We start from the raw sequence: 57,671 nt of genomic DNA on the forward strand, positions 1-57,671 counted from the left end.
ATAACTGCTACAATTACTAAAGCGATATAACCTGCTTCAATCGTTTGGTTAAATAAGAATAACTTAGCAAAAAATCCAGAGAAAATCGGGATACCAGCCATCGATAATAATGAACCAGTCAGGATTGCAGCCAATAGCGGATTCGTTTTTCCTAAACCATGAAAGTTGGTAATATCTTCGTTATCCTGATTTTTACAAACATATAAAATAACACTGAATGCAGCGATTCCTGCTAATGCATAAGCTGCTGTATAATATAGTAATACTCCTGCTGAAGTTGCAATTGTCAATAAAGTCATTAACATAAAACCTGCATGTGAGATTCCTGAAAATGCCAACATACGTTTTACATTTACCTGACGCAATGCCATTATATTTCCAACAGTCATAGAAGCAATAGAAATGATAACTACAATGTTTTCAAAAGTTCCTAATAAATCCTGATTTTCAAGTGATGGAATTAAATTCAAAGCTGAAATTAATTTATAAAGTGTTGCAATTGCCACAACTTTTGCCAAAGTACTCATTAACGCAGTTGTCAATGCTGGAGAACCTTCATAAACATCCGGAGCCCAAAAGTGAAATGGAACAGCCGCCACTTTAAACAACATTCCAATAGTCATTAATATCATTCCGATAGGGAACCAGATTGGTAATTCGGCAGATAAAGAGCTTTCGCTGATTTCAACAACATCAAAACTTCCCATTGCACCGTAAATTAAACATATACCAAATAAGATAATTCCAGATGCGAAAGATCCCATCAAAAAGTATTTCATACCAGCTTCGTTACTTTTCAAATTCAAACGCTCACTTGCAGCAAGTACGTATAAAGCAATTGATAAAATTTCAATTCCTAAGAAGAACATAGCTAAATTTCCAAAAGAAACCATTGCAACTCCTCCAGCTAATAAAAATATTTTGATTGCAACAAAATCTGAAATTTTGGTTGGATGATTTTCGTAGAAATTGTGACTTAAGGCCACTAAGAAAATGGTCAGGATGATAAACAATGATGAGAACGCAGTAGAGAATTTACTAACTGTGATCATATTATTGTAGTAACTTTCTGTTGATCCAAATTCAGAAAAATTAAGGGCCAAAACGCCCAATAAACCAAGAATGGTAATTGGAACAATGGCTTTTCTTAAATTAAGAATTTCAAATAATAGGCAGAAAATACCCAATCCTGTTATAGCTATTAATGTATTCATTTTTGCTTTTTTGATTTAGGAAATCCAAAACTGCAGATGTCCTAATTTATTTTTATTTAAAATATTAATTTTTATTGATAACGTCCAAAATCGTCTCTAAACTTGGTGTAATCAAATCTGTAATTGGTTTTGGATAAAATCCGAAGAAAATTAAAACGGCAATAATAACGACTAATGAAATTCCTTCATTAACAGATACATCTGCAAAAGTTTTAGAATTTGTTTCTCCCAACATTACATTTTGAAACATCTTAAGCATATAGTAAGCTCCTAAAATAATAGTTGTTCCACCTAAAACAGCGAACCAAATATTGATTTGTGAAAGGCTATACAAAACCGTAAATTCTCCAACGAAGTTAAAAGTACTTGGCAAAGCTACAGAAGCTAAAACCAAAATTAAAAACATAGAAGTGAATTTTGGCGATTGCGTACGAATACCACCCATTTCTGCAATATTTCTCGTTTCGAATCTTCTATAAATAATTTCCGCAGCATAAAATAATCCAACGACAACAAAACCGTGAGCGATCATTTGCAGAACTGCTCCACGTAAACCATCAACCGTTAAAGTGTAAGTTCCTGCAGCAATTAATCCAACGTGAGCAAGAGAAGAATAAGCCAATAATTTCTTTAAATCTTTTTGTCTCAAAGCAACTATTGATCCGTAGATTACACCAGCAATTCCTAAAGCGATGAAAATATTCATGTATTCTTTTGCAGCAAGAGGTGCAATTGGCAACTGCCAACGAATAACACTGTATAATCCCATCTTTAACATGATACCAGATAAAAGCATAGTTCCAACTGTTGGCGCTTTTTGGTAAACATTAGCCTGCCAGGTGTGGAAAGGAATAATTGGAATTTTGATTGCGTAAGCTAAAAAGAAAGCTAAGAATATCCATAATTGCTCATCAGCAGATAAATCTAGTTTGTATAAATCCTCGATTAGGAAACTTCCAGCTTTTTGGTATAAGTAAATGAGAGCAACTAACATGAACAATGAACCGGCAAGTGTGTAAATAAAGAATTTAACCACTGCTTTTCTGCGTTCTTCAGCATCTCCATTACCCCAAATAAGCGCAATAAAGTAAATCGGAATTAAAGCCAATTCCCAGAAAATATAATATAAAAGACCGTCTGCAGCCAGGAAAGTTCCTGTCATAGCAAATGCCATAAATAAAATTAAAGCATAAAAACCTTTTGCATTTTTATATTCATTTCCAAAAGAGGAGAATATAATAATTGGCGTTAAAGCTACCGTTAATAAAAGCATAGCAATTGCCAATCCATCAGCATTTAGCGCAAATGAAATTTTAGGTTGTGTAATCCAGGCATTAATTACACTGATGTTTTCACCAGCACAAAAATGATTTAACAATACAACCGAACAGCCCAAAGCTGCCAAACTAAAGAACAAAGCTACTTTTGATGCTAGTTTATCACCAACAAAATAAGTAACAAATGCACCAATTAAAAGAATAATTAATATAAGAGAAACGTTCATAGTTATAAAATTATTGAGCTAAAAATATATAGGAAATAATGGCACAAAGACCCAAAACAAATGCAAACAGATATAATCCGATACTTCCGTTTTGTAATTTTTTACCTTGAAAAGCAAGTTCATTAGTCACTTTGCCTAATCCGAAAACAACTGCAGATAAACTAGTTTCAACATAGTCTCTAAAGAATCTTGATAATCCGTTTATAGAGCGTACAAATATTGCATCGTAAAGTTCATCTACATAATATTTGTTGTATAAAACTTTGGCTACACCAGTAATATTTTCGTCAGCTTCAGGAACATTGTCTTGTTTGAAATATTTGATATAAGCAATTAAGATACCGATCAATCCACCTAAAACAGCAACTCCCATTAAGGTATATTCTGTTGTGCCTAAATGATGTTCTTCTCCAGCCACTTTTGTGAAAAGTGGAGCCATATATTCATTTAACCAACTGTTTCCAGGAAGACTAATAAGACCTCCAAAAGTTGCTAAAATGGCCAAAATCATTAATGGGAAAGTAATTAATCCGTCACTTTCATGTAAATGATGTTTTTGCTCTTCAGTTCCTCTAAAATCTTTAAAGAAAGTAAGGAACATCAATCTGAACATATAAAATGCTGTCATGATAGAAGCAATAGATCCTATAACATATAGTGGAATACTATGGTGGAAAGCTGTCATTAAGATTTCATCTTTAGAGAAGAAACCTGAAAACAAAGGAACACCTGAAATCGCTAATGAAGAAATTAACATGGTCCAGAAAGTGATTGGCATTGCTTTACGCAAACCACCCATTTTACGCATATCTTGTTCTCCATGCAATCCGTGAATAACAGATCCTGAACCTAAGAATAAACAAGCTTTAAAGAAAGCGTGTGTGATTACGTGAAAAACAGCTACTTCATAAGCGCCAAATCCTAAGGCTAAAAACATTAATCCTAATTGAGAAACGGTAGAGTAGGCTAATACTTTTTTAATATCAGTTTGAACCAAACCAATTGTTGCAGCAACTAATGAAGTTACAGCTCCAACAATAGCTATTACGGTCTGAACGTCTGGTGCTAAATCAAAAACAAAGTTTAATCTCGTTACCATGAAGATACCTGCAGTAACCATTGTCGCCGCGTGAATCAATGCAGAAACTGGAGTCGGTCCAGCCATCGCATCAGGTAACCAGGTGTATAATGGAATTTGTGCTGATTTACCACAAGCCCCAATGAACAAGCATAAAGCTGCTAATGAAAGTAAAGGTAAATTTAGGTTTGTTGCTCCGGCAATTGTCGTTTTTAAAGTTGCATAATCTAAAGTTGAGAACATTGCACCAAGAATGAACATTCCGATTAATAAACCTAAATCTCCAATTCTGTTCATGATGAAAGCTTTTTTCGCAGCATCATTGTAATCCTGGTTTTTATGCCAAAATCCAATTAATAAGTACGAACAAAGTCCAACGCCTTCCCAGCCAATAAATAATACTAATAAGTTACTTCCAATTACGAGTGTAATCATGAAGAATACAAACAGATTTAAATACGCAAAAAACTTATGCATATTCTCATCATCGTGCATATAACTGATAGAATATAAGTGAATCAAAGATCCAATTCCGGTTACAAAAAGCAACCATAGAACTGATAATTGATCTAATAAAAATCCTAGATTAATATGAAGATTACTGATCTGGATCCAGTCAAATAAAGTGACCTGAATGGCTTTTCCAGTTGAAGTAATTTGATTAAAAAGTATAAGTGTAACTACAAAAGAAACTGCTACGGCAACTGTTCCGATAATTCCCGAAACTGTTTTTCCTAAGCTTTTCCCGAAAAAAACATTGATTAAAAATCCTAAAAAAGGAGATAAAACTAAGACTAAAGCTAAATTGGTATCCATTTCCATTTATCCTTTTAAATTTTTTAAATTATCGATACTAATTGAGCCTAAATTTCTAAAAATAGAAACCAAAATGGCCAATCCTACCGCAACTTCTGCTGCAGCAACTGCCATCGAAAAGAACACAAAAACTTGTCCTTGTGCATCTTGATGATACGTTGAAAAAGCAACAAATAAAAGGTTAACTGCATTCAACATGATTTCGATAGACATGAAAACGATAATAGCATTTCGTCTGTACAATACACCAAAAACACCAATACAAAAAAGTACAACACTTAAAAAGATGTAGTTTTCAATACCTATTTGATTTAATATATTACCCATTATTTATTTAATTTTTCTTTTTTAGACAATAATACCGTTCCAATCATCGCTACTAAAAGCAAAATCGAAGCAAATTCAAACGGAACCATATATTCGTTCAATAATATTTTACCCAAAACTTTAATAGATTGGAAATCTTCTCCGGTTGAATCGTATGCTCCAACAATTGGTTTAGAATTAATGAAAATTGCAATTAATACGATAACAATCAAACAGAAAGAAACAATAGCACCCAAACGTGTAATTCTAGGCCTGTGAACCTGATGACGTTCGTTTAGATTCATTAACATAATCGTAAACAGGAATAAAATCATAATCGCTCCCGAGTAGACTATTATATGGACGATAGCCAAAAATTGAGAGTTTAATAATAAATAATGACCAGCAATCGAAAAGAAACAAATTACTAAATAGATAGCACTATGAATTGGATTTCTACTAAAAATGGTCAAAAATGCGGTAATTACCGTAATAAACGCTAAGAAACAAAATATAATTTGTACAGTTGTTGCGTGTGCAAAATCAGGAATATGTATCATTTAGTTAGCATTATTAAGTTGAGCATTTTTGATCGCCACATCAAGAGGCATCACTAATCTGTCTTTTCCAAAAATAAAATCTTCTCTTTCATAACTAGAAGGAACCAAAACTTTTGAAGTTGTCAAATAGATGGCATCTTTCGGGCAAGCTTCTTCGCAAAGACCACAGAAAATACAACGTAACATGTTGATCTCATATATTTCAGCATATTTTTCTTCTCTGTATAAATGTTTTTCATCGGCTTTACGCTCGGCAGCTTTCATCGTGATTGCTTCTGCAGGGCAAGACAAAGCACATAAACCGCAGGCAGTACAGTTCTCACGGCCTTGTTCGTCGCGTTTCAACTGGTGTTGACCACGATAAACCGGACTCATTTCACGTACTTGTTCCGGATAATGAATGGTTACTTTTTTTCTGAAAAGGTGCTTTAGTGTAATAAGCAATCCTTTCACAATCGCCACAAGATACAATCGTTCCCAAAAAGTCATCTCTTTGTTCGAGACCATCTTTTTTCTACCCGATAATGATATAGTTTCTATTGACATTTTCTAATGTATGATTTACGATTCACAATTTGATAGTTAAATCAAATTCAAAATCTATTTTATTTTTTAATTTGAAGCTTAATCCTGCTATTCGCTATATCTTTTTATCTCGCTAAAAGGCGAGACCATAAAAGGATGCCGCTTCTATCAGGGCTAGGGTACTCAGGTATTAAAATCCTAAGTATGCTGCGATATCATGTCTTAAAATTACAACTCCTGTAATCATGATATTAATGATCGAAAGCGGAATTAAAATTTTCCATCCTAAGTTCATTAACTGGTCATATCTGAATCTCGGAATTGTCCAACGTACCCACATATAAAAGAATATGAAGAAACATATTTTGGCAAACAATACCACGATTCCTAAAACATTAGCTGTATTTACACCTACATTTTCTACCATCCATTGCATTCCCGGATAATTATATCCTCCAAAGAATAATACAGATATAATAGTCGCAGAGATAAACATATTAGCATATTCAGCAAATAAATAGAATCCCATTTTCATCGATGAATATTCAGTATGGTATCCACCAATCAACTCCGATTCACATTCTGCTAAATCGAAAGGCGTTCTGTTTGTTTCTGCGAAAGCACAAATCAGGAAAATCAGAAAAGATAATGGCTGATAAAAAACATTCCAGTTCATTCCTGCTTGTTGCTCAGAAATTTCTTTTAAGCTTAAAGTTCCTGTCATCATCAATAATGCAATCATAGATAATCCCATGGCAACTTCATAAGAAACCATTTGTGAAGCCGCACGAACAGCTCCCATCAATGAGAATTTATTGTTTGATGCCCATCCACCAATCATGATTCCGTAAACTCCAACAGAAATTACTCCAAATACATACAATAAAGCAATATTTACATCTGTTGCCTGTAAAAGAACATCACGTCCAAAAACATGCAATCTGTCTCCCCACGGAATAACAGCACTCGTCATCAAAGCTGTACTCATGGCAATTGCCGGACCAACAACGAATAAAAATTTATTAGGTGTGTTTGGTTCAAATTCTTCTTTCGAGAATAATTTCATACCATCAGCAAGTGGTTGTAATAAACCTCCCCATCCGGCGCGGTTTGGTCCTACACGATCCTGAAGAAAAGCCGCAACTTTACGTTCAGCCCAGGTAGAATACATCGCCATGATCATTGTGATAGCAAAAACCACAACAATTACAACACTTTTCTCTATAATAAACGTACCATCTACCATCATTAAGAAATTTTGTTGTTAGTGTTTAATGGAATTTCAGCCATACTAATTTTTTTACGGTCAATATCTCTACCCATAAGGATAGTTTTTTCGGTATCGATTTCTACTTTCTCTAATTTTTGAGTGTAGTTATTTTGGTTGATAACAGAATCTTTTTCAAATTCTCTTGGTCCTTCAATAACCCAGTCATTAACGTTTTTGTGGTCAAAACGACAAGAGTTACAGATGAATTCTTCTACTTCATGATACTCGTCTTTACGACCAGTTACACGCTGAATTTCTCCACCAAACATCCAAACTGTAGTTTTTCCACAACATCCCGGAGTTGTACATTCTCTGTGTGCATTGTAAGGTTTGTTGAACCAAACTCTTGATTTGAAACGGAAAGTTTTGTCTGTTAAAGCTCCAACCGGGCAAACGTCGATCATGTTTCCAGAAAACTCATTGTCGATTGCTTTAGAAATTCCTGTTGAAATATTAGCGTGATCTCCACGATCTAATACTCCGTGAACTCTGTTGTCTGTTAATTGATCTGCAACTTGCACACATCTTTGACATAAAATACAACGGTTCATATGTAGTTGAATATTTGGCCCAATATCTTCTGGCTCAAATGTTCTTTTTTCTTCAATAAAACGTGATTTTGGATTTCCGTGTTCGAAACTTAAATTTTGAAGATCACATTCTCCAGCCTGATCACAAACCGGGCAATCAAGCGGGTGATTGATTAATAAAAATTCTGTTACAGATTTACGGGCTTCCGTTACTCTGTCAGAAGATTTACTGTTTACTTCCATTCCGTCCATACATCCTGTTACACAAGATGCCATTAATTTTGGCATTGGTCTTGGGTCAGCTTCACTACCTTTAGAAACTTCAACTAAACAACAACGACATTTTCCGCCGCTGCCTTTTAATTTTGAGTAATAGCACATGGCTGGCGGTACCAAATCTCCACCAATCATACGTGCAGCCTGCAGGATCGTTGTTCCTGGCTCTACGTCTATACTTTGACCGTCTATGGTTACTTTCATCTCTTATTGATTTGAATGTTGAAAGTCGGAATATTTAAAAAGATTTGCTGTCCTTTTTATATTATTAACTTTATAACTTTCTGCTTTATATTTTTTTATACGATTACTTTACCGCCTACTAAATGTTTCACTTGCGAGAAAGGTTCAGCAACAAAATGATCTCTATTTTTAATTTTTTCAGGGAAACGAACGTGATATTCAAATTCATCTCTAAAGTGACGGATCGCTGCTGCTACTGGCCAAGAAGCTGCGTCGCCAAGCGGGCAAATTGTGTTACCCTCGATTTTACTTTGAATGCTCCACAATAATTCGATATCTTCTTCACGGCCCTGACCGTTTTCGATTCTCCACAAGATTTTTTCTAACCAACCTGTTCCTTCACGGCAAGGTGTACATTGTCCGCAAGATTCGTGGTGGTAAAAACGTGCAAAATTCCAAGTGTTTCTAACCACACAAGCAGTATCGTTATAAACGATAAATCCTCCAGAACCCAACATCGATCCGGTAGCAAAACCACCATCACTTAAAGATTCGTAAGTCATTAATCTGTCTTCGCCGTTTGCTGTTTTGAAAATCAATTCAGCTGGTAAAATTGGCACAGAAGATCCTCCAGGAACAAATGCTTTCAAAGGTCTGCTTGAAGACATTCCTCCTAAATATTCATCAGAATTCATGAACTCGTCAACGCTTAATCCTAATTCGATTTCATAAACTCCCGGATTTTTAATGTGTCCTGAAGCAGAAATTAATTTAGTACCAGTTGAACGTCCAATACCGATTTTAGCATAATCATCTCCAGAGTTGTTGATGATCCATGGCACAGCAGCAATAGTCTCCACATTGTTTACTACTGTTGGGTTTGCCCAAAGCCCAGAGACCGCTGGAAAAGGTGGTTTAATACGAGGATTTCCTCTTTTACCTTCCAATGATTCTATAAGTGCAGTCTCTTCGCCGCAAATATAAGCTCCGGCTCCACAGTGAACATGTAATTCTAAATCGTAACCTGTTCCTAATATATTTTTTCCTAACCAACCTGCAGCTTTTGCTTCGGCGATTGCTCTTTCTAAAATTTTGAAAACCCACATATATTCTCCACGAATGTAGATATACGAAAGGTTCGCGCCTAAGGCAAAACTTGAAGTAATCATTCCTTCGATCAATAAGTGAGGAATGAATTCCATCAAATAACGATCTTTGAAAGTTCCCGGTTCAGACTCATCGGCATTGCAAACTAAGTGTCTTGGCTTACCTGATTTTTTATCAATAAAACTCCATTTCATTCCGGCAGGGAAACCTGCACCACCACGACCGCGAAGTCCTGATTTTTTTACTTCTTCAACAACTTCGTCTGGCGTAAGTGTTTTCAAAGCTTTTTCTACAGAAGTATAACCACCATTTTGGCGATATACTTCGTAGGTTTTAATACCTGGAACATTGATTTTATCTAATAATATTTTCTGTGACATCTTATTTATCGTGTAATATTATTTTATCATCTCTACAATCAGCAATTAACTGATCGATTTTTTCTTCTGTCAATTTTTCTTTGTAGAAATCACCTAACTGCATCATCGGAGCATATCCGCAAGCGCCTAAACATTCTACTCCGGCAATGGTAAACATTCCGTCTGGAGTTGTTTCTCCCATTTTAATACCTAATTTTTCAGAAGTATAATCCATTAAATTTTCAGCACCATTTAAACAACAACAAGAAGTTTGACAGAATTCGAACATGTATTTTCCAATTGGTTTTTGGTTGTACATGGTATAAAAAGTAACCACTTCGTAAACCTCAATTGGTTTGATGTGCAAAATTTCAGCAACTTTATCCTGCAACTCAGTACTCAACCAGTTATCGTGCGCGTCCTGTACTTCGTGTAAAACAGGCAACAAAGCTGATTTTCTTTTGTCTTCAGGATAATGACTGATTAATTCATTGATGCGAGTCATCAATGCTTCAGTCATGTTTATTTCTTGTTTGTAATGTTTTCTTTCCATTCTTAATTTTAGATTTTAGATCTCTGATTTTAGATTTTTCAATCTGTTTCTTCAATCTACATTCTGCAATCCTTTACTAGATTTAGGTTTTTGAATCTGAATTCTAAAATCTAAAATCTACAATATTTTTTAGGCGTCTAATTCTCCTGCAATTACATTTAAACTCGAAAGGATAACAATTGCATCTGATAGTAAAGCACCTTTAATCATTTCTGGATATGCCTGATAATAAATAAAGCAAGGTCTTCTGAAATGTAATCTATATGGAGTTCTGCTTCCGTCAGTAACTAAATAAAATCCTAATTCTCCGTTTCCTCCTTCAACCGGGTGATAAATTTCTGCAACTGGCACAGGAACTTCTCCCATTACGATCTTAAAGTGATAAATTAAAGATTCCATAGAAGTGTAAACATCTTCTTTTGGTGGAAGGTAATAATCAGGAACTTCTGCATGATATTCGTTTCCGGCTGGCATTTTATCCAACGCTTGACGAATGATGCTTAAACTTTCCCAAACTTCAGCATTACGAACACAAAAACGATCGTAAGTATCACCTGATTTTCCAACAGGAACATTAAAATCGAAATCTTCGTAAGAGGAGTAAGGCTGTGCAACACGAACGTCATAATCAACTCCGGCAGCACGTAAGTTTGGTCCTGTAAATCCATATGCCATTGCTTGCTCTGCTGAAATTGCTCCAACATTTACAGTTCTATCAAGGAAAATTCTGTTTCTTTCAAATAAGTTTACAAACTCCTGCCAAGCGACAGGAAAATCTTGTAAAAAGACATCTAGTTTACGAAAAGCTTCTGGTGACCAATCTCTTTCGAAACCACCAATTCTTCCCATATTTGTAGTTAAACGAGCTCCACAAATTTCTTCATAAATCTCGTAAACTTTTTCTCTAAATTGAAAAACGTATAAGAAGCCTGTATACGCACCAGTATCAACACCCAGAATCGAGTTACAGATTAAGTGGTCTGTAATACGAGCTAATTCCATTACGATAACTCTTAAATATTGAGCACGTTTTGGAAGTTCAATTCCTAACAATTTTTCTAAAGTCATCCACCATCCCATATTATTAATAGGAGAGGAGCAATAGTTCATACGATCTGTAAGAGGCGTAATTTGATAGAAAGGACGATTTTCGGCAATTTTTTCGAATGCTCTGTGGATATAACCAATAGTTGGTTCAGCCTCAAGAATTCTTTCACCATCCATCAATAAGATATTCTGAAAAATACCGTGAGTTGCAGGGTGTGTTGGACCTAAATTCAATACTGAAAGCTCGCTTCCGTCTTCGTTTAGTTTCTCCTTTATTATTTTAGCATATCGATGCTCTGGTGGTAATAATAGTTCTGACATTTTATAATGTTGAATTATTTATTTTTTAGCAATTTGTTGTTGTTCTTCCAAAGAATCTGTCGTCTTTATCCGTTCTTCCGCTGTCTTCCATTGGGAATTCTTTTCGCATTGGGAAAGAGATCATTTCGTCCATATTCAAAATACGTTTCAATTGTGGATGCCCAATAAAGTTAATCCCGAAGAAATCGTATGTTTCTCTTTCCATCCAATTTGAACTTAAGAAAATATTTGAAATTGTTTTTATCTCTGGTTTTTCACCATTAAGGTAAACTTTGATTTTAATACGTTTGTTTTCGTACCAGTTGTGCATGTGATATACTATCGCGAACTGACGATCTGTTTCGTTGTCCGGATAGTGAATTCCGCATAAATCAGTTAAAAAGTGAAAACGTAAATCAGAATCGTTTTTCAAAAAAAGAATTAAGGCTGTGATTTTGTCAGCTGTTGTTTCTATTGAAAAAATATCTCTTTCTTGTTGAAAGTTAAAAACACTTGAATCAAATGTTTCTGTAAGTTTATCTTGAATCAGGGTATTTTCTAAGGCCATCTTATGAAATGTTATATGAAGCTAGTAATTCTTGGTATTCTGGAGAACTTCTGCGTCTAACAGATTCACTTCTTACCAATTCCTGAAGTTTCATTACTCCATCAACAATTTGTTCTGGTCTTGGAGGACATCCTGGAACATAAACGTCAACCGGAATTACTTTGTCAATTCCTTGTAAAACAGAATAAGTATCGAAGATTCCACCTGATGAAGCACAAGCTCCAACTGCAATTACCCATCTAGGTTCAGACATTTGCTCGTAAACCTGTCTTAAAATAGGTGCCATTTTTTTAGAAATAGTCCCCATTACCATTAACATATCTGCCTGACGAGGAGAAAAACTCACACGTTCAGAACCAAATCGCGCTAAATCGTAGTGTGAAGCCATTGTAGCCATGAATTCGATACCACAACATGAAGTTGCAAAAGGCAATGGCCATAATGAGTTGGCTCTTGCTAAGCCTACAACGTCATTTAGTTTTGTAGCGAAGAAACCTTCTCCTACAACTCCTTCCGGTGGCGCAACCATATTTACATTTGAATCGCTCATTTTATTTTAGATTTTAGATTTCTGATTTTAGATTTAATTCTGAAACCGAAATCAATATTTTAAAAATCAATATTTTGTTTTGAGAAGTTATCTTTCAAATCTAAATTCTAAATCAAGCAATCTAAAATCTAAATTCTGAAATCTAAAATCGCATTTATTCCCAGTCTAAAGCTTTCTTTTTGATGATATAAAAGAAACCAACTAAAAGAAGCGCCATGAAAACAATCATTTTCAACATTCCTTCCATTCCTAATTCCTTAAAGTTTACTGCCCAAGGATAAAGGAAAATTACCTCTACGTCGAACAATACGAACAAAATAGCTACCAGAAAGTACTTAACTGAAAACGGAATACGGGCATTACCAACAGATTCGATACCGCACTCAAAGTTTTTATCTTTGACTTCTGAGGTTCTTTTCGGTCCTAATTTTCCAGAAATTATGATTGTTCCTACCACAAAACCAACAGCTAAAATGAACTGCATTAGAATAGGAATGTAACTGTATTGATCAGATTGCATAAACTTAGGTTTTTTACTTAAAGAATAAGCCACAAAGATAACTTTCAACTATGTAAATCACAAGATAAAAAATGATTTAAGTATGTTGAGAAACACTGTTTGTGTCTAATTTTTATTGATTATAAATAACATTGTGAAATTTTAATATTTTTTTAAGATTTGAGCAAAAAAAAACGTTTCGAAATAAATCGAAACGTTTTAAAACCATTCAGAGGCAAAAAAAATAAATTGCTATATTTTTCTTAGATTACTGCTACTTTAGCAGCAACTTTCCCTTTTCTTCCTTCTTCTTCTTCATAGCTTACACGGTCACCTTCGCGTAATTCTTCCGCGTTAATTCCTGAAGCGTGAACGAAGATATCTTTTCCTGTTTCTTCGTCTGTAATGAATCCATAACCTTTAGATTCATTGAAAAATTTTACTGTACCTGTACGCATTGTAATTGTAATAATAATTTATAATGAAGCAAATGTAAGATATAAATTCATACAAAAGACAATAAGGTGTTAATTTTTTATAAAAATTATTGATTCACAGTGTTTTCGCTATTTATATTGCATCAAATCATGTTCAGATGTACTTAAATTGAGAATCATTAATTGTAGGAAACGAACTAAGAAAAGCAGGCTGGATTTAAGGTCATTTTGACAATTATCGTAATTATTGAATAATTTAGATATAATTACTGTAAAGGCTTCTGTTTGCTGTGTTTTTTAAGAATTTTGACAAAATCATAAAAATGGAATAAAAAAAAACTGCAACTAAAAAGATAATTGCAGTTTTGTATTTTAAATTTTTTAGAATTATTGAATATCAACTTTAATATGTAATTCTTTTAGTTGAGCATCATCAATTGTTGCAGGTGCATCAATCATAACATCACGTCCAGAATTGTTTTTTGGGAAAGCGATAAAATCTCTAATAGTTTCCTGCCCTCCTAAAATAGCAACAAGTCTGTCTAATCCAAAAGCCAAACCTCCGTGAGGCGGTGCTCCAAATTGGAAAGCATCCATTAAGAAACCGAATTGTGCTTTTGCTTCTTCTTCCGTAAATCCTAAATATTTGAACATTAATTGTTGGGTAGCTTTATCGTGAATACGAATCGATCCTCCTCCAATTTCATTTCCGTTTAATACCATATCATAAGCATTGGCACGAACTTTTCCAGGTTCTGTTTCCAATAATTGCATGTCTTCCGGTTTTGGAGATGTAAAGGGGTGGTGCATCGCATGATAACGACCACTTTCTTCATCTAACTCTAATAATGGAAAATCTACAACCCATAACGGAGCAAATTCTTCTGGATTACGCAATCCTAAACGAGTTGCCAATTCCATACGAAGTGCTGAAAGTTGTGCGCGTGTTTTGTTTGCAGGACCAGAAAGTACAAAAATCATATCGCCAGGTTTTGCGCCTGTAATTTTTGACCATTGTCCTAGATCGTCCTGATCGTAAAATTTATCTACAGATGATTTAAAAGTTCCGTCGTCATTACATTTTGCATAAACCATTCCTGATGCTCCAACCTGAGGACGTTTTACCCAGTCAATTAACCCGTCAATTTCTTTACGTGTATAATTTCCTGCTCCCGGAACTGCAATTCCAACAACTAATTCTGCAGCATTGAATACTGGAAAATCTTTATGTTGTGCAAATTCGTTTAACTCACCAAACTCCATTCCGAAACGGATGTCCGGTTTGTCATTTCCATATGTTTTCATGGCATAGTCGTAGGTAATTCTTGGAAATTTATCTACTTCAATGCCTTTAATTTCTTTTAATAAATGTCTTGTCAATCCTTCAAAAACATTTAAAATATCTTCTTGTTCCACAAATGCCATTTCGCAATCTATTTGTGTAAACTCCGGCTGACGGTCTGCACGTAAATCTTCATCACGGAAACATTTTACAATTTGGAAATATTTATCCATTCCACCCACCATCAATAATTGTTTGAAAGTTTGTGGAGATTGTGGCAAAGCATAAAATTGTCCTTCGTTCATACGGCTTGGTACAACGAAATCTCTTGCTCCTTCCGGAGTTGATTTAATTAAGTACGGCGTTTCAACTTCGCAGAAATCTAAATCAGATAAATATTTACGAACTTCCATCGCTACTTTATGACGGAATAACAAACTGTTTTTTACAGGATTTCTTCTGATATCTAAATAACGGTATTTCATTCTGATATCTTCTCCACCATCTGTTTCGTCTTCAATTGTAAATGGAGGCGTCAAAGCGGCATTTAGAATGTTTAATTCCGTAACTAAAATTTCGATTTCACCAGTCGGAATATTTTTGTTTTTGGCTTCACGCTCAATAACAGTTCCTTTTACCTGAATTACAAACTCTCTTCCAAGCGTTTTTGCCAATTCAAAAACAGTTTTATCAGTACGACTTTCGTCGAAAATAAGTTGTGTAATTCCGTAACGGTCACGTAAATCAACCCAATTCATAAATCCTTTATCGCGTGATTTTTGAACCCAACCCGCTAGTGTAACTTCCGTATTAATATTTGAGGCGTTTAACTCGCCACAATTATGACTTCTATACATGATCAAAATTTTAGACTGCAAAAGTAAACACAAAATTCAAATTAAAATAGTAAAGTGATAATCTGATGTGTATTAATTTGAAATATTTTGTTAATTGTTAAATTTTGAAGTTGTTATTTCTTTAGATTTGATATACTAAAAACAAAATATACTACAATATGAAGAAAATTTTTGTCATCGGTCTGTTGCTTTTTTGCGCTTTGAGTGTTATTGGTCAAGCCAAAGAACAAGTTAAATTTACAGCTAAAATTGCGAATAGAAATAGTGATTCATTAGTGATTAGAGGCGGTGGTGAATTTAGAAAAGTGATTAAAATTGATAAAAATGGCCTTTTTGAAAGCACTTTTGAAGCTCCAAAGGGATTTTATAATTTTTCTGACGGAGTGGAATCTGCCAATTTATTCCTGATTCCAAATTCAGAAGTAAATGTATTAGTAGATGCCAAAAAATTTGATGAAACGCTTGTATATAAAGGTAAAGGTGTAAACGAAAGTAATTTTCTGGCGCAATACTTATTAAGCAGTGAAAAATTTAAAGAGGAAGCGTTTAAGAAAGAGAGATCCGAATTTGTAACATTCCTTGAGGAAAAGAAAAAAGCAGATACAAAAGCGCTGGAAAAAGGTAATTTTGATCCTATTTTTAAGAAAGCAATATCAGATGCTTTTGAACAATTTCATCAGTATATAATAGGTGAGTACGATCGTACTGCTCAAATGAGAAAGTTAGATGGAAATCCTTCACCTGAATTTGATTATGAAAATCATAAAGGCGGAAAAACAAAACTTTCTGATTTCAAAGGAAAATATGTTTACATTGATTTGTGGGCAACATGGTGTGGACCCTGTCGTCAGGAAATCCCTTATTTACAAAAAATAGAAGAAAAATATCATGGAAAAAACATTGAATTTGTAAGCATCTCCATTGACAATGCAAAAGACAATGACAAATGGAAAAATTTTGTGACGGCTAAGAATTTGGGAGGCGTTCAGTTATTTGCTGATAAAGATTGGGGATCTGATTTTGTAGTGCAATATGGCGTAACCGGAATTCCAAAATTTATTCTGATTGATCCAAAAGGTATTATTTTAAATTCTGATGCAGCAAGACCCTCTTCTCCAGACCTTCAAAAGCAGTTAGATGTATTATTGAACTAATTTTAGTATCAAATTTATAACGATATCGTAATTTTATTTTTTTAGCAAAATACCAGTAAAACCAAGGCGTAAGCGTTGGTTTTTTTGTATTCGGATGATTTCCAATGTTAAGCTTTTATTCAATGTTACCAAATTGTTAAGTAAAAGTTTGCTCAATGTAAATAAATAACTATATTTGATAACAATTTGATAACATTAATACCTAAAGATATGAAAAAATGTGTAATTTTAGTTGCAATGATGTTCTCTGGAATTTTAGTTGCACAAGAAGTAAAACCAGAATTAGAAGCTGTTGGAAACAAAGTAAAAGCTACTTATTACTATGAGAATGGTAAAGTACAACAAGAAGGTTTCTTTAAAGATGGTAAATTAGACGGCGTTTGGGTATCATATGATGAAAAAGGAAATAAACTTGCCGTAGCAGAATACACAAACGGACTGAAAACTGGAAAATGGATTTTCACTAATGAAAATAGCCTATGCGAAGTTGCTTATGAAAATAGCAAAGTTAGCTCAGTTAAAAACTTACAGAAAAATGCTTTAGCAAATAGAAACTAAGGTAATTTCTAAGATACTTTAAAAAAACCGTCTCGTTCTTAACGAAACGGTTTTTTTATGCCTTTAATTTTTTGCAACTTTTTTTTCTTCTTCCATACCAAATTACAAAACCAGTTACCGGTAATGCTGCTGTTATTAAGCTTGCTATAAAAGCAATAATTTTTCCAGGTAAATCTAGTATTTGTCCTGTATGTATTCCGTAATTCATTTCGACAACCTTTAAGCCTAAACTCTTTTTGGCGTAAGGATCACTCTGAATTAATTTTCCGTCAAGCGGATGAAAATAATAATTGCTTTGATGATCATATCTTAAGGTATGTGGATAAGCTCCAGTACTAATAATGTCTCCTTTTTTCTGCGGAAATAAAACAAAAAACATTTCGGCTTTTGGTTGCAATTTTGCAGTTTCAATAAAGGCACGATCGACTGCTGTTATGCTGTTGGTTTTGAATTTTGTTGTGTCGATTATTGGTGCCTTTATTTCTATTGCTTTATCTCCACCAAAATTGAAAGTTTTATAAATACCATCTCCAACCCATTCGTATGTAAAGGTTAAGCCTGTTATGGCAAGAATAAGCGCAATAAGTGAAATGTAAAAACCAGAAGTATTGTGCCAGTCATAATTTACACGACGCCATTTGGCTGACCATTTTACTGTAAAACTTCTTTTAATATCATATTTTCGCTTTGGCCACCATTGAATAATTCCCGAAATCAATAATAAAATAAAGATTATGGTTGCCCCGCCAATAATATGTTTTCCAATGTAATCGGGCAGAAGTAAATACAAATGAATGTATTCAACAATAATAAAAAAATCGGTTTTGGGATTTTCGGTTTTTAAATATTTTCCTGTGTAAGGATTAAAATACAGATATAAATTTTCGGTATCAGAATAGGTGTAGACAATTGCAGAACGGTTTCTTCCATAATAAGAAACCATACTTGCTGTGTTTTTGGGAAGTATTTCTTTTGCCTTTTGCTGTAAGACTGAAGGCATTAAAAAGGATTTGTTTTGAGGTTCAACAAAGCGCCATTCTTTTCGGGTAATATCTTTTATTTCGTCATGAAAACAAAACATACAGCCGGTAATACTGATAATAAAAACAATAAGCCCGGAAATTAATCCGAGCCATTTATGTAGAAAACGTATTTGTTTTTTGAATCCCATTTTTGAATAAAAGCTTAAAGTATGCGCTAAATCAATTAAGGACAAATTATTTCAATTATTTTTCGGCAACAGCCTCTTTTTTAGCATTTAAATGATAAGCCACATAAAGAGAAATTGAGGCCAGAACAATCCAGAAAACATCAATAACAAAAACCTGAATTTTGTTTTGTATAAAAGAAGTCCAAAACCAATTTCCAGAAACGATTCCATTTGTTATCGGAATTAAGAAACCTAAAATACTTCCGGAAACCAGACAAAATTTATTGGTAAACGCATCATTCTTTTTAAGTATAAAGAAAACGGTTAATATTAGCCATCCCACAAAATAAACAGTATAAAGATTTTCCTGAGTTAACGGATAAAATATTTTGGTAACGATAAAAGCTAATGCAGTAATTGGATACATACTCAAACAAATAGCCAAATAAATACGAACAACAGCTGCATTGAAACGTCTTTTCTTTTCAGGCATATTGTTTTTTTGTCGTGCAACAAGCCAAATCATAACTCCTGAAATGATCACTACACAAGTAATAATTCCTAAAATGAAACTTACGATTTTTAAAGCGTAACCACCATAATCACCGTAATGAATTCGGTATAAAACATTTTTGACTGTATCTAAATAATTAGTTTGTGTGATTGGATTTTTCTTTGCAATTTCTTTTCCATCAGAAATTCGGTAAACTACTTTTCCAATTCCGGTGAATTTTTTATGGTTTGGCATTTCTCCTTCAACCAAAATATGCATATTAGCATCACCATAATTTTGAATAAAAACACGTGTAATTTCAAAATCTGACCAATTACTTTTTGCTTTTGAAACCAGCTGATTAATATTAAAAGGAGCAGCTAATTTTTTATTTTCAAATTTATAATCAGGATCAGTATATTCTAATTCTTTGTATAATTTGTTTTCATCACCTTGATATAATGCCATTACGGCTGGAGCCACAATCAGAAGTTTGATCATAAAAAAAGCCCCAGTAACAGCATATACAAATTGAAAAGGAAGACCAATCATTCCTAAAGAGGTGTGAGCATCTGTCCATAACGTTTTTAATTTTTCCTTTGGACGGAAAACATAAAAGTTTGAAACAATTTTTTTCCAGTGTAATAAAACACCAGTAACAATTGCAAACAAGAAAAACAACGCTACAAAACCTGAAAGATAATAACCCACAGGATATGGAACTTGTGCCAGGAAATGCAATCGGTATAAAAATTCACCCAGCGAATAAGATTCTTCATAGGTAAAGGTTTTGAAATTTTTAGTATCAAGATAAAAAAACTGTCCTTCTTTTTGCTTGGCTGGAGCCAAAGTATCTTTGGTACCTTCCATATAAACAGCAACTCTTCTTTCATTGCTTGGTTTCGAAATGGTAATATTTCTTCCGTGCAATACATATTGTTTGTCGAGCTTTTGTAAAGCAGTATTGTAATCTAATTGAATTTCTTTTGTAATGGCAGTAGATTCACTTCTTTCCCAATTGATGATTTCATCTCTAAAAAAAGAAAAAGATCCTGCAAAGAAAATTACAAAAAGCACAACACTAATAACGATTCCGCTAACTGTATGCGTGTGAAAGTAGATATTATAATTACGGTTGCTCATGTTTATTATGCCGTTGTATTATAGGTTTGACCCAGATAAATGAAAAGAGAAAAAACTAATGTTAGGAGTATATAAATGCCCCAAATTTTCCAGCCACTCTTTGCCAGAAAAGCGATCACCATAAGTGCAACCCAAAGAATAAAGCCGCTAAAAGCCATTGTCATCAATATGTTTGCACGGTTAAACCATGAAGCGAGTGCTAAATGAAAAGTAACGGAAACAAAATAGCCGCCTAGAATGGCAGCGGTAATTTTGGCAAAACGTTGCCATTTAGATTGGGTTAAATATTTTGGATTTGCTGGCATAAACTGCTTAAGAATAATTAATAGTAATAAAATTCTAATAGAGCAACAATTATAAATAACAATAGAAGCGCAATGCTATTTACTTTTTTTAATGGTTTCAAAATGATAATCAAACTACCAATAGTCATGAGCTGAATAAAAAACATCAAAGTGCCACAACATAATGATTGTGTAAAAAGCCATACAGAATAGGCTAGTAGTAGCAATATTAAACCAGTAATTTTAGTTTGTTTTGGATTGTTTTTCATCCATTTTTCAAAACCTAAATCATAAGATAAAGCAGCTCTTTTTGATGTATAATACAAAGTATAAAAAGCTAAAAAAACGATAAGACTGGCTACTGTTATCATAATTTTAAAAATTTAAAAAACACCTTTCTATAGTCAGAAAGGTGTTTTTTGTTTGTTTTATTAGAATTTGTATGAAAAATTAGCAGATACGCTTCTCATGTTTTTTGGGTGAATCGTAGACCAACCATCATAAGTATCAACGTTTGCAATATTGTCAAGTTTAAGAGTCAAAACGTACTTTTCAGTTCCGTAGAAAATAGATGAATTTAAAACAGTATAAGATGGCAATGTAAATTGACCAGTAACTGTTCTGTTCATGATTTTATTTTTATCAGCATAATTTCCTCCAAAACCTAAACCAAAACCTTGTAAGTCGCCTTCTGTGAATTTGTAGCTTGCCCAAAGATTTGCTGTGTTTTGTGGTCCTGCACTTTCTGGTCTGTGCCCTACGAAATCCGGATCACCAGCCGTTAACAGTGCATCAGTATAGCTGTATCCGGCAACAATGTTTAAACCTGTAATTGGGTTTGCAACAATTTCAGCTTCGAAACCTTTGTTTCTTTGTCCACCGTTTTGATAAGATGTTTGAGTCGTTGCAGTATAAACAGTATAAACCTGATCTGTTACTTTAATGTCGTAATAGCTGAATGTAGCATAAAGTTTGTCTTTAAAAACATTCAATTTTGTTCCAACTTCAAACTGATTTGCGTGCTCTGGAGAGAAAGTTCTTGGTTGAGAACTTCCATCAGGCAATACATCACTTACTGGAGCAGTATTGGCGAAGCCATCCATATAGTTGGCAAAAATCGAAACTTTGTCTAAAATTGGTTGGTAAACCACACCGAATTTTGGAGAGAAAGAAGTTTGGTTGTAATCGTCAGCATTTGTGCTAACATCACCTTCTGTCATAAAACGGTCAACACGTACACTTGCCATTGCAGATAAAGCAGGAGTAAAGTTGATTACGTTAGAAACATATGCACTGTAAACTTCTTGTTTTGTTTTGTTATTGTTCATTGGAGCTGAAGCTAAAAGAGAATCAGCACCGGCCTTTGTTAATTTACCATTATCACCATTTGTGATGTATTTCGTTGGGTCAGTAATTTGATAAAGGTTTTCGTTTACTGTTTTCAAATCAAGATTTCCAATATAAATGGTTCCATTTCCTACATATCCTGATCCGTTGTCTATTGCGCCTCTGTTGAAATAATCTAAACCGGCAACAATTCGGTTTCTCATGTTTCCAATCACAAAATCACCAATAAAGTTTTGTTGAATATCAGTTGTTAAAGTTGTAGAGTTTTGGTAATTCATGTAACGCGCTAAGACAATACCTTCTGAAATTGGATCTGGCGCATATTGAGTTCCTTCATAAATATAAGAATAGTACCCTTCTGATTTTGATGATCCTCTGGAAACTACAGTTTGTGAACTCCATTGATCAGAGAACTTATAGTTCATTTGTCCCTGAAGATTGTATGAAGGAGTTTCAATTGCCAATTCATTACTTGTGTAAGAACGTTTGTTGTCATATCCCAATTCATCAATATTGTGAACTCTTAATTCAGCACCTCTGTCTAAGAATAACATTGTTGGATTAGTAGCTTTGTTATTCATGAATTCAGTATTGATGAAAAACGAAAGTTTGTCATTAACCTGGTAAGATAAAGAAGGTGCAAAAAAGAATGATTTTTTGAATCCTGCATCCTGAAAACTGTTTTCAGTATGATAAGCTGAATTGACACGCACGTTAATTTTGTGCTCTTCATCTAATGGAGTATTAACGTCAACAGTAACACGGTTTAAACCGTAACTTCCAGCTGTGTAATCTATTATTCCACCAAAATGATCGTAAGGTTTTTTAGTAGTTAAGTTAATTAAACCTCCGTAAGAGATTAAGCTACTTCCAAACAAAGTTCCAGATGGCCCTTTAATTACTTCAATTTTATCAATATTGGCTGGATCAATACTTCCGTTTGTTAATCCTGGTAATCCGTTGATCATGGTTGGCTGTACAGCAAATCCTCTTAAAGAGAAATAACCTGCACCGTCACCCCCACGTCCTGTAGAAGCCCAAAGAGGAGATAATCCCGGAGCATTTTTAAGGGCGTCGTCAATATTGGTAACCACTTGTTCTTTTAAAAGTTCGCTTGTGATTGTGGTATAAACTTGTGGGTTTTCAAGATTTTTAAGAGGTAATCTCGATACTTGTTGTGTTTCTTTACGAGCTAACGGATTTTTTTTAGCACCGCCATTTACTACAATTTCGTCTAATTGCTCAGAGTTTGAAATGATTGTAAAGTTTTCAATAATTTCATCTCCACTATTAAGTGTAATGCTTTTTTCTTTAGAAGAATAACCAACTGCAGAAACTCTAAGAACATAGTTTCCTGGTTTTACGTTTTTGATTTCGTAGTTACCATTGTCATCCGTATTGGTTCCGATTTTTGTTCCTTTTAAAACTATTGAAACGTTATCTGCTGCCTGATTGTTTGCTAAGCTGATTTGACCTTTAATAGTTGCTTTTTCTTGTGCCCAAGTTGAAGTACTTGCTAATAGAAAAAAACAAAAGCTCAAAAAAGAAATTGTAAATTTATATTTCATTTTTATTTAGAATTGATTTTAATAGCGCAAATTTAAGTGTTGAATGTCAATCACGCAAGCTATTCTTATTTATTCTAAATAAAATAATATTTAAAGGGTAAAATTTACATTTCCTTAAAAAATTAACATCTTAAGACAATCTTAAGACAGTATTAAGCAAAAAAAAGCCTATTCATTTATTTGAACAGGCTTTTATTATTGTTGAAAATTATTAAAATTACAATTCTAAAGCACGTTTAGCATCGCCATTCATCAATAATTCTAATGGATTTTCTAAAGCTTCTTTTACAGCAACCAAGAAACCAACTGACTCACGTCCGTCGATAATTCTGTGATCATAAGAAAGAGCAACGTACATCATTGGGTGAATTTCAACTTTACCATTTACAGCGATTGGACGCTCGATAATGTTGTGCATTCCTAAAATTCCTGATTGAGGAGGGTTGATAATTGGAGTACTTAACATACTTCCAAAAACTCCACCGTTAGTAATGGTGAAAGTTCCTCCAGTCATATCGTCAACTGTAATTTGACCGTCACGAGCTCTTAAAGCTAATCTTTTGATTTCAGCTTCAATTCCACGGAAAGTTAATAATTCAGCATTACGAACAACAGGAACCATTAATCCTTTTGGTCCAGAAACTGCGATTGAGATATCAGCAAAATCGTAAGCGATTTTGTAATCACCATCCATCATTGAGTTAACATCTGGATATAATTCTAAAGCTCTTGTAACTGCTTTTGTAAAGAATGACATGAATCCTAAACCTAAACCACCATGTTTCGCTTTGAATGCATCTTTGTATTCATTACGAATTTGGTTAATTGGTGTCATGTTAACTTCATTGAAAGTAGTTAACATTGCTGTTTCGTTTTTAGCAGCAACTAATCTCTCAGCTACTTTACGACGTAACATTGATAATTTTGTACGCTCAGATCCACGGCTTCCACCAGTTGGAGTTCCCATAGATGGTACTGCATTTACAGCGTCATCTTTTGTGATTCTTCCACCTTTACCAGTTCCTGAAACTGTTGCTGGTGCTATATTTTTTTCGTCTAATATTTTTCTTGCTGCCGGAGATGGAGTTCCTGCTGCATAACTTGTCGCTGGTGCAGCAGCTACTGGAGCCGGTGCTGCTTTTGGAGCCTCAGCTTTCGGTGCTTCTGCTTTTGGAGCCTCAGCTGCTGGTGCTGCCGGAGCGTCACCTGCAGGTTTTGCTGCATCTGTATCAATTAAACAAACGACAGCTCCTACTGCAACTGTATCACCTTCTTCAGCTTTAAGCGTAATAATTCCGCTCATTTCAGCAGGCAATTCAAGAGTAGCTTTATCTGAATCAACTTCAGCAATAGCTTGATCTTTCTCTACATAATCTCCGTCTTTTACTAACCAAGTTGCAATTTCAACTTCTTTTATTGATTCCCCTGGTGATGGGACTTTCATTTCTAAAATCATCTTTGTTTTTGTTTAAGGTTTTTATGGTTTAAAGTTTCATGTTGTTAAACCTGAAACTTTAAACTTGAAACATTCTTTTTATCTGAATAAATTTTTATCGAAAACCATTCTAATCGCATCTGCATGACGACGTTTAGCTCTTGTATAACTTCCTGATGCCGGAGCAGCATAAGCTTTTAATGAAGCTAATCTCCATTTTACAAGATCGAAATTCATTAACATAAAGCTGTAAGCTCCCATGTTTTTAGGCTCTTCTTGTGCCCAAACATAATCATCAGCATTTGGATATTGTGCGATAATAGCTTTTAACTGCTCAACTGGTAAAGGGAATAATTGCTCGATACGAACAACTGCAACATCATTTCTTCCGTTGTTTTCTCTTTCAGCAACAATGTCGTAGTAGAATTTACCGGTAACAAAAACTAAAGTTTTTACTGCTTTTTTATCTACTGTATTATCATCTATAGTTTCCTGGAAACTTCCTTTTGCTAATTCTTCAACTGTAGAAACGCATCTTGGGTCACGCAATAAACTTTTTGGAGAAAACACTACCAAAGGCTTACGGAAATTTGTTTTCATTTGTCTTCTCAACAAGTGGAAGAAGTTTGCTGGCGTTGTACAGTCAGCAACGTACATGTTTTGTCTTGCACAAAGTTGTAAGTAACGTTCCATTCTTGCAGAAGAGTGTTCTGCACCTTGTCCTTCGTATCCGTGAGGTAATAATAAAACAATACCATTTTGGTTGTTCCATTTATCTTCACCACATGAAATATATTGGTCAATCATAATTTGAGCTCCATTAGAGAAATCTCCAAATTGTGCTTCCCAAATCGTTAATGCATTTGGATTTGCCAATGCATATCCATAATCAAAACCAAGAACTCCATACTCAGATAAAAGAGAGTTGAATGCACCGAATTTTCCTTTTTTGTTTTCGATAGCATCTAATAGAATTACTTCTTCTTCAGAATCTTCAACTTTAACTACGGCATGACGGTGAGAGAATGTACCACGCTCTACGTCCTGTCCAGAAATACGAACATCAAATCCTTCCGTTAAAAGTGAACCGTAAGCTAATGCTTCAGCAGTTCCCCAATCAATAGTATTATTGTCGTATCCAGCTTTTCTATCCGTAACAATTTTGGTTATTTTGTTGATGAATTTCTTATCAGATGGTAAAGTTGAGATGGTACTAATGATAGAATCTAATCCTTTTTTATCAAAAGTAGTGTCAACTTTTTGAAGCATTTGTGTATCAGTTACCTGAACAAATCCGTCCCATTCGTTTTTCATGAATGGTGTTATAATAGTTAAATCTTTTTTACGGGAAGCTTCTAAATTCTGTTCCAAATCAGATTTGTATTCTTTTTCTAAAGCATTTACATATGAAGCATCAATTACGCCGTCAGACAATAATTTTTCAGCATAAATATCTCTTGGATTTTTATGTTTTGCGATGATTTTATATAAAACAGGTTGTGTAAAACGAGGTTCGTCACCTTCGTTATGGCCGTATTTTCTGTATCCTAATAAATCGATAAATACGTCACGTCCAAATTGCATTCTGTAGTCTAATGCAAAAGATACTGCATGTACAACAGCTTCAGCATCATCAGCATTTACGTGTAATACTGGAGATAAAGTTACTTTAGCAACGTCTGTACAATACGTAGAAGAACGAGCGTCTAAATAGTTAGTTGTAAAACCAACCTGATTGTTGATTACAATATGGATTGTTCCTCCAGTTTTGTAACCGTCAAGTTGTGCCATCTGAATGATTTCATATAAGATACCTTGTCCTGCAATTGCAGCATCTCCGTGAACGGCGATAGGTAATACTTTAGAGAAATCGTCAGCATAATATTTATCTTGTTTTGCTCTTGTGATTCCTTCAATTACAGCTCCAACCGTTTCTAAGTGCGAAGGGTTTGGTGCTAAATTGATGTTGATGCTTTTTCCTGATCTTGTTTTTTTGTCGGCAGTAAGACCTAAGTGGTATTTTACGTCACCATCAAAATATTCCTGATCGTAATCTTTTCCGTCAAACTCACCAAAAATATCCTGAGTTGATTTTCCGAAGATGTTTGCCAAAACGTTCAAACGACCACGGTGTGCCATTCCCATTACGAATTGTTCAACACCTTTTTCAGCAGCTTGTTCGATCAAAGCATCCAAAGCAGGGATGATAGATTCTCCACCTTCTAGTGAAAAACGTTTTTGACCAACATATTTAGTGTGTAAGAAGTTCTCGAAAGAAACTGCTTCGTTTAATTTATTTAAGATCGTTTTCTTTTCCTCAGAAGAGAAATTAGGCTGATTAACATTTACAGCTAATTTATCCTGAATCCATTTTACAACACCAGGATTTCTGATGTACATATATTCAATTCCGATATGCTGGCAGTAAATAGATTTAAGACGGGTTACAATATCCTGTAAAGTAGATGGCCCAACTCCGATAGTCTTAGCTGCATCAAAAACTGTCGAAAGATCAGCAGTTGTTAATCCGAAATTTTCAATGTCTAAAGTTGGAGATGAAGTTCTACGGTCACGAACCGGATTTGTTTTGGTAAACAAATGCCCGCGCGTACGGTAACCATCAATTAATTTTAGTACGTTGAATTCTTTTTGTAATTTTTCTGAAACTTTGCTGTAATCTGTGTTGTCGCTAGTCACATATTCAACAATTTGTTGAACCGGATTTTCGTCATTATAAACCGTTTGTCCAAAGTCGAAACCTTGAAAAAAACTTCTCCAGCTAGGCTCAACGCTATCTGGGTTTACTAAATATTGATCGTATAATTGTGCGAAAAACTCTGTATGCGCTGCATTTAAAAATGAAAACCTATCCATAATATTAGTGAATATACTTTTTGTTAAATAGAATGGCAAAAGTACAACAATCACATTTATTTAAATCTTTTTTTTACGTACTTTTACGTAAAAATTTGTTAAAAATAGATATAACTATGAAGAAAAATCAAATTTCAATCGTTTTCAAATCTTTTTTTGTGATTATGACAGTCTTTTTTTCTAGTTATGTCACCGCACAACAAAATTATACTATAGATCAGAGCCCTAACTTTTGGGACAAGGTTCAGTTTGGTGGTGGACTTGGATTAGGTTTCGGATCTGGCTATACTAATATTTCGGTCTTGCCGAGTGCTATTTATAATATAAATGAAATTGTGGCAGTTGGCGCAGGACTACAGTTTGGGTACATGTACCAAAAAAATTATGCTGAATCTTTTGTATGGGGTGGAAGCGCAATTGTACTCGTAAACCCGATTCCACAAGTTCAATTGTCTGCCGAATTAGAGCAAGTTAGGGTAGATACAGATTATGAACAATATTATAATCAGCCGAGTTATTCTGATGCTTATTGGAATACTGCCTTATATCTTGGAGCTGGTTACAGAACAGGAAGCGTAACCATTGGCGGACGTTATGATGTCTTATATAATCCGAATAAAAGTCTTTACGGATCTGGATTTATGCCTTTTGTGAGAGTGTATTTTTAAAAGGCTCAAAGGTTCATAGTAACAAAGGTTCATAGGTTTTATAAAATGATTTAAAATTATCGCAAAGAGAGAAACCTCTGTCCCTCTGTCCCTTTGCAACTTTGTACCTATTTTACTTAAAATTCTTCCTAAACCAAACCTTCTGCCATTCTCTTTTTAAAATCAAAAAAGAAACCTGTTCAGCCAGAATCACTAAATCAGAACCATCCAGTTTTTTGATTTCATTTTCCGAAACATCGATAATATAAAGTAGGTTTAAGTATTCAGCGAACTTATACTGAATCATTCTGTAGATTTTTTCGTGAAGCTGAATTTTTAATTCATCAGGAGAAACACTTAACGGAAAATCGATGCCTTCATTTGCTAAATTAAAGTCCTTATTAATTTGCTCAATCAGGTTTAGATATAAGTTTTCTTTTTCGGCATCAGCCAATAAAAAATCGGTATTTTCAGGAATTGGAAACATTGATGCCTTTTAAGAATTGACGCAAAGTTAAAACTAAAAAATCATTTAACTGTCGATTCTCTTTCAATGATTCTTGTAGGGAGTTCAATAATTTGATGTGTTACAGGCCGGTGCTCTTTTATATCCACTATTTCATCAATTAAAAGAGAAACTGCCTGATGTCCCATTTCAAATCCGGGCTGATCAATTGTGGTTAATTTTGGTGAAATAACGGTACTCATAAACCAGTTACTAAATCCGAAAACGGCAACTTGCTCTGGTGTTTTTATTCCCGCTTCGTTAAAATATTTAATAATTCCGATAGCAACTAAATCGGTAATTGCAAAAATAGCGTCAATATCAGGATGCTCAGTCATGATTTTTTGAGCATTTTCGTAACCATCTTCAAAATCGGTATTGTTATCACAAACGTAAACTAATTTCGAATCGTACTCAATTCCGTGTGCTTCCAAAGCTCTTTTATAACCTAAAAAGCGATCGATAGAATTTTGCGGAACATACGATCCTCTAAAATGTGCAATTTTTTTGTATCCTTTATTTATAAGATACGTCACAGCATCATAAGCGGCTTTGGCATCATTAATTACCACTTTGGAACAATCTACTCTTTTGGCTATTTTATCAAATAAAACAACAGGAGTATTTTTTCGAATGGCTTCATTAATATGAGAGAAATCATCAGTTTCGTTTGAGAGTGACATTAAAACGCCATCGACACGTTTTTGAATTAATAAGGCAAGCTGTTTTTTCTCGAGCTCGTATTTTTCGTTTGATTGTAAAATAATAACTAAATAACCTCTTTTTTCTGCTTCTTCTAAAATGCCATTCAAAACGCTGGAAAAAAAATGATGCACAGTTGCCGGAATAATGACGCCAATTGTTTTGGTTTCATTAGTTCTCAAATTAACTGCAACAGAATTAGGCATATAATTCATCGTCTCAGCCATTTCGATAACTCGGGCACGGGTGGCTTTACTAATATCTGTATACCCTTTTAGCGCCTTTGAAACCGTTGTCACTGAAATTCCTAATGCCGAGGCTATATCTATTAATTTTGTGTCATTCATGAAATAAATGTACTAAAAATAAAGTTGATTGATAAAAAATTAACTTCCGAAAACGTTTTAGGTCATTTCGAAAACGTTTTCGATTTCTAATTCTTAAATTGATGATAATTAGTGATTAAGTTTACAATTCATAAATAAAAACTTTACCAACTAAACCAAAAAGAAATGAAATCAAAACAATCTTATTTAGGTATATTATTTTTAATAATGTGCCTGATCTCTGTTCCAAATAACCTGTTTGCACAGGTAAAAAATACTGTTTCAGGAAAAGTATTCGACGACAGCGGAGCAACAATTCCCGGAGCTAATGTATCTATTAAGGAAACAGGAAAAAGTACTATTACGGATGAAAACGGAGGATATTCTTTCTCCAATATCGAAGCTGGAACTTATACCATTATGGCAACAAATGTGGGCTATAAAACTTTCGAGAAAAAAATTGCAGTAAAAGAAGGAGAATCAGTAGTGGCAGATTTACTCCTTGAAGGAGAATCTCAAAGTCTGAAAGAAGTTGTAGTTACAGGATCATCAAGTCCGAGGTCAAAGCTTGAATCGAGTGTTGCTATTATTACAATGGGAGCAAAAGCAATCGAAGACAGAGCACCGTCAAGCACGGCAGCTTTATTGCAAACGATTCCCGGATTTGTAGTTGAAGCATCGGGAGGAGAAATTGGAAATAACCTTTTTGCAAGAGGAATTCCGTCTGCGGGAGCTTATGAATATGTACAAATTCAGGAAGACGGTTTACCGGTTTTTGAAGATGGCGCTTTGCAATTTGCCAATGCAGATACGTTTTACAGATTGGACGAAACAGTAAGCAAAATGGAAGCGGTTCGAGGAGGTTCGGCATCAATTTTCGCCAACAATGCGCCGGGTGGAATTATCAACTTTATTTCTAAAACGGGTCAAAATGATTTTCAGGGAAGAGCAAAATTCACCACTTCAGATTACGGAATGTTCAGAACTGATCTTAACTTATCAGGGGCTTTAATTCAGGATAAATTATTTTTTAATGTCGGCGGATTTTACAGAGCTGATAATGGTGTGAGAAATACTGGTTTTACAGCCAATAAAGGAGGACAAATCAAAGGAAACCTTACGTATAAATTTGATGACAATGATTATTTGAGAGTAAACTTCAAACATCTTGACGACAGAAATACATTCTATTTGCCAATTCCTTTAAAAAGCAATAACGGAAAAGTTGAAGGTATTGATGGATTTAATCCAAATTACGGGACGTTGACGTCAGTAAATTTCAGTCATTTAAATGTGCCTCAATATGGTGGCGGAACTTTTAGTGCTGATTTAGAAGATGGTTCTCATCCGATAATTAATTCAATTGGAGCTGAATTCAAGAAAAAAATATCGGAAAAAGTAACTTTCAAAAATGCCTTTAAACAAACTAATATTGATTTAAATTACAATGCTATTTTCCCAAATGGCGGACCTTGGACACAAGATGCTTATGCAACAGGCGTTCAAAATACTACGGCTGCTAATCTAACGTATTCGTATGTAGACAACGGCCAAACTTTAGATCCAAATGCTTTGATTATGAGAGCAGATCTTTGGCATATCGAGAAAAAGATGAACAATTTTGCTAATAATTTCTCTTTTTCTTTTGATTTAGATCCTGTGCAATTGACTGCGGGCTATTACTATTCTAACTGGAAATCGAATCAGTATTGGAACTGGAATTCTTATTTAGTTGGCGTTTCAGACAATCCGAGATTGTTAAACGTAAAAGACAATACAACCGGAGTTGACCATACGTGGAATGGTGTTGAGAGAATCACCTGGTTAGAAAGAGACGCTCAGACAAAAGGACTTTTGAATGATATTTATGCTGACGCCGAAATTAAAGCAACAGATAATTTAACCTTCAATGCAGGTTTGAGATACAATAAAGACAAATATTCAGGATACAGAGATAACGCCAGATTTTTTGCTGAAGATTTAGGAATTTTAGACAACAATACGGCTGATGATGCGGTGACAACTGTAAAAGGAAATCCGTATACTTATTGGAGATATGATGTGAGCGAATGGTCGTATACAGCTGCAGGAAACTACAAATTCAACGACAATATGGCTTCATACGTTCGTTACAGCCACGGATTTAGATCGCCAATTGAAGAATCATTTTACGACAATGCTGCCGATTTAAGCAAATTGGAGAATACAGAAGTAAATCAGTTTGAATTGGGTTATAAATATTCTAATTCTTTCTTCTCTGTGAATGCTAACTTGTTTCACATGGGTTTAAAAAATGTGGCTTTCACCGATATTTTATCTGATGGATCTTCAGAAAATAAATTTGCCGACGTAAACAATATTGGTCTTGAAGTCGAAACCAATGCAAGATATGAAATGGTAAAACTGAACTTTACATTTACTGTTCAAAAACCGGAATACGATAATTTTACTGGTACAAATGCTGATGGTTCTACATTTGATTTCAATGGAAATACAGCGCGAAGAATCCCTAAATTTTTCTGTAACCTAAGACCGGAAGTAGATATTACAAAAGATTTTACCGCTTATGTTCAGTTTTCTTATTATGATAAAAAATTCACGAATCAGGATAACAGACAAGTTTTGCCAGCTTATAAAGAAGTAGGAGCAGGGTTAAATTATACTTATAATAATCTTCGTTTTGCAGTTGATGCTTCGAACTTATTCAATGAAATTGGTTTAACAGAAGGAGATCCGAGACAAACAACATCAGCAGCAAGCGATGTGTTTATGGCAAGACCAATTTTAGGACGCGCTTTTAGATTTTCTGTAGCGATTAATTTCTAAATTTATATAAATCAAATGATATGCGGTATTGTAGAGGCGCACAGCAGTGCGTCTCTCACACCGTAACCACAACGAATAAAAAAATATTAAACACATAGAAACATAGATTTTATTGTTTAAAAAAAAGAGCAAAAAAGAAACTAGTTTCAACACATAGTCTATGTTATTTAATGCAAGTGAAATGCCTTTTAACGAAAACTAAACTATGTTTCTATGTGTTAAATTTTCAAACAATAACCGCAAGCCAAAGCATAGACAAACAAATAAAAAATGAAAAACATAGGAATTAAAATCTCTCTTTACCTCAATTATTTTGTCTTTGCTATTTTATTAAACAGCGTAGGGATTGTGATTTTAAAATCGCAAAAAAATTATGGAGTAGATGAAGTTCAGGCTAGTATTTTAGAAGCTTTTAAAGACATGCCAATTGCCATTGTATCTTTTTTTATAGCTTCTTTTTTACCAAGAATTGGCTATAGAAAATCGATGCTTATCGGTTTGGGTCTGGTTACGTTAGCTTGTATTTCTATGTATTTTGGAAACTCTTTTGACAATGCTAAAATTCTTTTCGCAACCGTAGGAGTTTCATTTGCTTTGATTAAAGTTTCCGTTTATTCATTGATTGGAACTGTGACCGAAACCAAAAAAGAACACAATGCTTTAATGAGCAGTATTGAAGGATTTTTTATGGTCGGAATTGCATTGGCTTATTTTTTATTTCCGGCTTTTAATAACGAAAATGATCCTAATTCATGGTTGAATGTCTATTGGTTTTTGGCAGGACTATCGTTTCTCTCTTTTCTCTTTTTACTTTTTGTAAAATTCGAAGAAACTGAAGTTGCAGCAGGAGCAAATCTCAAAGACGATTTTCTGCAAATGTTCAAATTAATGGCAAAATTGCTTACGGTTATTTTTGTAATTAGTGTTTTTTTGTTTGTAATGATAGAACAGGGAATTTTGTCGTGGTTGCCTACATTTAATACAAAAGTGCTTCATCTGCCAGAAAATATCAGTATTATGATGGCGAGTATTTTGGCAATTTCGTTAGCAATTGGAAGACTAATTGCAGGCATTGTAACCAAAAAAGTAAATTGGATTTGGGTTTTAAGTTTCTGCATACTTTCTGCCATGTTGATTGTCATTTTTGTGCTTCCAAAAACGGTAGGATTAGAAGTAAAAAGTATCAATACACTTTCAGATATTCCTTTAATTGGTTTCGCATTTCCTTTAATCGGATTATTTATTGCACCTATTTATCCGTTATTAAATTCAATTGTATTAAGTGCTTTGCCTAAAAATCTGCAAAGTTCAATGACTGGATTAATTGTGATTTTTTCAGCTCTTGGCGGAACATTAGGTTCCAGAATAACGGGTTGGCTGTTTAAAAATGAAGGACCGGAAAAGGCATTTTACTTTACATTAATTCCAATGACTTTTTTATTGATATCCTTTTTTATTCTTAAAAAAATAACTGCAAAAGATGAAATTTAAATTACATATAACCCAAACGATCGAAAAATTATTGGCTCAGGAAGATACTGATGGCGATAAAAAAATAACGATTGATGATAATGGTCCAAAAAAATTTTTGCTGTATGATTTGGATGGGAATCCGGCAGTGATTGAAGGAACTTATCAGCTTTCAAATTTATTACAGGAATTGGCTCTGGCTAAAAAAAACAACACTGAATTTGCAGTAATAGATTTAAATGAAATTACGGAAGATCCTGTACAAAGAATTTCAAGAAAAATAAAAGATTTGTATTGGAAGGGGCTTACCCGAACAATAGATGCAATTGGTGTAAAGAAAATCCTGGAAGATGATAAAATCGAAAATGAAATAGCGTATTTGTATGTACCTTTTGGCGATGAAATTGTTTTTGATTATTTCAGGAAATTAGAAGCTGCAATTCCAAAATTGAAGGTGATACAAATGCCTAAAAACATTACACCTGAATATGTATTGTCGCTCAATAAAAAACCTGGAATTTTAGCATTGGCACTTCAGATAAAAAACAACGAAATATCAGGCGTTCCGTTTGTAGTTCCCGGCGGAAGATTCAATGAAATGTACGGCTGGGACAGTTATTTTATTGCCAAAGGACTTTTAATTGATGACAAAATCGATCTTGCTTTAGGCATTGCAGAGAATTTCAAATATCAAATTGATCATTACGGAAAAATTCTGAATGCCAACCGCAGTTATTATTTAACCCGTACGCAACCGCCGCTTTATACATCGCTAATTATAGATGTTTTAGAAAAGTCGAATCCGGATATTTTTTGGATTGAAAGACATTTAAAAACCGCAATAAAAGAATATCAGACCGTTTGGATGGAAGAAGGTAAAAGACTTACTGCAAACGGATTGAATCGTTACAAAGCAGAAGGAATCGGACTTCCGTTTGAAGTTGAAGAAGGGCATTTTGATGATATTTTGGAACAATATGCGCCTAAATATAATTTGTCTACGCGTGAATTCGAAAAGAAATATCTCGAAAGAGAAGTTGTAGATGCTGAGCTTGATAAGTACTTTATTCATGACAGAAGTATGCGAGAAAGCGGGCACGATACAACTAATAGACTGGTCGGAATTTGTGCTAATTTAAACACAGTTGCGATTAATAGTTTGCTTTATAAGTATGAAACTGATATTGCTTTTTTAATTGAAAAATATTTTAAAAATGAATTTCAATATTTTGAAGACAAATCTTTTTCGAGCGAATATTGGATTTCAAAAGCGACTTCCAGAAAAGAAAAGATTAATGAGCTTTGCTGGAATAAGGAAAACGGAATCTATTTTGATTACAATTTTGTAACCGAGGAACAACATTTATTTGAAGCGGCGACAACATTTTATCCGCTTTGGGCGAAAATAAGTACGCAGGAACAAGCAGAAATTTTGGTTAAAAAGACACTTCTGAAATTTAAAATGAAAGGCGGAATTGCAGGCAGTACCAAAGAATCAATTGCAGCATTAGATCAGAATTCGCCAATTCGTCAATGGGATTATCCTTTTGGCTGGGCACCGCATCAAATGCTTTTGTGGGAAGGCTTACTGAATTATAATTTTAATGAAGAAGCACAGGAAATGGTGTATCGATGGCTTTGGCTGATTACCAGAAATGCGGTTGATTATAACGGAACCATTCCGGAGAAGTTTGATTTATCAATAAGCTCGCATAAAATTTTTGCAGAATATGGAAACGTAGGAACTGAATTTAATTTTATAACGGAAGAAGGTTTTGGATGGATGAACGCTTCTTATCAATACGGTTTAACCATTTTAGAAGAAGATTTAAAACAAAAATTATCGGATTTAATTGACCCTGATGAACTTTTCTAATATCCATAAAAGACAAACCCGACAGGTTTAAAAAAACTGTCGGGTTTGTAAATTTTATTATGATAAAAATTCGTGTAATTCGTGGCAAAAGAAAACTATACTTTTCTTCCCATTAAATTTTCACCGAAAGTTCTCAAAATACCTTTCTTTTCAGCGTTAATATCCATTTTTTCTAAAGTTTCAAAAGCTTTAAAAGTGTACATTTCTATCGCTTCCTGAGTCGCTTTTGAAGCGCCTGATTCATTAAAAATCGCTTTTGCAATTTCTATCTTTTCTATATTATCTTCTAATTGCAATCCGAATAATTGTTGCAATTCTGTCGCTTTTTCTTCAGATGAAAATTCAATAGCTTTTAGATATAAATATGTCTTTTTGTTTTCGATAATATCTCCTCCAACTTGTTTTCCGAAAGTTTCAGGATCTCCAAAAGCGTCGAGATAATCATCTTGTAATTGAAATGCTAATCCTAAATTTAGGCCAAAATCATAAATTAAATCAGCTTCTTTTTCAGAGGTTTTGGCTACGATTGCGCCCATTTTCATGGCTGCCGCAACTAAAACAGCTGTTTTGTATTCAATCATTTTAAGATATTCCGGAATGGTTACGTTGTTTCTTTCTTCAAAATCAACATCCCATTGTTGTCCTTCGCAAACTTCAAGAGCCGTTTTGCTAAATAATTTTGCTAAATCCCTAAAAATAATCGGTTCGTATTGTTCGAAATACTGATAAGCCAGAATTAACATCGCATCACCAGAAAGAATTCCGGTATTGATATTCCATTTTTCATGAACGGTTACTTTTCCTCTTCGCAAAGGCGCATCATCCATAATATCATCATGAACTAATGAAAAGTTATGAAAAACCTCAACCGCCATTGCTGCCGGAAGTGCGATTTTATAATCTGCATCAAAAACTTCTGCGGCCATTAAAGTTAGTACGGGGCGCATTCGTTTTCCACCAAGTCCTAAAATATAGGTAATAGGTTCATAAAGATTTTTGGGTTCTTTGTCTATGCTTTGGTTTTCTAAATAGCTAATGAAAAATTCCTGGTACTGACTAATATCGTGCATAAAATGAAAATCTGTTTATCGAGGTTCAAAGATACAACTCAAATGTTAATTATTTCCTGCTAAAATTTAAATGCTAATGAAGATTTAAACTGTTTCTAAGATTACTCATTTTGAATTGATTTAAATTATTTTTTTAAAAACTTGGAAACTTGTTTGGTGTTTAGAGTTTCCTGTCTATATTTGCACTTTTAATTGGAAACGCTGAACACTATAAAAGTTTCCTTAAGAAGTTTAGATGCTTTATAAACTAAACAAAACCAAATAATTATGAAAACAACATGGACCTTAGATTCTAGTCAATCAGATGTTTTAATTAAAATGAGACATTCGATTATTGCCTATTTAGGAGGAACTACAAATAAATTTGACGGTTACGTTAATATTGAAGACAATGAAATTGAAGATGCTTCGGTTGAATTTTCATTAGATATTAATAATAAAAATGACAGTTTTCAGCACGTGGATTCTCATATGCAATTGAATGACTTGTTCAATGTAAACGAACATCCTATTATCAGTTTTAAATCGACTTCTTTTCAGAAAATCAACGATAATATCAATTTTTTCAAAGGTGATTTAACGATTAAAGATGTTACCAAAGTGGTAGAACTTGATGCCGAGTTTATTGGTGTCAATTCTTATAACGGACAGAAGAAAGTTGCTTTTGAAATTAAGGGTGATATCAAACGTCAGGACTTTGGATTAGATTATAATGCATTTAATTTCAATGGCGGTCTGGCCTTAGGAAAAGACATTAAACTAATCGCAAACTTAGAATTTAGCATATAAATCTTACATAATGAATAAATTAATGTAAAATTATTACAAAAATAATGGAAACTATTTTTTAGCTTTTAGTTTCCTAATTATATTTGTAATGCAATTTGAATTAAAATGAAAGAGAAAATCATATCAAAAGCGAGTGAATTATTTTTAAGACTCGGTTTTAAAAGTGTTACGATGGATGATATTGCAGGCGAAATGTGTATTTCTAAAAAAACGATTTACAAATATTTCTGTAATAAAGAAGTGTTGATTGAAGAAAGCACTTCAATGGTTCATAAGCAAGTTCATGAGGTTATTGATACTATTGTTGCAAAAAATTATAATGCTATTCATGAGAACTTTGAAATTCGTGAAATGTTTCGTGATATGTTTAAAAACGCAACTGATACTTCACCCCTTTATCAGTTAAAAAAACATTATCCTGAAATCTATCAAAATGTAATGACGCATGAAATTGATCAGTGCAATCATTATTTTAAAGATAATATCTTAAAAGGAATTAGCGAGAATTTATACAGAGCAGATTTGAATATTGATATTTATGTGAAATTTTATTACACCCTAATTTTTCATATTAATGCCACTACGGTCTCTGAAAGAGAAGCACAAAAAATAGAATTAGAAGCTTTGGAATATCACACCAGAGCTATGGCAACCGAAAAGGGAATAATCGAATTAGAAAAACAACTTAAAAAATTTAGTACTTAATTAATCAATCTATATGAAACGAATAATTCTTATATTTTTGTGTTCAATTGGCTTGACTGCCAACGCACAAGTCAAAACCCTAACCTTAAAAGAGGCTCTTACATACGCGCTGCAAAATAAAGCGGATGCTAAAAAATCTAAACTACAGGTTGAAAATAGTGAGTATCAAATTCAGGAAATTCGCTCAAGAGCCTTACCACAAATTTCAGGTAACGCAAGTTTAACATACAATCCTATTCTACAAACCAGTGTAATCGATGGAGGATCTTTTGGTCAGCCGGGAACTTCTATTCAGGCTACTTTTGGTCAAAAATGGACTTCTGGTGCCGGAATATCTTTGAGTCAGGCCTTGTTTGATCAATCTGTTTTTACGGGATTAAGAGCAGCTAAATCTACTCGTGAATTTTATCAAATAAACGATCAATTGACTGAAGAACAAGTTATTGAAAGAGTTGCAAATAACTATTATGGTGTTTATGTACAACGCGAAAGATTAATTTTATTAGATAGTAACTACGTAAATACAACTAAAGTTCGCAATATCGTACAAGGACAATTTGATAATGGTCTGGCTAAAAAAATTGATTTAGACCGTATTGTGGTAAAAATGTCAAACATTGATACAGAGCGTCAACAAATTAAAAATCAGATTACTTTACAGGAAAATGCGTTGAAGTTTTATATGGGAATGCCTATTGAAGCCCAAATCGAGATTCCAAAAGAAGAATTTCAAGTGGTTCCTGCTGCATTAACAGAAGTTCCTAATGTAGAAAACAGAACAGAATATTTGCTTTTGAAAAAACAAGAAGAATTATTAGTATTTAATAAGAAAGCTACTGAAGCACTTTACTACCCTACATTAAACTTAGTTGCCGGTTATAATTATATCGGTCAGGGGCCAGAAATGCCTCTTTTTGGAAAACCGAGAGATGGGGTTTATTGGTCTGATTACTCCGCAATTGGATTGAATTTACATGTGCCAATTTTTACCGGTTTCGGAACCCGTGCCAAAGTAAGACAAGCAGATGTTGAAATCAGATCACTTCAGGAAGATATTAAAGATACCAAACTTTCTCTTGATTTGGATTACAGAAACGCAATGGCTCAAATTGAGAACAACCTTATCACGATTCAGAATCAAAAGGAAAACATGCGTTTGGCTAAAGAAATTTTAAGCGATACAAAAAACAATTACCTTCAGGGATTAGCATCATTAACCGATTTATTGGATGCTGAAAACGAATCTCTTGAAGCTCAAAATAATTTTACAAGAGCAGTTTTAAATTATAAAATTGCTGAGATAACACTAATCAAATCGAAAGGCGAACTAAAAACTCTTATTAAATAACTAATTACAATGAAGAAAACTATTATAACAATCGTAATCATAATCGCAGCTTTAGGGGTGATTGGATATATCTTAAATAATAATAAGAAGGAGAATAAAGCAAAAACCGATATCGTAGCAGAAAAAAATGCTGCGGTTTCAGTAAAAATTTCTCCGGTAAAAACAGAAGAAGTTTCTCTGGACTTCGTTGCAAATGGTAATTTCCAACCAATTCAGCAATTGACTTTCTCTGCTGAAAAATCAGGAAAAGTAATCAGCGTCTTGGCAAAAGAAGGAGATTATGTAAGAGTTGGTCAAACTTTATTGACAGTTCGTGGAGATGTAATCAATGTAAATGCACAACAAGCACAGGCTGTATACGCAAATGCAAAATCAGATTATGCCAGATATGAAAATGCTTTTAAAACGGGTGGTGTTACAAAACAACAATTAGATCAGGCGAAATTGGCTTTAACAAATGCTCAGTCTAGCTTAACTCAGGCAAACATTAATGTTGGTGATACAAGAGTAAAAGCGCCAATCAACGGATTTATCAATAAAAAATACATTGAGCCAGGATCTATCTTAACAGGAATGCCGGCAACTGCATTGTTTGATATCGTTAACGTTTCTAAACTAAAATTAGTAGTAACAGTAAACGAAAATCAGGTTGCAAGTTTAAAAGTTGGAAATACTATCAATGTAACGGCTAGTGTTTATCCTGATAAAAATTTCTCTGGAAAAATCACTTTTATTGCTGCAAAAGCTGATGAGAGTTTAAATTTCCCAGTTGAAATTGAAATTGCAAACAACATAAATAATGACCTGAAAGCAGGTATGTACGGAACAGCAAATTTTGCTTCAAACCAACAAAAACAACATTTGATGGTTGTACCTAGAAATGCATTCGTAGGAAGTGTAAGCAGCAACGAGATTTTTGTAGCTGAAAATGGTATTGCAAAATTGAAAAAAGTAACTGCTGGAAGAATTTTAGGAGATCAGGTAGAAATCATCAATGGATTATCTGATGGCGAAAAAGTAATTACTACCGGTCAGATTAATTTACAAGACGGTAACAGAGTAGAAATTATTAAATAATTATTTGGCTATAAGCCGTAAGCTATAGGCAATAAGCTGATCAAAAGCTTAAAGCCTAAAGCCTACAGCCTAAAGCATAAAGAAAAAATATATGAAATTAGCCGAAATATCCATAAAACGTCCGTCGTTAGTAATTGTATTGTTTACAATTCTGACACTTGGTGGATTGTTCAGTTACAGCCAGTTAGGTTATGAGCTGATCCCTAAATTTGAGCAAAACGTTATTACAATTTCTACAATTTATCCTGGAGCTTCTCCAAGTGAGGTAGAAAATACAGTAACCAAGAAAATTGAAGATGCGATCGCATCCTTGGAGAATGTCAAGAAAATTGATTCAAAATCATACGAAAGTTTATCTATTGTTTCGATTACACTAACATCAAATGCAAAAGTCGATTTTTCATTAAATGACGCGCAACGAAAAATCAATGCGATTATTAGTGACTTACCAGATGATGCAGAAACGCCTTCGTTAACCAAATTCTCGCTGAGTGATTTACCAATCATGACGCTTGGTGCCAACGGAAAAATGGACGAAGCAGAGTTTTATGACTTAATTGATAAAAAAATTGCTCCTATTTTATCTCGTGTACAAGGGGTAGCGCAGGTTAATATTATTGGTGGTGAGGAACGTGAGATTCAGGTAAATCTTGATGCAGTAAAAATGCAGGGTTACGGATTATCGATTCCTCAGGTTCAACAAAATATTTTGAGTTCGAACTTAGATTTCCCAACAGGAAACATCCAAACTCGTAATCAAAAAATATTAATTCGTTTAGCGGGTAAATATAAAAGTGTTGAAGAATTAAGAAACCTGGTTGTTTCTTCTCAAAACGGAATTCAGGTTCGTTTAAGTGATATTGCTGATGTTCAGGATACTCAAAAAGTAGCGGAGAAAATATCTCGTGTAGATCAAAAAAGTGCGATTGTTTTACAAATTGTTAAACAATCAGATGCAAACGCCGTTGCGGTAAGTGAGCAATTATTGAAAACAATTGCCATTCTTGAAAAAGATTATGAAAAAAATCACTTAAAATTAGAAGTTGCAAAAGACAGTACCATCTTTACTCTTGAAGCAGCAGACTCTGTTGTTCACGATTTATTGATTGCGGTAATTCTGGTAGCATTTGTAATGTTGTTCTTCTTGCACAGTATTAGAAACTCATTGATTGTAATGGTTTCTATTCCGGCCTCTTTGATTGCAACATTTATTGGTATTTATTTGATGGGATATACTTTGAACTTAATGAGTTTATTAGGATTATCTCTTGTGGTTGGTATTCTGGTCGATGACGCGATTGTGGTTTTGGAGAATATTTACAGGCACATGGAAATGGGTAAAAGCCGAATTCGTGCATCATACGATGGAACTGCAGAAATTGGTGGAACTGTAACTTCGATTACTTTAGTAATTGTGGTGGTATTCTTGCCGATTGCGATGAGTTCTGGTTTGGTTTCTAATATTATTACACAATTTTGTGTTACCGTAATTATATCAACTTTACTATCACTTTTAGCTTCATTTACTATTATTCCTTGGTTATCATCTCGTTTTGGTAAATTAGAGCATATTGAAGGGAAGAATTTATTCGGAAGAATTATTCTTGGTTTCGAAAGTTATTTAACACGTTTCACTAACTGGGTTTCTGAATTATTGACCTGGTGTTTGGATCATTATATTAAAACATTTATCGTTGTTGTTGTATTGTTCTTTGCTTCGACAATTGGATTAATGGGCGGAGGTTTCATTGGAGGAGAGTTTTTCGCTTCTTCTGATAGTGGAGAGTTCTTAGTTCAAATCGAAATGCCAAAAGATGCTTCGTTAGAACAAACGAACTTCATGACGCAAAAAGCAGAAGCTTATTTGAAAGCTCAGGAATATGTTCACAGTCAAATTACAACAGTTGGACAAACTTCTGAAGGTTTTGGAGCGTCTCAAGCTACAGCTTATAAAGCAGAGATTGACGTAAAAATGATCGAACAAAAAGATCGTACAGATGATGCAAATGTTTACGCAGCGAAAATCAAACGTAAATTAGAAAAAGTATTAGTTGGAGCAAAAGTAAAAACAGTTCCGGTTGGTATTTTAGGTACTGCTGAAGATGCAACTTTAGGATTAATTGTAACAGGTCCTTCAACAGAAGCGGCTATGGAATTTGCTAAAAAAGCGGAAGCTGAATTACGTACTATTCCCGGAACAACAGAGATCAAATTAACCGTTGAAGATGGTAACCCTGAAATTAACGTTAAAGTAGATCGTGATAAAATGGCTGCTTTAGGATTGACATTACAAACAGTTGGTTTAACAATGCAAACCGCTTTTAGTGGAAATACAGACGGTAAATACAGAGCTGGAGAATACGAATATGATATCAATATCAGATACAATGCATTCGACAGAAAAAGTATTACAGATGTTAGTAATTTGATTTTCATCAATGCTGCTGGTCAACAAATTAAATTATCTCAATTTGCAACTATTACAGAAGGTTCAGGACCTAGCCAGTTAGAGCGTAGAGATAAATCAGCGTCGGTAACTGTAAAAGGACAAAACGTTGGGGTTCCTTCAGGAACAATTGTTACACAATGGCAAGCGAAATTAGATAAACTTCAAAAACCAGCTGGTGTAAACTATATCTGGGGAGGTGACCAGGAGAATCAATCGGAAGGTTTTGGTACTTTGGGAATCGCTTTATTAGCTGCTATTATTTTGGTTTACCTGGTAATGGTGAGTTTGTATGACAGTTTCGTTCACCCGTTTGTGGTATTGTTTGCTATCCCGCTTTCGTTTATTGGTGCGATGTTGGCATTGGCTTTGACCAACAATTCATTAAACATCTTTACCATTTTAGGTATTATCATGTTGATTGGTCTGGTGTGTAAGAATGCGATTATGCTTGTCGATTATACGAACCAAAGAAGAGCAGCTGGAGAATCAATCAGAACGGCATTAATTCAGGCGAATCACGCTCGTTTACGTCCGATTTTGATGACTACAATTGCGATGGTATTTGGTATGTTCCCAATTGCATTGGCATCTGGAGCTGGAGCTGAATGGAAAAACGGATTGGCTTGGGTAATTATCGGAGGATTAATTTCTTCTTTATTCCTAACCCTGATTGTGGTTCCGGTTATTTATAATATCATGGAGAAAATTATTCACAAATTCTCTAAAGGAGATAAAATCGATTACGAAGCTGAAATGGTAGCGGATTATACGCCAACCGAATTAAGCGAAGACGGTTTTAATCCTAAACATACCCATTAATTTTGATTTAATTTTAGACGAAAAGTCCCAAATTCCATTACGGAGTTTGGGATTTTTTTATTGTTAATTGAAAAATATGTTTATTTGTATCAACTTACTAAAATTACGATGCTACAAAAAAATAAATCTGCGGCGATTGGTTTCATTTTCATAACCATGTTAATTGACATTACCGGATGGGGAATTATTATTCCTGTAATTCCAAAATTAATTGAAGAACTAATTCACGGTGACATCAGTGAAGCGGCAAAAATTGGCGGTTGGCTGACTTTCGCTTATGCGATAACTCAGTTTGTGTTTGCACCAGTTATTGGAAATTTGAGCGATAAATTCGGAAGAAGGCCTATTATCTTGATTTCCCTTTTCGGATTTTCATTAGATTATCTTCTTTTAGCCTTTTCACCAACAATTCTTTGGCTTTTTATTGGAAGAATTATTGCCGGAGTAACAGGCGCAAGTATCACAACAGCTTCTGCTTATATTGCCGATGTAAGTACAGCCGAAAACAGAGCAAAAAACTTTGGTTTAGTTGGAGCTGCTTTTGGTTTAGGATTTATTATCGGGCCAGTTATTGGCGGTTTATTAGGTCAATATGGGTCTCGAGTTCCATTTTATGCAGCTGCAGTTTTGTGTATGGTGAATTTCTTGTACGGATTTTTCATTTTGCCTGAATCACTTAAAAAAGAAAACCGCCGACCTTTTGATTGGAAACGAGCCAATCCAGTTGGAGCAATTTTAGGTTTAAAGAAGCATCCAGAGTTAATTGGACTTATTTCAGCAATATTTCTTTTGTATGTGGGTTCGCATGCGGTTCAAAGCAATTGGAGTTTCTTCACTATTTATCAATTCAATTGGGATGAAAAAATGATCGGAATTTCATTGGGAATAATTGGCCTCTTAGTTGGAGCTGTTCAAGGCGGATTAGTTCGTTATATTAACCCAAAAATTGGTAACGAAAAAAGTATTTATATTGGTTTAGCATTATACACAATCGGAATGCTATTATTTGCTTTTGCAACAGAAAGCTGGATGATGTTTGTATTTTTGATTCCCTATTGTCTTGGCGGAATTGCAGGCCCGGCACTTCAGTCGGTAGTTGCCAGCAAAGTATCGCCAAGTGAACAAGGAGAAATTCAGGGAACTTTGACCAGTTTAATGAGTGCGTCTTCAATCATTGGTCCGCCAATGATGGCCAATACATTTTACTTTTTTACTCATAGCGATGCACCTTTCAAGTTTGCCGGAGCACCATTTGTTTTAGGAGGTTTTTTAATGTTATTGAGTACCGTTGTTGCTTATTTTTCATTGAAAAAACATTCGGTTTCAAAAGTAGAAATTGATTCGCAGGAAATAGTATAAAATTAAAAAGCCTTCATTATTTAAAATGAAGGCTTTTTTTATTGTTTTTGAAAAGGATTATTTTTTAATGACTTTTATTGTTTTTTCTTTGCCATCCGATTTTACTTTCATTAGATAAATACCGCTCGGAAGGTTTGATAAATCAATTTCGGACTGAAGATCATTGATTTTTTTGAAGACAATAGATTTTCCAGATACATCAATAATTTCAACATCGTCAATTACCAAATTGTTTTTAATTGTCAATATATCTTGCACAGGATTTGGATAAAACTGGAAAGCAGTCAAATTAAAATCTGGTGTCGAAAGCGCTCCATTTACTTTAGCCGTTACAGCAAGACGCTCCTTGCTTTCAATTCCGTTAATAGTTTGCGAAGCATAATAAGTAGTTCCGTCGACTAAAATTGTTGTTAATGGCAGAGGAGTTTCAGTGGTAGATTTGTTTGTTTTTCCAGTTGAAGAACTTCCCGGAGAACTATACCATTTAACATCTTGTCCGTCAATTATTAAATCTGCTAAAGTTTGTCCCGCTTTAAAATCTACTGTCAATTTACTTTGTCCCTTAATTGTTGGAGCAATTGGATCAACAACAACATCTATCAATACAATACATCCATTTAAATCGGAAGTAACAACGCTATAAGTTCCAGGTGTTAAATTTGAGAATGTATTATTTGCTGAAAACTGGTTCAAATTAGGAGATATTGCATATCTATAACCTCCACTTCCGCCAGCAGCATTTACCTTGATGGTTTGATTTGTAACTTCTACCGTAGAAATTAATAGATTAGGTTCCGTTATAGTAATCGCCATAACAGAAGAACATTCATTACTATCTTTTACCGCTATTGCATGAGTGCCAGCAGAGAGATTAGAGAAGATATTGCTAGTTTGATAAGCGTTTCCATTTAACGAATAGCTATATGGAGCTTTTCCTCCAGAAACGGTTACCTGAATAACTGCATCCTTGCTTCCATTACAATGTACAGGAGAAGTAATAGTCGTTGTAGCGACCAATTGACTTACTGGAGTTAGAGTAGCAGAAAGCGTAAGTATATCACCACCCGCATCTTTAACTTTTATAGTGTAAGTTCCTGCTTGTAAATTTGAAGCTATATTAGATGAACCATAATTAATTCCATTATCAAAAGAATATTGATGAGGATATTTACCGCCTGCTGCATTTATGGTTATAGTTCCTAAAGCTGTACAAGTAATAGGTGATGTCATAAGAGTACCGAAAATTTTATCTGAAGTGACAAGTATGCCAGATTTATTTGTGATACATCCTGCAGCATCCGTTACTTCTGTTGTATATTTTCCAACATATAAACCTTCAAAAATAGGAGAACTTTGCGGGCCAACAATTTGTGCGCCATTTTCATATTTGAGTACATATTGATATGGAGCTGTTCCGCCCGAAGCTGTAATTGTAATTTTTCCGTCGACGCTGTTAAGTGTTTTACTATTTTCTACAACATTAGATAAAGATAAAAGAGCCGGTTGTGATATTGTAGCGCTAGTGTTGGCAATACATCCAGAAGCATCTTTTACGCTGACAGTATAGGTCTGAGACGTTAGATTAGTAAAAGTGCTCGATGCAGTATATCCGTTTCCTATTGAGTAAGTGTAAGGTGCATTTCCTCCTATAGCAGTAACATTTATCGAAGCATTGCTTAAACAATCAATGCCTTTAGTAACAGCAGTTGTGATGGCTAAGGGAGCGATAGGTTTTATAATAGCAATTGAGGATGCTGTAGTATTCTGAGCATCTTTAACAATGATCGTATAACTTCCGGGGGATAAATTAGTAAATAAATTTGTAGTAGTATAAGTGTTCCCGTTATCAATAGAGTATTGATATGGAGCGACACCTCCAAGTGCAATGATATTTAGTTTTCCTGTTGAAATATCACAGGTTAAAGGTGTTATTTCAAAATTGGCAGAAAGGGAAGTTGGTTCAGAAATGCTTATATCAGAATGCATTGCTGTACAGCCTTTATAATCTCTGATATATACTGTATAAATACCTTTTTTCAGATAAGAAAAAACATTATTTGACTGAAAGGTGATATTATCAAGAGAATATTCATAGGAACGGCCTTGACCGAGAGCCTTTACTGTTATAGTTTGATTTTCGACAATTACTTTTGAGATAATTGGATCTGGCTCTTCAATTGTAAAACTCTGTGTGATCGAAGTACATCCATTAGCATCTTTAATTGAAAAAATATAGGTTCCTGGCTCTAATTTTTCATACAAATCATCATGTACTACAAAAGGACCACCATTAAAGGAATAGGTATAAGGAGCCTGTCCTCCATATGCTGCAATTGTTATACCGCCGCGGTCCTCATCAGATGTAGAGCAAATTCCCTTATACGTATTATAATAAAACGTAGGAGTTGTTTGATCACCAATTGTTGCTGGCAAGACCACTGTATTATTGTCGGCATCACGTACTTTTAGCGTATAAGATCCTGCTGTTACATTGAATACATTTGAAGATAAATACGTAATTCCATTATCTTGAGAATATTGATAAGGTGCAGTTCCTCCAGTAGCTGTAACAGTAAGCGTTCCAACAGGATTGTTGCATGTCATTTGCGTAATAGCAACTGTTGCCGAAAGGGTATTGATTTTATTTATAATCGAAATAGCATCTTTTGAAGCAATACATCCATTTGCATCTTTTACCTGTACGCCATACAATCCCGCTTGTAAGCCGTCAAAAATATTTGAGGATTGAAAAGCCCTAATAATTATTCCGTTAAAATTTGTCAAAGCGTAGGTATAAGAGAAAACTCCTCCAGTTGCTGCAACTGTTATTTTACCATTGTTATTATTAATTGTCGTTGAGTTTGTTGCGCTCGTAGTTATTGTTATAGGAGAAGGTCCGTCGATTGTTATGTAATATGAAGTAAGGCATCCACTTGCATCTTTTACCGTTACATTATAAACACCTGCCACTAAATTTGTAAAAACATTTGTTGGAACAAAACTACTGTTGTTTATTGAATACAAGTAAGGAGCTTTTCCGCCTATCGTTTGTACATTTATCATTCCGTCGGTGCCTTGGTAACACGTCGGATTAACTTTTGATACAGAAATTATAGGAAAGGTTAAAGGTGAAACAGTAATATTGTTTGAGGTTGCTAAATTGTTATTGGCATCTTTGACAACAATTGAATAGGTTCCAGCATTTAAATTGCTAAAAACGTTATTGGCTTGAAATGTAGTGCCGCCATTTATAGAATAAGTATATGGTGTAGTTGCTCCAGAAGCATTGACAGTAATTACGGCATTGCTCATACAATCTGCTTCTTTCGTAAGCACAACTGAAGCCGTTAATGGATTTACATTTTCAATAGTAACCATAAAAACGAAAGATTGACAGCCTTTTGAATCTTTTATATAAACGTTATGAAAGCCAGGGCTTAAATTTGTAAAGACATTATTTGTCTGAAACGGACTGTCATCTACGGAATATTGGTAAGGCGCTGTTCCAGCTTGCCCATTAATAGTCAACGTTTGCTTGTCAATTAAAAAGTCAGGATAAATAGGCGTTAACGGACTAATTGTTATCGATTTTGTATATAATTTATCGTCATTATCTTTTACAGTAATGGTATATGTTCCAGCAACTAGATTAGTAAATATGTTGCTGGACTGAAATGTTCCGCCATTAATAGAATAAACGTAAGGAGTAAATCCGCCGGTTGCAGTAACCGTAATTTCGGCATTGCTTGTGCATTCTATTGGTTTAGTAATTGAAATAGCAGCCACAATAGGACTCGCTATCTCCGCCCAAAAACTTCCCGGCTCGCAATTATTTGAATCTTTTACTCTCACATGGTGTAATCCTACAGTAACATTTGTAAAAACATTATTAGCTTGAAAACTGCCATTATCAATCGCGTATTGATAAGTTCCGGTTCCTCCTGTTACGTCCAGAATTGATATCGTATTTCCGTCAATTACTATTTCTGCATTTACAGCCGATGGTTCAGTAATTGTATATGGGAGCGTGCTTGTACAGCCTGTAGCGTCAATTACTTTAAGGGTATAATTTCCTGCTTTAAGATTTGCAAAAACATTCCCACTAGTGTAAGGCTCATTATTTATTGAATATTGATAAGGTGATTGTCCTCCTGCAGCCGCAATTGTTAAAGTTGTTTTTTCGCCCCAACATAATACTGGCGTGTTTGCGGTAGTTATTGTTAACGGTGGCAAGGGAGGCTGTACAGTATTAAACAGTGGAGCGGAAACACAGCCTTTACTGTCTTTAATTAAAAAGACATAATTGCCAGGAGCCAGATTATTAAAAACATTGCTATTAGTAAAAGTTTGCCCATTATCCATAGAATAGACATAAGGCCCATTACCAGAAGTTGCTTGAACAAGAATTGATGCACCGCTGCAGCTTGTGGCATTCGTAACCAGTGCGACACCAGTAACATTAACAAAAGGTGCAATTGTTATTGCAAATGGATTTGAAATCGAATTTAAAGCATCTTTAACCGTTATATTGTATGTACCCGGATTAAGATTATTAAAAATATTAGAGGTTTGATAGATAAATCCATTAATTGAATAAGTATAAGGCCCTTGACCACCTGTAGCATTTGCCGTTATTATCCCATTATTGCCGTTGCCTGAACAATCTAAATCTTTGGTGATAAATGCAGTTACATTTAAAAAAGGAAAAACTGTTGTATTTACTCTTGCACCACATCCTTCAGCATCGCGTACTCTTATAATATAATTTCCAGGAATTGCATTTGAAAAAACATTACTAGGTTGATAATCTACTCCATTTAATGAATATTGATAAGAGCCTGTTCCCCCACTAGCGGTAACAATTATTACGTTTTGGTCGGCAATCATTGACGTTGCCACTAAAGCTGTAGGTTCAGGAACAACATAAGTAAGTTTAGTATTTAGGCAAATAGCATTTTGACTTTTTACCTCTATATTATATGTTCCAGCGGGTAAATTAGTGTAATAATCATTTGTTGTAAAGGTACTTCCGTTTACAGAATAGAGATAAGGTGCATTTCCTCCAGAAGAACTAAGACTCAAAGCTGTCGTCTCGCCTTTACATAAAATTGGTTTATGTGAAGCAGTAACATTTATGGCAGGAAATGTAGTCAGATTAAAATAATTGGTTGAAATAGTACCATTATTGTCAATTCTCCCATAAATTTTCATTAGACCAACAGAACCTGTGTAAGTTGCTGGATTTGCAATCACATTTGTGTTGCTTAATGCATCGGTTTCACTTAAAAAATAAGTCACAGACGTTTCAGCTGGATTTAAATTGCCAATAAAATCGGCTTTAAGGGAAGTTAGATTAAAAGAAGTTCCTTGGCAGATGGAAATTGAAGTAACTTGTGCATAAAATAAATTGGAAAATAATAAAAGAAAACAAAGTAGAGTTTTTTTCATAGTATTAGATTTGTTATAATGGCTAAACAAATATAATACAATAAATATTGTTAAAATTGAGGTTTCCCGTAAAGGCGTAAAAATTTGAACCTAAAGTGAAATGTTCATTTCAAATACACATAATGATTGTAATAATCAATAATAGCCTTGCCTTCAAGCAAAACATCGGCACCAATAATGCCATGAACCGCTTTTGATTTATACGCTTCTAAAGCTTCATTTACATGTGAAAGATCAAAAATAACTAAACTAAAATCTGAGTTTTTCCAACTTCCAATTTGTAAAAGGTTATTGGACGAAATTTGGGTTCTCATACCTGTTCCTCCAGCTCCCGAAGCTTTGGTTTTTGATTTTTTTGCAGTAACATTAAAAAGTTCAACACTTTCAAAACCGATGCAAGTATTAGAAGCCCCCGTATCTAAAATAAAATTCCCCAAAATACCATTGATTTTTGCTTTAATCAAAAGATGCTGGGTTTTGGTTACTTTAAATTTTATTTTTTTATAATTCTCTTTTTTGAGAACCTCGTGAAGATTTTCCATTTACAATAATGATTGAAAACCAAAAATAAACCAATTACAGTCAATAAACTAATGATGTAGTAGATATAATTTGATGCTTTTTCCTGAGATGACATTGAACCATAATACACAAACGAACTCCAGTAATAAGGTGATTTTTTGGCATTTGGAATCGATTTGTCATTCAGAAAATCAAGTTTTGCCTTGTGATTGGCTTCAAAATAAGGAACATCATTTTTGATATTTTTATAAAAATCAGTCATAAAAACCGATGTTGTATAATCGTTTACTTTCCACAAAGAGAAAAGCAGATTTTGAGCGCCTGCAAACTGAAAACCCCTTGCCACACTCATCGCACCTTCTGCTTTATACAGTTTTCCTATTCCGGTTTCACAAGCACTTAAAACTACTAAATCGGGATTGATGTTGAGGTTATACAATTCAGAATACAATATTTCCTGATCATAAAATTTGATGCTTGCCGGAGTTTCAATATCGCCTGAAGAAGCATGCGTACTCAAATGTAAAATAGAATAATTCGGAGCATTATTTTTAAAATTGGAAAAACTGGCTTCCGAATTTTCTAAATATTTGCCTTTGAAATTACTTCGGATAGATTCCATTTCTTTCTTTGAATAACTCAATTCAAAAGGAGTGTTTTCGAAAATAGGAAAAACGCCCAAAACTGTTTTTTCTGAATTGGAAATTGGTTTTGAATTCAAATAAAAATTAGCCGAAGTATTATAAGCAATGTTAAAATCATTCAGCAAATAATGCATTTTAGCAAAATTTGTTGTGTTTGATTCGGCTGTAATCAAGGCTTCGAAAGGAAGGAAATTTAAAATGCCATCGGGAATAATTATCAGATTTTGGTAAACAAAATTAGTTGGCAAGTTTAATAAATCATAAACTTTTTTGCCATAACGATTATAACCTGAAATATCATTTGTAATTGAATTTGAATTATTAAAATAATCTATGAAATGTACAATATAATATCCTTTTCCATCACCCATTTGAAGCCGATTCAATGAAATTCGATTATTTTGCAAAGTGAAATAATATTGATCTTCAAATCCCATAAAATAATAAACCATTACCGCTTTGTCTTTTTCTAATTTTGAAAGCAACGCTTTTATATTACATTTTTCAGGAATATAATCAGGATTTTCAGATTGAATTTTCTTCAATGAAAGCATCAATTCGTTTTGCTTTTTTATAAGCTTATTTATTTCTAAAACATTAGCCAAATCTCCCTTTTGCTGTTCTTTTATAATAGCATTATTTATATTTTGAAGTCCAAGTAAAAGCTGTTTTTCTTCTGCGGAAGCGTTTTTAATATTCCAACGATAAATTTTCAAAATTCCAAATTTTGTTTTTTCTGATAATTGAAAAGCTTCTTCTAAATACTGAGTTTTGCTATTTTCTTTATATAATCGATTATAAATAGAAAGACATTTTTCCGTACGGTTTCGCGATCGCAATTGTGCAATAATTTTTGAGTTTTCGTAAACCAAAGAATTCATCAATAAATCTTCAATATAAAATGAAAGTTCAAAAGCTTGAAGTGCTTTTTTAGGCTGCTTATATTTTAGAATTTCTGCCTGCAAATCGATCGCATCAATCATAACCGTTTCGCCATACAATTGATTTTGATTTGGCAATATGTTTTTGGCATTATAATTCGGAATTAAAAGTTTAAAAATTGCAGAGATCTGTTTGGTACTTTCATCCTCTTTTCTTTGGTCAAAAAGCAATAATGCCTTTTCATAATATAGTTTTGCAACTTTTCGTGGTTGCTGATTTGATATTTTAAAAAAGAGTTTTTCTGCTTTTTCAAAATACGAATTGGCAACTTCAAACTGATATCTTTGACGATTTAGAGTTGCTAAATTTCGATAAGAATTAGATAAAGTTTCAGTTTGTTCTTTCTCATTTTTGAGATAATTTGCAGCCTCTTTAAAAGCATTTTCAGCTTTATCATAAATCTCTGGGCGTATCAAATTTCCAGCCGAACTTAACAAATAACTATTCCCCAGATTATTCAATAAAATCCCTTTCTGCGAATTCGATAATTTCTCCGTCTTCAAAGTATTTTCTAATAATTCAATTGCCAAAGAAATCTTGCCAGAACTCTGATAAACATTTGATAAATTTAGAATCGCAGCAAACTTTTGTTTTGGCGCATCTGGATAATTTTTGGAAGTATTAACAATAAAAAAATATTGCTTGATAGTATTTTCAGCGTTGTCATAATCGCCTAAAACAGTATATAAATTGCCTAAAGGTTTTAGGCAATATTCAATAATATCATAATTAGAAAGTTTTTTTTTCTGATAAATTTGCCAGGCTTTTTCATAACTTGAAATCGCTTTTTCGGTTTGCCCGAATTGGTTTTCATAATACGCTTTGTTGCAATTTAAAACCACAATTGCCAACAATTCATCATGGGTTTTTGGTTTGGAATTTTTCCAGAAATCAGCTTCCGTTTTGGAGAGATTTTGTAACGCTTTCGCAGAAGGATGAGCGATAAAAACATCAATTGCATTATAAATCTCATCTTCTTGAGAAACAGCTTTCTGTCCGAATATAATCAGAGTAAAGAAGAAGAAAATATAGCAATATAGTTTTGTCATAATTTTTTGTTTCACAGAGATTCACCAAGTTTTTCACAGAGATTTACAGAGAATTTAAAAATAACTTTGTGAATCTCTGTGAAAAACCTCCGTGCATCTCTGTGGTATAACTCCTAAAACTTCCAAATTCCGTAAAACTGGAAATAATTAAAATTCTGTTCAAAGTTGATTACATAACGCGCACCCAAACTCGGACCAATTCTTGCAAAACCAGCCGTCAAATCAAACAAAAGACCGGTTTTAAAATCGGCAAAAGAATTTTTTACCGTATTGGATGTTGTGGTTGTGCTAATTAAAAAATTCTCCTTATCGCCTTCAAAAGTTTCGACTTTTATGTTTTGATTTTGTTCTTCAGAGACGTTGATATTCGCCTGGATTCCGGCACCAATTCCGATATAATTATTAATATTATAACGAACTAAAAGCGGAACTTCCCAATTTACATTTTTGTTTTCAGTTGCTGTCGTCGTGCGTACCAATTGCCGTACTCCGTTTGCGTTCGTATTTATTACATTTTGAATATCAACTTCACTGTCATATTTATTCAAAGCATTAACCCATTCTGCCTGCCAATAAAAACGATACGATTTAAAAGGCGAAATTGTGGCGCCCACAAAATAACTTGTCGATTTTTCTAAATCGGGATACAAATTATAACCGGCTTTTGCTCCAATCGAAATTCCGGGTAAGAATCTGGTTGTGGCATAATTGGTAATAATCGGTTCGTTTTTATCAAAAATAATTGCCGTTCGGCTTCGGGTTTTTACTTTATGAAAGTCTTCTGCAAATTTCATCGAATATTTTACAAAACCTTTTGTAGAGTCTTTTTCATGTACATTTTTCTGTTCGCTTCCGGGCAAATAAATGTTTTTGAAAGTAAAGAAAATCTGTTTTTGTTTGATAATCGTATCCAAACAACTTACCGTTGGTTCTTCGCCTTTTGGGCAAATAGGACATTTAGGATACATGTCTTCAATCTGAAAAGTTTTCTTGTCGAACATATCCGGAATATCAGTTTCTAACCGAATCATTCTCGCCGGACCTTCGCCATTATTTTGAAAACGGGTTTTAAAATTCACTCTTTTAAAACGCACGAGTCTGTAATTCATAAAACTTCCGTTAGAACCCATTTTATTTGGGTCATGAGAAGTTACGATTTCCATTTCCAGATTTTTTATTTTGTGGTTTTTATAACTTCTGTTCGGAACAAAAATTCCACGCATCGTAACCGTTGCGCTGGTGTCTTTAATCATTTCCGGTGTTGTTTTGAAAGTGTAAAAAACATTGTGCGTTTCACCCGGATTGGCATCATCAAATTCTAAAACCGAAACATTATGATACATTTTATTTGCTTCTAATAAAGTAGCGTCAAGATCTTCTTCAGAAGTTGTATTTCGGTATTTTTTAAGTTTAAGAATGTTTTCGGCGGAAGCCAGATAATTTTTAGAATCATCCAAATCATCAACAGAAGCCACTGTATTTTCTTTTATTTCGCGTTCGTTGGCATACGTTCTAAAATCGATTAATTCGAAATTATTGTTCTTAAATTGCTTTTCATTATAGAACAAATAAAGCTTTCCGCTCGCCACATAATTTTCCAGATTTTGATAACCTACTACGACTACCATTTCCTGTTCCGGAATAGGATCACAGTTTTTAATAATTGCAAATCCGTTTTGATCTTCGATTGATGCAATGTCTTTATAATTGGTATCTGTAATATCGTTTACAGCCACTTTTTTAGGTCGCGTTGCCGGTGGTTTTCCATTGTCGTAATTGTTGGTTACGGCAAGTCTTGTGGTGTACGTTCCTTTGTTTTTATAGACGTGTTTAGGTTCGGCTTCTTTGCTGTAATGGCCGTCGCCGAGTTCCCATAAATACGAATAACTAGGTTTTGGCGCACCAGCAATCGGAATTAAAGGCGGAGTTTCTGGCTTAAAAGTAACGGCATTTCCGTTTTGAATAAAACCAATATTGGCTCTTCGGGTTATGGTGTCTTTTACTTTGGTTTGTCCTATTGAGAAAATAGAAAATAGAAGAAAGAAAATAGACGATAGTGTTTTCATACCTAGAGAGTTTTTAGCCTTAAAATCATCAGAATTAATTTTAAAACTGGATTAAATGTAAAAAAAAGTGATGAGCAAATCACCACTTTTTCTTAAAAAGTATTTTGTAAGTTACTGAATAGCATTGATTGCGGCTACCAGTTGGGCTTCTGTTCCAATAACAGTTTCTGCAAGCGTAAAGGTGTAAACGTCATTTGCTGCAACTGTTACTGCCTTAATTGCATAACGCCATTGACCATTATCTTCAGTCACAAAAATCACATGACATTTTAAACCAATCGGAATTTGACCGTAGTGCTCGCTGAATAAACCAGCCGTTGTATAAGTATCTAATTTAGCCAATGCATTTGTTCCTTCGCCATCATAAGACAAATAAACAGCACTATTGTTGTTGTCATAACCATCAGGAGCATCAACAAGAAGGGTTGTTTTTGGTCTTGGATCGCTGTAGAAACGGTCTACGTTTGTCCATCCAAAGTTTCCAAAAGTCACATAATAGTTGGCACCTTCGCCCTGAACACCGCCTTTTCCGTTTGCTCCGTCAGCGCCCGCTTTTGCTTCTCTCCAGGCTAATTCACCTTTTTCGTCGATTACACCAGTCCATAAAGTCATGGCGTTGTCTAAACCATCTGTTAAGGCTGTCGGAATCATCATATTCATAGTACAGGAATTTTGAAGTTCAACGCCTCCCTGAGTGGCTTTGATGAAAATTTCTCCTCCTGAAATTAATAGGTTTTTCTTTCCGTCAGGCGTAATTCCCATTGTTGGTTTGTTGGTTACCAACATGTTTCCTTTGTCAAAAAGTTCGATGTATTCGATATCGACAGTTCCTGTTACCGGATTTCCGTTTTTCGTTAAACAGTTTCCGTTTATGTTTACTTTTACTCCTTTTGCAGAGGTAAAGGTTACAACTCCAGCTCCGGCTGTGATGGTGAAGTTTTGTGTGTTTCTTTTAACTCCTTTTTCGCTAATGCTTTTGAAAGCGGCTGATGTTGGCGGCGAAATAATAATGTCATCGCCATCGCTGGTAGTGTCGCAACTTACTAAAGTGATTACTAATAAAAATAAAAGACTAATAGTTTTAAATTTTGTGTTCATGATTTCTAGTTTTATAAATCTGTCTTGATAGTTTCAAGTGGTTTACAGATTCTGGTTGTTAATTTTAATTTTATATTCTTATATCAATTCGGGTTTGATATTGTTAC

Annotated in this window: 43 protein-coding genes (1 of these 43 cut by a window edge); 12 read left to right on the plus strand and 31 right to left on the minus strand. The window is 34.1% G+C overall.

Annotated elements, in window-relative coordinates; genetic code table 11:
• The 16 genes from AC1RRN_RS16480 to aspS all read right to left on the minus strand — a co-directional run.
• Positions 1 to 1,214: the 5' portion of an NADH-quinone oxidoreductase subunit N gene (locus AC1RRN_RS16480; RefSeq protein ID WP_492968346.1), read on the minus strand. Its footprint begins 178 nt before the window's first position; only the first 1,214 of its 1,392 coding nucleotides appear in the window; its start codon is at positions 1,212 to 1,214; its stop codon lies off the left edge, out of view.
• 64 nt (positions 1,215 to 1,278) lie between these two features.
• Positions 1,279 to 2,718: a complex I subunit 4 family protein gene (locus AC1RRN_RS16485; RefSeq protein WP_492968347.1), complete on the minus strand. Its 1,440-nt coding sequence runs from the start codon at positions 2,716 to 2,718 to the stop codon at positions 1,279 to 1,281.
• Between the two features lie 10 nt (positions 2,719 to 2,728).
• Positions 2,729 to 4,612 (minus strand): NADH-quinone oxidoreductase subunit L, encoded by a 1,884-nt coding sequence (gene nuoL, locus AC1RRN_RS16490; RefSeq protein WP_492968348.1) that lies wholly within the window; start codon positions 4,610 to 4,612, stop codon positions 2,729 to 2,731.
• A 6-nt stretch (positions 4,613 to 4,618) separates the two neighbouring features.
• Positions 4,619 to 4,939 (minus strand): NADH-quinone oxidoreductase subunit NuoK, encoded by a 321-nt coding sequence (nuoK, locus tag AC1RRN_RS16495; RefSeq protein WP_026982591.1) that lies wholly within the window; start codon positions 4,937 to 4,939, stop codon positions 4,619 to 4,621.
• A complete protein-coding gene (locus AC1RRN_RS16500; RefSeq protein WP_492968349.1) occupies positions 4,939 to 5,478 on the minus strand; it encodes an NADH-quinone oxidoreductase subunit J family protein in 540 nt (179 codons plus the stop codon). The genes nuoK and AC1RRN_RS16500 overlap by 1 nt, the downstream gene beginning before the upstream one ends.
• Positions 5,479 to 6,024, minus strand: coding sequence for a NuoI/complex I 23 kDa subunit family protein (locus AC1RRN_RS16505; protein ID WP_492968350.1), 546 nt, complete (start codon positions 6,022 to 6,024; stop codon positions 5,479 to 5,481). It lies immediately after the preceding gene.
• 169 nt (positions 6,025 to 6,193) lie between these two features.
• Positions 6,194 to 7,252 carry an NADH-quinone oxidoreductase subunit NuoH gene (gene nuoH / locus AC1RRN_RS16510; RefSeq protein WP_492968351.1) on the minus strand — a complete coding sequence of 353 codons (1,059 nt, stop codon included), beginning with the start codon at positions 7,250 to 7,252 and terminating at the stop codon, positions 6,194 to 6,196.
• The gene (locus AC1RRN_RS16515) at positions 7,252 to 8,283 is read right to left on the minus strand and encodes an NADH-quinone oxidoreductase subunit G (RefSeq protein ID WP_026982595.1); all 1,032 of its coding nucleotides are present in this window, start codon (positions 8,281 to 8,283) and stop codon (positions 7,252 to 7,254) included. Before AC1RRN_RS16515 ends, nuoH begins: the two co-directional genes overlap by 1 nt.
• A 95-nt stretch (positions 8,284 to 8,378) precedes the next feature.
• Entirely contained in the window at positions 8,379 to 9,749 is a 1,371-nt protein-coding gene (gene nuoF / locus AC1RRN_RS16520; protein ID WP_492968352.1) for an NADH-quinone oxidoreductase subunit NuoF, read from the minus strand.
• A 1-nt stretch (position 9,750) separates the two neighbouring features.
• The gene (locus AC1RRN_RS16525) at positions 9,751 to 10,281 is read right to left on the minus strand and encodes a complex I 24 kDa subunit family protein (RefSeq protein ID WP_026982598.1); all 531 of its coding nucleotides are present in this window, start codon (positions 10,279 to 10,281) and stop codon (positions 9,751 to 9,753) included.
• A gap of 129 nt (positions 10,282 to 10,410) precedes the next feature.
• Positions 10,411 to 11,649, minus strand: coding sequence for an NADH-quinone oxidoreductase subunit D (locus tag AC1RRN_RS16530; RefSeq protein WP_492968353.1), 1,239 nt, complete (start codon positions 11,647 to 11,649; stop codon positions 10,411 to 10,413).
• Between the two features lie 25 nt (positions 11,650 to 11,674).
• Positions 11,675 to 12,196 (minus strand): NADH-quinone oxidoreductase subunit C, encoded by a 522-nt coding sequence (locus tag AC1RRN_RS16535; RefSeq protein ID WP_492968354.1) that lies wholly within the window; start codon positions 12,194 to 12,196, stop codon positions 11,675 to 11,677.
• 1 nt (position 12,197) lies between these two features.
• Positions 12,198 to 12,746, minus strand: coding sequence for an NADH-quinone oxidoreductase subunit B (locus tag AC1RRN_RS16540; RefSeq protein WP_029271568.1), 549 nt, complete (start codon positions 12,744 to 12,746; stop codon positions 12,198 to 12,200).
• A 154-nt stretch (positions 12,747 to 12,900) separates the two neighbouring features.
• Complete coding sequence (locus AC1RRN_RS16545) at positions 12,901 to 13,266, minus strand: NADH-quinone oxidoreductase subunit A (protein WP_026982602.1); 366 nt, start codon at positions 13,264 to 13,266, stop codon at positions 12,901 to 12,903.
• Positions 13,267 to 13,508: 242 nt separating this feature from the next.
• Positions 13,509 to 13,703, minus strand: coding sequence for a cold-shock protein (locus tag AC1RRN_RS16550; protein WP_007137066.1), 195 nt, complete (start codon positions 13,701 to 13,703; stop codon positions 13,509 to 13,511).
• A 366-nt stretch (positions 13,704 to 14,069) separates the two neighbouring features.
• A complete protein-coding gene (gene aspS, locus AC1RRN_RS16555) occupies positions 14,070 to 15,821 on the minus strand; it encodes an aspartate--tRNA ligase (protein WP_492968355.1) in 1,752 nt (583 codons plus the stop codon).
• 158 nt (positions 15,822 to 15,979) lie between these two features.
• Between aspS and AC1RRN_RS16560 the strand changes: the two genes are divergently transcribed.
• Positions 15,980 to 16,975 (plus strand): TlpA family protein disulfide reductase, encoded by a 996-nt coding sequence (locus tag AC1RRN_RS16560; RefSeq protein WP_492968356.1) that lies wholly within the window; start codon positions 15,980 to 15,982, stop codon positions 16,973 to 16,975.
• A 210-nt stretch (positions 16,976 to 17,185) separates the two neighbouring features.
• Entirely contained in the window at positions 17,186 to 17,533 is a 348-nt protein-coding gene (locus AC1RRN_RS16565) for a toxin-antitoxin system YwqK family antitoxin (RefSeq protein ID WP_492968357.1), read from the plus strand.
• Positions 17,534 to 17,588: 55 nt separating this feature from the next.
• Here AC1RRN_RS16565 and AC1RRN_RS16570 read toward each other — a convergent pair whose 3' ends face one another.
• The 7 genes from AC1RRN_RS16570 to AC1RRN_RS16600 all read right to left on the minus strand — a co-directional run bounded on the left by AC1RRN_RS16570 (position 17,589) and on the right by AC1RRN_RS16600 (position 27,827).
• Positions 17,589 to 18,704, minus strand: a complete 1,116-nt coding sequence (locus tag AC1RRN_RS16570; RefSeq protein WP_492968358.1) for a PepSY-associated TM helix domain-containing protein — start codon at positions 18,702 to 18,704, stop codon at positions 17,589 to 17,591.
• A 55-nt stretch (positions 18,705 to 18,759) separates the two neighbouring features.
• Positions 18,760 to 20,319, minus strand: a complete 1,560-nt coding sequence (locus AC1RRN_RS16575; RefSeq protein WP_492968359.1) for a PepSY-associated TM helix domain-containing protein — start codon at positions 20,317 to 20,319, stop codon at positions 18,760 to 18,762.
• A gap of 5 nt (positions 20,320 to 20,324) precedes the next feature.
• Complete coding sequence (locus tag AC1RRN_RS16580) at positions 20,325 to 20,624, minus strand: hypothetical protein (RefSeq protein WP_492968360.1); 300 nt, start codon at positions 20,622 to 20,624, stop codon at positions 20,325 to 20,327.
• Positions 20,625 to 20,641: 17 nt separating this feature from the next.
• A complete protein-coding gene (locus AC1RRN_RS16585; protein WP_492968361.1) occupies positions 20,642 to 20,974 on the minus strand; it encodes a hypothetical protein in 333 nt (110 codons plus the stop codon).
• A gap of 60 nt (positions 20,975 to 21,034) precedes the next feature.
• Positions 21,035 to 23,518 (minus strand): TonB-dependent siderophore receptor, encoded by a 2,484-nt coding sequence (locus AC1RRN_RS16590; RefSeq protein WP_492968362.1) that lies wholly within the window; start codon positions 23,516 to 23,518, stop codon positions 21,035 to 21,037.
• A 217-nt stretch (positions 23,519 to 23,735) separates the two neighbouring features.
• Positions 23,736 to 24,974, minus strand: a complete 1,239-nt coding sequence (gene odhB / locus AC1RRN_RS16595; protein WP_492968363.1) for a 2-oxoglutarate dehydrogenase complex dihydrolipoyllysine-residue succinyltransferase — start codon at positions 24,972 to 24,974, stop codon at positions 23,736 to 23,738.
• 78 nt (positions 24,975 to 25,052) lie between these two features.
• A complete protein-coding gene (locus AC1RRN_RS16600; RefSeq protein WP_492968364.1) occupies positions 25,053 to 27,827 on the minus strand; it encodes a 2-oxoglutarate dehydrogenase E1 component in 2,775 nt (924 codons plus the stop codon).
• A gap of 116 nt (positions 27,828 to 27,943) precedes the next feature.
• Here AC1RRN_RS16600 and AC1RRN_RS16605 point away from each other — a divergent pair, with 116 nt between their 5' ends.
• Positions 27,944 to 28,495, plus strand: coding sequence for a hypothetical protein (locus tag AC1RRN_RS16605; protein ID WP_492968365.1), 552 nt, complete (start codon positions 27,944 to 27,946; stop codon positions 28,493 to 28,495).
• Between the two features lie 112 nt (positions 28,496 to 28,607).
• On the opposite strand, the gene AC1RRN_RS16610 is transcribed toward AC1RRN_RS16605, so the two are convergent.
• Both AC1RRN_RS16610 and AC1RRN_RS16615 read right to left on the minus strand, forming a co-directional pair.
• On the minus strand, positions 28,608 to 28,961 hold the full coding sequence (locus AC1RRN_RS16610; protein WP_492968366.1) for a hypothetical protein: 354 nt from the start codon (positions 28,959 to 28,961) through the stop codon (positions 28,608 to 28,610).
• 41 nt (positions 28,962 to 29,002) lie between these two features.
• Complete coding sequence (locus AC1RRN_RS16615) at positions 29,003 to 30,028, minus strand: LacI family DNA-binding transcriptional regulator (RefSeq protein ID WP_492968367.1); 1,026 nt, start codon at positions 30,026 to 30,028, stop codon at positions 29,003 to 29,005.
• Between the two features lie 165 nt (positions 30,029 to 30,193).
• Here AC1RRN_RS16615 and AC1RRN_RS16620 point away from each other — a divergent pair, with 165 nt between their 5' ends.
• The 3 genes from AC1RRN_RS16620 to AC1RRN_RS16630 all read left to right on the plus strand — a co-directional run bounded on the left by AC1RRN_RS16620 (position 30,194) and on the right by AC1RRN_RS16630 (position 36,179).
• A complete protein-coding gene (locus AC1RRN_RS16620; protein ID WP_492968368.1) occupies positions 30,194 to 32,833 on the plus strand; it encodes a TonB-dependent receptor in 2,640 nt (879 codons plus the stop codon).
• A gap of 270 nt (positions 32,834 to 33,103) precedes the next feature.
• Positions 33,104 to 34,324 carry an MFS transporter gene (locus tag AC1RRN_RS16625; RefSeq protein WP_492968369.1) on the plus strand — a complete coding sequence of 407 codons (1,221 nt, stop codon included), beginning with the start codon at positions 33,104 to 33,106 and terminating at the stop codon, positions 34,322 to 34,324.
• A complete protein-coding gene (locus tag AC1RRN_RS16630) occupies positions 34,314 to 36,179 on the plus strand; it encodes a trehalase family glycosidase (protein ID WP_492968370.1) in 1,866 nt (621 codons plus the stop codon). The genes AC1RRN_RS16625 and AC1RRN_RS16630 overlap by 11 nt, the downstream gene beginning before the upstream one ends.
• 95 nt (positions 36,180 to 36,274) lie before the next feature.
• Here the strand turns inward: AC1RRN_RS16630 and AC1RRN_RS16635 are convergent, their stop codons facing one another.
• Complete coding sequence (locus AC1RRN_RS16635) at positions 36,275 to 37,249, minus strand: polyprenyl synthetase family protein (RefSeq protein ID WP_492968371.1); 975 nt, start codon at positions 37,247 to 37,249, stop codon at positions 36,275 to 36,277.
• Positions 37,250 to 37,516: 267 nt separating this feature from the next.
• On the opposite strand from AC1RRN_RS16635, the gene AC1RRN_RS16640 reads away from it, so the two are divergent.
• The 6 genes from AC1RRN_RS16640 (at position 37,517) to AC1RRN_RS16665 (ending at position 45,795) form a co-directional block, all read left to right on the plus strand.
• Positions 37,517 to 38,038: a YceI family protein gene (locus AC1RRN_RS16640; RefSeq protein WP_492968372.1), complete on the plus strand. Its 522-nt coding sequence runs from the start codon at positions 37,517 to 37,519 to the stop codon at positions 38,036 to 38,038.
• Between the two features lie 105 nt (positions 38,039 to 38,143).
• Positions 38,144 to 38,743: a TetR/AcrR family transcriptional regulator gene (locus AC1RRN_RS16645; protein ID WP_492968373.1), complete on the plus strand. Its 600-nt coding sequence runs from the start codon at positions 38,144 to 38,146 to the stop codon at positions 38,741 to 38,743.
• 13 nt (positions 38,744 to 38,756) lie between these two features.
• Positions 38,757 to 40,091, plus strand: coding sequence for a TolC family protein (locus tag AC1RRN_RS16650; protein WP_492968374.1), 1,335 nt, complete (start codon positions 38,757 to 38,759; stop codon positions 40,089 to 40,091).
• Positions 40,092 to 40,100: 9 nt separating this feature from the next.
• A complete protein-coding gene (locus AC1RRN_RS16655) occupies positions 40,101 to 41,168 on the plus strand; it encodes an efflux RND transporter periplasmic adaptor subunit (RefSeq protein WP_492968375.1) in 1,068 nt (355 codons plus the stop codon).
• 91 nt (positions 41,169 to 41,259) lie between these two features.
• Positions 41,260 to 44,436, plus strand: a complete 3,177-nt coding sequence (locus AC1RRN_RS16660) for an efflux RND transporter permease subunit (RefSeq protein ID WP_492968376.1) — start codon at positions 41,260 to 41,262, stop codon at positions 44,434 to 44,436.
• A 108-nt stretch (positions 44,437 to 44,544) separates the two neighbouring features.
• Positions 44,545 to 45,795, plus strand: coding sequence for a TCR/Tet family MFS transporter (locus tag AC1RRN_RS16665; protein ID WP_492968377.1), 1,251 nt, complete (start codon positions 44,545 to 44,547; stop codon positions 45,793 to 45,795).
• Positions 45,796 to 45,852: 57 nt separating this feature from the next.
• On the opposite strand, the gene AC1RRN_RS16670 is transcribed toward AC1RRN_RS16665, so the two are convergent.
• The 5 genes from AC1RRN_RS16670 to AC1RRN_RS16690 all read right to left on the minus strand — a co-directional run bounded on the left by AC1RRN_RS16670 (position 45,853) and on the right by AC1RRN_RS16690 (position 57,564).
• Complete coding sequence (locus AC1RRN_RS16670) at positions 45,853 to 51,243, minus strand: T9SS type A sorting domain-containing protein (RefSeq protein WP_492968378.1); 5,391 nt, start codon at positions 51,241 to 51,243, stop codon at positions 45,853 to 45,855.
• 104 nt (positions 51,244 to 51,347) lie between these two features.
• The gene (locus tag AC1RRN_RS16675; protein ID WP_492968379.1) at positions 51,348 to 51,785 is read right to left on the minus strand and encodes a retropepsin-like aspartic protease; all 438 of its coding nucleotides are present in this window, start codon (positions 51,783 to 51,785) and stop codon (positions 51,348 to 51,350) included.
• On the minus strand, positions 51,737 to 54,400 hold the full coding sequence (locus AC1RRN_RS16680; RefSeq protein WP_492968380.1) for a CHAT domain-containing protein: 2,664 nt from the start codon (positions 54,398 to 54,400) through the stop codon (positions 51,737 to 51,739). Before AC1RRN_RS16680 ends, AC1RRN_RS16675 begins: the two co-directional genes overlap by 49 nt.
• Positions 54,401 to 54,513: 113 nt before the next feature.
• Positions 54,514 to 56,466, minus strand: coding sequence for a PKD domain-containing protein (locus AC1RRN_RS16685; RefSeq protein WP_492968381.1), 1,953 nt, complete (start codon positions 56,464 to 56,466; stop codon positions 54,514 to 54,516).
• A 111-nt stretch (positions 56,467 to 56,577) separates the two neighbouring features.
• Entirely contained in the window at positions 56,578 to 57,564 is a 987-nt protein-coding gene (locus AC1RRN_RS16690) for a hypothetical protein (protein ID WP_492968382.1), read from the minus strand.
• Positions 57,565 to 57,671 lie beyond the last annotated feature (107 nt).

Source organism: Flavobacterium sp. GW821-FHT11G01 (genome assembly GCF_058808175.1).

Excerpts from the sequence above, each read along its gene's own strand:
- nuoK (WP_026982591.1), bottom strand. The coding sequence starts at position 4,939 with ATGGGTAATATATTAAATCAAATAGGTATTGAAAACTACATCTTTTTA.
- AC1RRN_RS16605 (WP_492968365.1), top strand. The coding sequence starts at position 27,944 with ATGAAGAAAAATCAAATTTCAATCGTTTTCAAATCTTTTTTTGTGATT.
- AC1RRN_RS16580 (WP_492968360.1), bottom strand. The coding sequence starts at position 20,624 with ATGCCAGCAAATCCAAAATATTTAACCCAATCTAAATGGCAACGTTTT.
- AC1RRN_RS16530 (WP_492968353.1), bottom strand. The coding sequence starts at position 11,649 with ATGTCAGAACTATTATTACCACCAGAGCATCGATATGCTAAAATAATA.
- nuoL (WP_492968348.1), bottom strand. The coding sequence starts at position 4,612 with ATGGATACCAATTTAGCTTTAGTCTTAGTTTTATCTCCTTTTTTAGGA.
- AC1RRN_RS16570 (WP_492968358.1), bottom strand. The coding sequence starts at position 18,704 with ATGGGATTCAAAAAACAAATACGTTTTCTACATAAATGGCTCGGATTA.
- AC1RRN_RS16665 (WP_492968377.1), top strand. The coding sequence starts at position 44,545 with ATGCTACAAAAAAATAAATCTGCGGCGATTGGTTTCATTTTCATAACC.
- AC1RRN_RS16485 (WP_492968347.1), bottom strand. The coding sequence starts at position 2,718 with ATGAACGTTTCTCTTATATTAATTATTCTTTTAATTGGTGCATTTGTT.
- AC1RRN_RS16550 (WP_007137066.1), bottom strand. The coding sequence starts at position 13,703 with ATGCGTACAGGTACAGTAAAATTTTTCAATGAATCTAAAGGTTATGGA.
- AC1RRN_RS16685 (WP_492968381.1), bottom strand. The coding sequence starts at position 56,466 with ATGAAAACACTATCGTCTATTTTCTTTCTTCTATTTTCTATTTTCTCA.
- AC1RRN_RS16505 (WP_492968350.1), bottom strand. The coding sequence starts at position 6,024 with ATGTCAATAGAAACTATATCATTATCGGGTAGAAAAAAGATGGTCTCG.
- AC1RRN_RS16625 (WP_492968369.1), top strand. The coding sequence starts at position 33,104 with ATGAAAAACATAGGAATTAAAATCTCTCTTTACCTCAATTATTTTGTC.
- AC1RRN_RS16675 (WP_492968379.1), bottom strand. The coding sequence starts at position 51,785 with ATGGAAAATCTTCACGAGGTTCTCAAAAAAGAGAATTATAAAAAAATA.
- AC1RRN_RS16640 (WP_492968372.1), top strand. The coding sequence starts at position 37,517 with ATGAAAACAACATGGACCTTAGATTCTAGTCAATCAGATGTTTTAATT.
- AC1RRN_RS16660 (WP_492968376.1), top strand. The coding sequence starts at position 41,260 with ATGAAATTAGCCGAAATATCCATAAAACGTCCGTCGTTAGTAATTGTA.
- AC1RRN_RS16615 (WP_492968367.1), bottom strand. The coding sequence starts at position 30,028 with ATGAATGACACAAAATTAATAGATATAGCCTCGGCATTAGGAATTTCA.
- nuoH (WP_492968351.1), bottom strand. The coding sequence starts at position 7,252 with ATGATGGTAGATGGTACGTTTATTATAGAGAAAAGTGTTGTAATTGTT.
- AC1RRN_RS16575 (WP_492968359.1), bottom strand. The coding sequence starts at position 20,319 with ATGAGCAACCGTAATTATAATATCTACTTTCACACGCATACAGTTAGC.
- AC1RRN_RS16540 (WP_029271568.1), bottom strand. The coding sequence starts at position 12,746 with ATGAGCGATTCAAATGTAAATATGGTTGCGCCACCGGAAGGAGTTGTA.
- AC1RRN_RS16525 (WP_026982598.1), bottom strand. The coding sequence starts at position 10,281 with ATGGAAAGAAAACATTACAAACAAGAAATAAACATGACTGAAGCATTG.
- aspS (WP_492968355.1), bottom strand. The coding sequence starts at position 15,821 with ATGTATAGAAGTCATAATTGTGGCGAGTTAAACGCCTCAAATATTAAT.
- AC1RRN_RS16515 (WP_026982595.1), bottom strand. The coding sequence starts at position 8,283 with ATGAAAGTAACCATAGACGGTCAAAGTATAGACGTAGAGCCAGGAACA.
- AC1RRN_RS16630 (WP_492968370.1), top strand. The coding sequence starts at position 34,314 with ATGAAATTTAAATTACATATAACCCAAACGATCGAAAAATTATTGGCT.
- AC1RRN_RS16565 (WP_492968357.1), top strand. The coding sequence starts at position 17,186 with ATGAAAAAATGTGTAATTTTAGTTGCAATGATGTTCTCTGGAATTTTA.
- AC1RRN_RS16610 (WP_492968366.1), bottom strand. The coding sequence starts at position 28,961 with ATGTTTCCAATTCCTGAAAATACCGATTTTTTATTGGCTGATGCCGAA.
- AC1RRN_RS16500 (WP_492968349.1), bottom strand. The coding sequence starts at position 5,478 with ATGATACATATTCCTGATTTTGCACACGCAACAACTGTACAAATTATA.
- AC1RRN_RS16535 (WP_492968354.1), bottom strand. The coding sequence starts at position 12,196 with ATGGCCTTAGAAAATACCCTGATTCAAGATAAACTTACAGAAACATTT.
- AC1RRN_RS16670 (WP_492968378.1), bottom strand. The coding sequence starts at position 51,243 with ATGAAAAAAACTCTACTTTGTTTTCTTTTATTATTTTCCAATTTATTT.
- AC1RRN_RS16645 (WP_492968373.1), top strand. The coding sequence starts at position 38,144 with ATGAAAGAGAAAATCATATCAAAAGCGAGTGAATTATTTTTAAGACTC.
- AC1RRN_RS16680 (WP_492968380.1), bottom strand. The coding sequence starts at position 54,400 with ATGACAAAACTATATTGCTATATTTTCTTCTTCTTTACTCTGATTATA.
- AC1RRN_RS16650 (WP_492968374.1), top strand. The coding sequence starts at position 38,757 with ATGAAACGAATAATTCTTATATTTTTGTGTTCAATTGGCTTGACTGCC.
- AC1RRN_RS16585 (WP_492968361.1), bottom strand. The coding sequence starts at position 20,974 with ATGATAACAGTAGCCAGTCTTATCGTTTTTTTAGCTTTTTATACTTTG.
- AC1RRN_RS16600 (WP_492968364.1), bottom strand. The coding sequence starts at position 27,827 with ATGGATAGGTTTTCATTTTTAAATGCAGCGCATACAGAGTTTTTCGCA.
- odhB (WP_492968363.1), bottom strand. The coding sequence starts at position 24,974 with ATGATTTTAGAAATGAAAGTCCCATCACCAGGGGAATCAATAAAAGAA.
- AC1RRN_RS16590 (WP_492968362.1), bottom strand. The coding sequence starts at position 23,518 with ATGAAATATAAATTTACAATTTCTTTTTTGAGCTTTTGTTTTTTTCTA.
- AC1RRN_RS16635 (WP_492968371.1), bottom strand. The coding sequence starts at position 37,249 with ATGCACGATATTAGTCAGTACCAGGAATTTTTCATTAGCTATTTAGAA.
- AC1RRN_RS16620 (WP_492968368.1), top strand. The coding sequence starts at position 30,194 with ATGAAATCAAAACAATCTTATTTAGGTATATTATTTTTAATAATGTGC.
- AC1RRN_RS16655 (WP_492968375.1), top strand. The coding sequence starts at position 40,101 with ATGAAGAAAACTATTATAACAATCGTAATCATAATCGCAGCTTTAGGG.
- AC1RRN_RS16690 (WP_492968382.1), bottom strand. The coding sequence starts at position 57,564 with ATGAACACAAAATTTAAAACTATTAGTCTTTTATTTTTATTAGTAATC.
- nuoF (WP_492968352.1), bottom strand. The coding sequence starts at position 9,749 with ATGTCACAGAAAATATTATTAGATAAAATCAATGTTCCAGGTATTAAA.
- AC1RRN_RS16545 (WP_026982602.1), bottom strand. The coding sequence starts at position 13,266 with ATGCAATCTGATCAATACAGTTACATTCCTATTCTAATGCAGTTCATT.
- AC1RRN_RS16560 (WP_492968356.1), top strand. The coding sequence starts at position 15,980 with ATGAAGAAAATTTTTGTCATCGGTCTGTTGCTTTTTTGCGCTTTGAGT.